Origin of the sequence: Actinopolymorpha alba DSM 45243 (assembly GCF_000373925.1) — a bacterium.
Classification (GTDB): Bacteria; Actinomycetota; Actinomycetes; order Propionibacteriales; family Actinopolymorphaceae; genus Actinopolymorpha; species Actinopolymorpha alba.
Genome location: NZ_KB892812.1, coordinates 1 through 56,765 on the forward strand (window position 1 = coordinate 1; position 56,765 = coordinate 56,765).

Consider the following 56,765-nt stretch of genomic DNA (forward strand, 5'->3'; position numbering starts at 1 on the left):
TTCGGCGGTGACGGCCTGGACCAGCAGCTGAATCAGGACGTCGGCGTTGCGCTGGGACTGGGTGCGGGTGTCATCAGAACCACTCTTGCGGGCGTACTTGTCGAGTAGCGCCTGCAACCGGGCCGCCGCCTCGGGAGGAAGCCGGTAGGAGCCTGTGATGCTGCCGTCGTCTTCCAGNTGTGCTGTCAAGTACCGGTTGCGGTGGGCTTTCTCCTCATCGCGCTGATGCCCATCAGGATCCAGAACCTGTCGCAGGTATTTACCGGCGCGCGCGACCTTCTCCACCGTCGAAAACTCATCGCGAGCCAGATTCAGCAGTGTCTCTTCGGCCACCCGGGCGGCATCATCGTTTTTCAGGACGTCGACGGCCGCGGTGATCGCGGTGGCCATGCCGTAGGAGATCGCTCCCGCAGCCAACGCCGCCGTCGTCGCCTGAAGCCGCCGGAATTGCTTGCCGTTGCGTTGATGCACCGAGGCGGCGTACGAATTCATCCGCCCACCCGCGCGAAGCCACGCCGACGTCGACGAAAATCCCGCCGCCTTCGCTTCCCTAACGCGTGCACCACACCAACGCGAGTGTCGAACGCGAGCCGCACCAGATCAACAACCCGCATCAGCCGATCCGCCTGCTCCAACGCCGCCGCACCAGAATCCGGCACCGGCAACTCCAGCACCGCACGGGCGGCCGACTCCAAAGAAGTAAGCGTCGACTCGGCAACACTCCCCGTCGAACTCATATTCGAATGATAGAGCCCAGTGATCCATTTCGCCAACGAAGAAAGCACCGAAATTCATCAGACTTTTAATCCACAGGCAATATCCACAGGCTGCGATCCCACAGTGCGAAATCCACAAGCTATGTCCACAGGGTGACCCGATTCACCCACCACGCCTCATTCCACAAACAAGCCAGTGCTCCAGGAATGTCGCCCGCCGCCGCTAAGCTCCTTTGTCATGACGAACGCATCCACAGCCCACCCGGTGCAGGTCACCGTCAGTGGCGCGGCCGGGAATGTCGCCTACCCTCTGCTCTTTCGCATTGCCGCCGGCGAGGTATTCGGGCCAGAGACTCCGGTAGTGCTCCGGCTTCTCGAGATCGAGCCCGCCCTCCAGGCCCTCGACGGTGTCGCGATGGAGCTCGACGACTGCGCTTTCCCGCTCCTCTCCGACATCGTCTGCACCGCGGATCGGGAGAAGGCGTTCGACGATACGTCGTGGGCCTTGCTCGTGGGTGCCATGCCGCGTAAGCAGGGCATGGAGCGTGGCGACCTGCTCACCGCGAACGCCGGCATCTTCGGCCCGATCGGTTCCGCCCTCGCGGCCGGCGCGGCTGACGACGTCCGCATCCTTGTCGTCGGTAATCCCTGCAACACCAACTGCCTGATCGCGCGGGCGCACGCGCCTGAGATTCCCGATGATCGGTGGTTCGCGATGACCCGATTGGACGAGAATCGCGCCAGGGCGCAATTGGCCCTGCGGGCCGGCGTACCTGTGGCGCGGGTGAGTAACGTCGCGATCTGGGGCAACCATTCGGCCACCCAGTACCCCGACGGGTTCAACGCCCGGATCGGCGATCGGCCGGCGCCTGAGGTCATTGACGATCAGGTATGGCTACAAGGTGAGTTCATCGAGACCGTGCAGAAGCGCGGCGCGGCGATCATCGCGGCCCGTGGGCAATCCTCGGCCGCCTCGGCGGCCAGCGCGATCGTCGATTCCGTGCGCGCGTTGCATCTGGGCACGCCGGCCGACGACTGGACCTCGATGGCGGTGCTCAGCCGTGGGGAGTACGGCGTACCGGAAGGACTTTCGTTCAGCTATCCGATCACCAGCGAAGGCGCCCATTGGCAGGTCGTCGAGGGTCTGCCGCACGATGCCGAGGCCCGCGAGCGGATCCGCCTAACGACAGAGGAGCTCCTCCAGGAACGCTCACTGGTCGAGGAGTTGCTTCCCTAACGGCGTTGACGTTCCTTCACGAAGCCCTGCCGCCGTCGCTCGCCCGCCTCTGCCATGTCACGACCGAGCAGGCCGAAGAACGTCGCCATCTCATCCAGCCGATCGCCCGCGGGTGTCCCGGCGCCGAGAACGCCGGCGCCCTGACGGGCGGTGTCCGCCCACATCGCGATCGACCGCACACTCGCTGACCAGGCGCGGTACCAAACGTCGTCGTCGATGACGTACCGCTCGCGACGTCCGCGGGGGTCGCGTTCCCGCCTGACCAGTTGGAGGTTTTCGAGGTAGCCGACGGCCTTGGAGATCGAGGCCGGGCTGACCTGTAGTCGCTCGACGAGTTCGGCAGCGGTGACGCTGGTGCTGTCGCTGGTGAGGAAGCACGCGAGAGTTCTGGCGACCATCCGGGGAAGGCCCGTCTCGACCATCATCGCCACGAACCGCTCCGTGAAGCCACGCATGGCCGCGCGGTCACGTTCGTACGGATCGGTGGCCTCTGGTGCGGACGACAGACCCACCCGGCTCCGGCGCGCCCGGCGCCCGGCCGCGCGATGCGCGTGGTCGGCGCGGTAGCCGTCGTATCCGCCGTTGCGGGTCACCTCGCGACTGACCGTCGACGTCGGTCGCTCGAGGGCCCGGGCGATTTCGGCGTACGAATGCCCGTCGGCGAGCCTAGCCGCGATCCGCTGGCGGTCGTCGTACGTCAGGCGACCTCCCGGCATGTCCCCGCCTCCCTGCTCGACTGCCGTGGGGACAGTGTGCGGTCACATCGAGAGTGGTGCAACGCGAATCAGGCAGCGTTGCGTTTGACGGCAGAGTCATTGCAACGTACGGCGTCAAAACCTCGCTAAAACACAGGAAACAACGGCGCTCAGACTTCAGGAGTACGAAAACGCAACGTAGCCTTCGTCGTGAGCTGAAGATTCGAGAGGCGACGACCGAGGCGGCTGGCCCGGCAGCTGGTCCCATCGGCCGGAAGGAGCCGACCATGCCCGACCGCGATCCCGACCTCGCGCCCGCGACGTCCTCCGTCGAGGCCTCCGCGAGTTCCCATGCCACGGCGGAGCCTTTGCCTATGACGCGGGCCCCGGGATGCCCCTTCGATCCGCCACCGGAGCTGGCGCGGTTGCGCGCGGAGCGCCCGGTGAGCCGGATGCTTTACCCCGACGGTCACGTGGGCTGGCTGGTGGCCAGCCGGGTGTTGGTGCGGGAGGTCCTGGCAGACCCGCGGTTCAGCGCCCGCGCGGAACTCATGCACAACCCACTTCCCGGCGCGGCGCAGTCCAACGGACAGCCCGCACCGCCGGGCATCTTCACGCGGACCGACCCGCCGGCACATACCCGCTATCGGCACCTGCTCACCGGGCAGTTCACCGTCCGGCGGATGCGCCAGCTCACCGCACGAGTCCAGGAGATCACCGCGGAGCACCTGGACGCGATGGAGCGGCACGGTCCACCGGTTGACCTGGTGGAGGCCTTCGCCCAGCCCATTCCAGCCCTGATGATCTGTGAACTCCTCGGAGTGCCCTACGACGATCGTGCGCATTTCCAGCGCCAGGCGGGAACGTTGATGCGTCTCGACGTCCCTCTCGAGGAACGCGCCGCCGCCTACACCGCGATGCAGGACTACCTTCGCGAACTTGTGCTCGCCAAGCGGGCGAAGCCCACTGACGACCTGCTCAGCGGCCTGGTCTCCAGCGACCTCGACGACGTCGAGCTGACCAACATCGCGTTCACCCTGCTGGGCGCCGGGCTCGACACCACAACCAACATGCTGGCGCTCGGAGTCTTCGCCCTGCTGTGCAATCCCGACCAGCTGGCCCTCCTGCGAGCCGAACCCGAACTCACCAACCCGGCAGTGGAGGAACTCCTTCGCTATCTGAGCATCATCCCCGGCACCGTTCGGGTCGCGCTGGAGGACGTCGAGCTGGGCGGCCAGCAGATAAGGGCAGGTGAGGCGGTCACCGTCTCCATCCCGGCGGCCAACCGCGACCCGGAGCGGTTCAGCGATGCCGACACCCTCGACCTGCACCGCTCGGCTACCGGGCACGTCGCCTTCGGACACGGCATCCACCAGTGCCTCGGGCAGCAACTCGCCCGCATCGAGATGCAGGTCGGATATCCCGCGCTGTTCACGAGGTTTCCGACGCTCCGGCTGGCCGTGCCAGCTGGGGATGTGCCGATGCGTACGAACATGCTCATCTACGGTGTCCACCGACTGCCGGTCACCTGGGATGGCGCGTAATCGCTCGACTGACAAGGAGAACGGGGAGAAACGCACGTATGGAACGCGAGAAGATCACGCTGACCGGTGCCCAGGAAACCTTGCTGGCCACGTTGTACGCCCGGGCGCTGGACAGCCGCGCGCCCCGCTCCGTCCTGCACGACCACGAGGCCGACGAGGCGATCCGGCGGATCGACTACGACTTCGGCAAGACGGCCATGAACGCCACGACCGCGGCCGGGGTGGCGCTGCGAGCCCGGCAGCTCGACCAGTGGACCACGGCGTTCTTGACCGATCACCCCGAGGCCACCGTGCTGCATCTTGCCTGCGGCCTCGACACCCGGGTCCACCGGATCAGCCGCGACCACGTGGTGGGGGTGGGCCCGGCGGGCGAAGCCCGGAGGGGCCGGAACCACACCGTGGGGGTGGGCCCGGCGGGTGAAGCCCGGAGGGGCCGGAACCACACCGTCCGTTGGTTCGACGTCGACTATCCCGAGGTCATCGAGCTGCGCGAACGCCTCCTCCCGAAGCCCACCGGCGACTATCAGATGCTCGGCGCCTCGGTGACCAGCGACGACTGGCTCGACGCCGTACCCAACGACCGTCCCACGGTGGCCGTCTTCGAGGGCCTGACGATGTATCTCACCAAGGAGGAGGGCCGGCGGCTCATCCAGCGGATCACCGGGCGATTCCCGAGCGGCCAGCTCCTCTTCGACTGCTACGGCTCGCTGGGCATCCGGCTGCAGAAGCTGGTGCCCGCGGTACGCAAGGCCGGCGCCACGCTGCACTGGGGCATTGACGACCCGCACGAGATCGAGGGCTGGCACGCGGGGCTGGAATGCCTCGACGACCTGCGGAGCGTCGACATGCCGGGCCTGGACCTGCTGCCCCGGTCAGGACAGGTGAGTATGTGGGTGATGGCCCATCTGCCTGGATTCCGTGACATCGGCCGGATCCTGCGCTATCGGTTCTGACGCCTTGCCGGCCTGAGGTGGGGCCGAGGCAGGGAACTCCCTCGGCGAGAGGTCGCAAGCTGTAGACAGGGAAGGGCGGGTGGGGGTGGGCCCAAGCGGGCGTAGCCCGCGAGGGGCTGGAACCAGCACTGTGGGGGTGGGCCCAAGCGGGCGTAGCCCGCGAGGTGCTGGAACCACCACAGTGACCTCTCAAAAAAACGGAAGCCGGCGTTGCTTCCGTCGCGAACCGGGGGTGCTCGACATGAACGCACACATCACTGCCGATCCGCGGTACTCCAAGGCCCACCTCATCGATCCGAGCCCTTACGGCTACATCCACATCGGCGCGGAGATCAGCCCGCCATCTCGTCCGGGCCCGATCCTGCGCCGAAGCCCCGAGAAAAGAAGGCTCGAGAACCACCTGAAAGGCCTGGGCCGCCAACTGGAACAAGTCGACAATGTCGTGAAAGTCACGGTGTACGACGCGGTCGGCATCCCCCCGCTGCAGCGGCTGCCCTATGTCAGGGAACGCATCAACACGATCGAGCTCCCGCGGTTTGACGTCGCCATCCTCGTCGAAACCACCTCGCCGACCGTGATCCCCGAGGCGCAGGCATCACAGGCGTACGACGCGCTCCTCGGCGCGCTGGGAGAGCAGGCCAAACGAACCCGCGTCACCACCGCCCGCAACGCCAAGCGGATCGGCGACGTCGACAAGACTCGGCCAGGCACCTTTATTTTCAACCATTTCGTTGCCGATGACGCCGCTGTCATGGTCGACCTTTTCGACTACCTTGCCGGATGGTTCGAGGTCGAGGCGGGGCTGGACAATTCGACTCTCCTCACGCCACTTGAGGAATCTCCGTACGTCGCAATCAACCACGCTCGCTCGGGCGGCAGTCCGGTGCGGCTCGCGGCGCGCGTGTTCCCGAAGAAGAGCTTCCGCGACTATGTGCTGGGCAACCTTCAGGCGAACAACGTCGGCGCGATGCCGGTCTTGTACCGCCTCGCCTAGGCGGTGCGGGCAAAGGTCGCTCCGCGGATCGTCATAGGGTCGGTGCCACTCGTACCAGTCGACCTTCCGCCGGGACGGTGTGGTGGCTTTGGATGGCTCCGTAGAGGGAATCGTGCCAGCTTCGGCATACCGCGTGATCGGCCTGATGTCGGGTACGTCGTACGACGGCATCGACGTGGCCGTCGCGGATCTGGCGTTCGACGGTGACACGATCGTGCTGAGCCCACTGGGCGCGTTGGAGCACGCTCACCAGCCGGAGGTTCGCGACCTCATCGCCAGTGTGCTGCCCCCGGCGCGCGTCACTCTCGAGGATGTCTGCCGGCTCGACACCCTGCTCGGTCAGGCGTTCGCGGACGCGGCGGCGCGGGGGATCGCCGAGCTGGCCGGCGGTCGAGCCGACCTGATCGTCTCCCACGGACAGACGGTCTTTCACTGGATTGAGGCCGGCCGGGCGCTCGGCACCCTCCAACTCGGCCAGCCCGCCTGGATCGCCGATCGCACCGGCACGCCCGTCATCTCCGACCTGCGCGCCCGCGACATCACCCGCGGCGGGCAGGGTGCCCCGCTGGTGAGCGTCCTCGACGTCCTTCTCCTCCCGCCCGGTGACGCGCCCAGGGCCGCCCTCAACCTCGGCGGGATCGCCAACCTCACACTCATCCGGCCGCTGGGTGGTTCCAGCCCGACCCGGGCTTCGCCCGTCTGCGCCCACCCCTACGGCCACGGGAGCGTGCTCGCCTACGACCTTGGCCCGGCCAACGCGCTCATCGACCTGGCCTGCCGTCGCTACTTCAACGAGCCGTACGACGCCGACGGTCGGCATGCCGCCGCGGGTCGCCTCCACGGGGAGTTGCTGGCCGCGCTCCTCGACGAGCCGTACTTCGACCGCCCGGCGCCCAAGTCGACCGGCAAGGAGCTGTTCCATACGGGCTACCTCGACGCCCGGCTGGCCCTCCTCCCAGACGAGCCGCCGGCGGCCGACGTCGTGGCCACCGTCACCGAACTCACGGCCAGAATCGTCGCCCGGGAGTGCGCGCGGCACGGGATCCGTGAGCTGGTCGCGTCCGGTGGCGGCGTACGCAATCCGTGGCTGATGCGGCGCATCGCCGACCTGGCCGGGCCGGCCGTCCACGTCGGACTGATCGACGACGCTGGTCTTCCAGCTGACAGCAAGGAGGCGTACGCCTTTGCCCTGTTGGGTTTTCTCACCCTCCACGGTGTTCCCGCGACGATCCCGGCGTGCACCGGAGCGGACCGGCCGGTGTTTTTGGGCAGCCTCACGCCGGGTAACGAACCGCTGCACGTTCCCCCACGATCATGCGCGGTTCCGACCCGACTGCGGATCGAGGCCGGGTAAGGCGAGAGGATCAGACCATGACGGAAACGACGACCGAGACCACCGAGACGACGGGTCAGCCCGTCCAGGCTGACATCGCGGTCACCGGCCTGGCCACGATGGGCCGCAACCTGGCCCGCAACCTCGCGCGCCACGGGCACATCGTTGCTGTTCACAACCGCACGAAGGCGCGTACCGACGCGCTCATCGCGGACCATGGCAACGAAGGCACCTTCGTGCCGGCCGCCTCGCTCGAAGAGCTCGTCGCCGCACTGAAGCGGCCGCGCAAGGTGATCATCATGGTGCAGGCGGGTGCGCCCACCGACGAGGTGATCGAGCACCTGGCCACCATCCTCGAGCCGGGCGACATCGTGGTCGACGGCGGCAACGCGCACTTCATCGACTCCCGGCGGCGCGAGTCCGCGCTGCGCGAGCGTGGCCTCCACTTCGTGGGCACCGGTATCTCCGGTGGCGAAGAGGGCGCACTGAACGGCCCGAGCATCATGCCCGGCGGCACCGCCGAGGCCTACCAGACCCTGGGGCCCATCCTCGAATCCATCGCCGCCCGGGTCGACGACACCCCCTGCTGCACCCATGTCGGTCCCGACGGCGCCGGACACTTCGTCAAGATGGTCCACAACGGCATCGAATACTCCGACATGCAGCTCATCGCCGAGGCGTACGACCTTCTCCGTACGGTCGTCGGAAAGTCGCCGGAGGAGTTGGCGGGAGTCTTCCGGAGCTGGAACGAAGGCGACCTCGAGTCATTCCTCATCGAGATCACCGCGGAAGTGCTCGCGACCAAGGACCCGCGCACCAACGGCCCCCTCGTCGACGTGATCCTCGACCAGGCCGAGCAGAAGGGCACCGGCCGCTGGACGGTGCAGATCGCACTCGACCTCGGGACACCTGTGTCGGGGATCGCCGAGGCGGTCTTCGCGCGGTCACTGTCGGGCCACGCGGAGCAGCGGGCGGCGGCGCGTGGTGTGCTCGCCGGGCCGTCCGAGAAGGTGACGATCGAGAAGCCGGACGAGTTCATCGAGGACGTCCGTCGCGCTCTCTACGCGTCGAAGGTTGTCGCGTACGCGCAGGGCTTCGACATGATCCGCGCCGGTTCGGAGATGTACGACTGGACCATCGACCTCGGCGCCATGGCCGCGATCTGGCGGGGCGGCTGCATCATCCGGGCGCGGTTCCTCGACCGGATCCGTGAGGCGTACGCCAAGACCCCGGACCTCCCGTCGCTGCTGGTCGACCCGTACTTCGCGAAGACGGTCAGCGAGGGGCAGGAGTCGTGGCGGCGGGTCGTCGGCGTGGCCGCGTCGGCAGGCGTCCCGGTGCCGGGGTTCGGTGCCGCGCTGGCCTACTACGACGGGCTGCGGCGCGACCGGCTGCCGGCCGCGCTGGTGCAGGGACTGCGGGATCTCTTCGGTGCCCACACCTACCGCCGGGTGGACGCCGACGGGGCGTTCCACCTCAACTGGTCCGAGGACAAGTCCGAACACCAGGCCTGACGCCCGAGTTTGTCAGAGGTTTCTCGGTCTCTTAGTCGAGGAACCTCTGACAAGCCGCTGCAAAGATCGTGCTAACGGTAGCGTGATCAAGCTGCTAACGGTAGGGCAGAAGCCGTGCTAACGGTAGTGTGATCAAGCTGCTAACGGTAGTCTAGGCGGCCATGGAGGGCTATCGGAGCAGGGTCGTCGACGTCGAACTCGATGAGTTGTTGCCAAGTTTGGCCGCGATCAGCCTGGAAGGTCCGAAAGGCGTCGGCAAGACCGCGACCGCAAGCAGGCGCGCGGCGACCATAGTCGCTCTAGACGACCCGACTCAGCGTGAGCTCCTGCGAGCGGATCCCGCTCGGCTCGATCGTTCTCCGGCACCCGTGCTCATTGACGAGTGGCAGCGAGAACCCGCCGTGTGGGATCTGGTGCGGCGCAGCGTTGACCGCGACCCCATGGCGGGCCGGTTCCTACTCACGGGCAGCGCCACCCCGATCGCAGAGCCAACACACTCCGGCGCCGGACGGATCGTCACGCTGCGCATGCGGCCCATGAGTCTGGCCGAGCGCGGGCTTGTCACCCCCACAGTTGGGCTGTCCGAGCTGCTCGCGGGACGTCGTCCGGCACTGGACGGTTCATGCGAGCTTGGCCTATCCGAGTACGCGGAAGAGATCGTGCGCTCTGGTTTTCCGGGCATCCGCGACCTGCCGGCAAGGGCGAGGCGAGCACAGCTCGATGGATACCTCGCACGCATAGCGGAGAGAGACTTCCCGGAGCAGGGCCATCTTGTTCGCCGTCCGGCGACACTGAGGGCATGGCTCGCCGCCTATGCGGGTGCAACAGCCACGACGGCGTCCTACAACGTCGTTCTCAATGCGGCGACGCCAGGCGATGACGACAAGCCCGCGAGAACCACCACCATCGGGTATCGGGATGTCCTGTCACAGTTGTGGTTGCTTGATCCGCTCCCCGGCTGGACACCAAGCCGGAACTCGTTCGCCAGGTTGGGCACGGCACCCAAACATCATTTGGCGGATCCTGCTCTGGCGGCGCGCCTGCTCGGCGCCGAGGTGCCCGCACTGCTCGATGATTCGATTCCCGGAGTGCCAGTTCCTCGGCAGGGGACGCTGCTCGGTGCCTTGTTCGAGTCACTCGTGACATTGTGCGTGCGGGTGTATGCCCAAGCCGCCGAGGCCACCGTGCACCACCTGAGAACCCGGAACGGCGATCATGAAGTCGACCTGATTGTCCAGCGAGCCGACCATCGGGTGGTAGCTGTCGAGGTCAAGCTCGGACCAACAGTTGATGACCGCGATACCGTCCACCTCAGGTGGCTACGAGACCGGCTCGGCGATGACCTCCTGGATGCGGTCGTCGTCACTACGGGCCAGCATGCCTACCGAAGAGAAGACGGCATAGCGGTAGTGCCCGCCGCCTTGCTGGGGCCATGATGCAAGCGCGGCACTATCTGGCCATCGCCAGGCAGCGTGCCTCAGGATCGCAGCGCAGGCGCCGAGCCCAGAAGCGGTAGCGTCGCGGATATGCGTATCTCAGTGTCGTCTGACATGTCCGCCGGGGTCGCCCCTCACCTCGTGGAGGAGCTGCGCCGGCGCGGCCACACGGTCCTCACGCACGGCGCCCTCAACCCCGCCGAACGCGACGACTGGGCGTGGAGTGCGGAGGCTTCCGCCCGCGACGTCGCCGACGGTCGGGCTGACCAGGCAGTGGTCTGCTGCTGGACGGGGACGGGTGCGTCCATCGCGGCCAACAAGGTGTCCGGTGTGCGGGCGGCGCTGTGCGCTGACGGCTACACCGCCGGCGGTGCCCGGCGATGGAACGCCGCGAACGTCCTGGCGCTCAGCCTCCGGGTGGTGTCGGAGCCCTTGCTGGGTGAGATTCTGGACGCGTGGTTCGCGGGCGAGCCGAGTGGGGAGCCCGACGATCGCGCCAATGTTGACCATCTTGACGAGATCGCTCAGGCCCCCGTGGGAGGCCGCCCAGCGGACTGAACGACCTCCCACGGGCGGACGGACCCCCGCGTACCGACCCCCGCGTACCGACCCCCGCGTACCAATCCCCCGCCGGATTGCTTTCTTGTGGTGGTTCAGCCGTTGTGCAGGAGCGCGTGGATCTCGGCCAGCTGGGCCGGCTTGAGCGGCCCGAACTCCAGTGCACCGGCGTTCTCCTCCACCTGGGCCACGCTCTTGAAGCCGGGGATCGGGATCGTCCGTTCGCTGCGTCCCCAGATCCAGGCGAGTGCGCCCTGGGTGAGTGTCCGGCCGTCGCTGCGCAGGATCTCCCGTACCGCTTCGAGCTTGGCGAGCAGCTCGGGGTTCGGCTTGCCGTCCTTGAACCACTGGATCGAGGGTGCGTTCGCGCGTACGTCGTCCGCTGGCAGCTGGAAGTCGGCGCGGAACTTCCCGGTCAGCAGGCCCATCGCGAGCGGCGCGCGGTTGATGCTGGCCACGTCGAATTCCTGACAGGCGGCGAGCATCTCGGGTGCGTCGCTGAAGATGTTGAGGTCGTGCTGGATGGAGGCGCAGTGCTCTCCGGTGGCGAAGAGCTTGGCGTTGCCCACGTTGTCGGTGCTCCAGCCGTACGCCCGGATCAGCCCATCAGCGACCATGTCCTCGAGGACGGCCCGGATGGTGAGCGCGGCGTCTTCGGGGAGTTCGCCGATGTGTAGCTGGTAGAGGTCGATGTAGTCGGTGCCGAGGCGGGTGAGTGAGGCCTGGCAGGCGCGGCGTACGTATTCCGGCGAGGGGTCCTCCCCGATGAGCTCGCGGAGGTTCTCGTCGTAGGTGTAGCCGAACTTTGTCGCGATGACGGCGCGGCCCCGGTCGCTGCCGAGCGCCTTGCCGAGGACGCGTTCGCTGTGACCGGTGCCGTAGGCGTCGGCCGTGTCGAAGAACGTGATTCCGAGGTCGAGGGCCCGGCGGATGGCCCGCGCGGATTCAGTGTCGTCGACTTCGCCCCACCCGTCGGGTTGGCCGAACATCGTGAATGGGCCCCCGATCGCCCAGCAGCCGAGGCCGAGGGCGCTGACTTCGATCTGCGTACGCCCCAGCCGGCGGGGCGCGGTGAGTGCATGTGCGTTCATGACAGTCAGCGTAGGGTCGGGTTGGCATGGTTACCCGTGCCGTTCTGGTGGGCAGAATTCCAGACCAATGTTGGGCGCCCGCGGCAGGCCCCACAGGTTGGCCCACAGGTTGGCCCACAGGTTGGCCCACAGTGGGGGTACGCCGGGGAGATCGGTAGCGGCCCGGTCTACTCTCGGAGCGTGACCGAAACCGCACCTGTCCGCTATGCCTATCTCGGTCCCGAGGGCACCTTCACCGAGGCGGCGCTGCGTACCCTGCCGGGCGTCGCGCAGGCGGAGTTGCGACCGTCTGCCACCGTTCCCGCCGCCTTGGATGCCGTACGCATGGCCGAAGCCGACGGCGCCCTCGTGCCCATCGAGAACTCCGTCGAGGGCGCGGTCCCGGTGACCCTCGACGAGTTGGCGGGCGGACACCTCCAGATCATCCGGGAGGTCCTCCTGCGGGTGTCGTTCGTCCTGATGGCGCGGCCAGGCACCCAACTCGAGGACTGCAAGCGGATCACCACGCACCCGCACGCGGCCGCCCAGTGCCGGCGATGGTTGGCCGAACACCTTCCGCAGGCCACCGTGCTGCCCGCCTCGTCCACCGCCGCCGCGGCCGCCGCGGTCGCGGAGGGCGCGTCGGAGTTCGATGCGGCGATCGCGCCGTCGCTCGCGGCCGAGAAGTACGGCCTCGCGATGCTCGCGACCGAGATCGAGGACACTCAGGACGCCGTGACGAGGTTCGTGCTCGCGGCGCGGCCGGCGCCTCCGCCGCCGCCCACTGGCTCCGACAAGACGTCGATCGTCGCGTTCATCCGGGACGATCATCCGGGCGCCCTGCTGGAGATCCTGGACGAGTTCGCGGTCCGCGGTGTCAACCTGACCAGGATCGAGTCCCGGCCGACCGGCGACGGCATCGGCCGCTACTGCTTCTCCATCGACTGCGAAGGGCACGTCAACGAGGCCAGGGTTGGTGAGGCGCTGATGGGGCTGCGCCGGGTCTGTGCGGACGTCCTGTTCCTCGGTTCCTACCCGCGGGCCGACGGCGCGCGGATCGCCCTGCGGACGGGTACGACGGACGCGGCCTTCGAGGCCGCTGCCGCCTGGCTCGCCGCCCTCAAACAGGGCCACTGACCTGCTGACCGCGGGCGCGCCAGCCTGACTCCATGCCGATGGACCGCGTACTCGCGCAGGTGGCCCGGGAGTTCGAACTCGGTACGCCGATCAGCGTCGAACCACTGGCTGGCGGGTCGGTACACGTCGTCAAGCTGACCACGTCCCGTGGCAGCTATGTCGTGAAGCCGGTCTACCAGGCGGTCGAACTCGAGCTCTACAGCACCGTCGAACGGACACTCAACGCCCGCGGTATCCGGCAGGCCCGGCTCTTCCGCACTTGAACCCGAGCGGGCACTCATCGGCCCCATGCTGCTGCGCGAGGCTCTTCGCCGGCTGGCTACGCCGCTGGCGGGGGCGCATGACACCGGTGCGCGGGTAGCCGAGGAGTCCACCCGGATGCGGTACGCCGCGCTGCTCCGCGTACTGGCCGTCGTCAAAGGTCCGGACTCGGCTCTGGCGTGAGGTCCGCGGACCCTGAGGGATGCGGAAGACCGGCTGTGCTAGACATGCCCGGCACCGGTTTCGGTGTGGGGGTGGGGATGGGTCCATCTGTGTGTGGGGCTGCTCGTCGGGTCTGATCCCGGTAGCTCCCGGGCCACAGGAATCGACTGCAGGGAGGGGTCGTGCGGATGCGCGCGCGTACGTGGGTTGTAGGTGCTGTTGTTGCGATGGTTGCGGTTGGTACGAGCACGCTGGCAAACGCAGCGACCTCGGCGGAGACCGCTCCCGCGCCGGTGAAGAGCCTTGGCGTTCCGCTCCCGGTGAGCTACTTCTCGGCGATCGAACTCGACGAGGCGCGCGGCCGGCTGTATGTCGCGCAGAGCATCGGCTACGACCTCCCGTTGGCGGTCATTGACCTGGATGGACGCCTGCTCTCGCACGTCGACGCGGTGAAGGATGTCACCGACGTCACCTTGAGCGACGATGGCCGGACGTTGTACGTCGCGCAGGGCTATGACCGGGTGACCGCGCTGGACGCGGAAAGCCTGCGGGTGACCGGCGTCTACCCGGCGCCGGACGGCGTTTGCCCCACCTCTGTCGAGGCGACCGGCGGGAAGGTGGTGGCGGGCTACCTCAACTGCGGCGCCGGCTCGGGTGGCCTGGCCATCTGGTCCGCACCGAACACCTCGCCACGCCTGTTCACTGAGGCGGTCGACTACAACCCGGTTCTCGACACCAGCCCGGGCGCGCCCGGTCTGGTCGTCGCCGGTGACGCGGGGGTCAGCCCCGTCGAAACGTTCGTGATTGACCTCTCCGACGACACGCCCTGGATCCGCGCCCGCCGCTCCGTCGACGGATTGCTGCGGGACTACGCCATGAGTCCCGATGGGACCACGGTGGTGCAGTCCAGCGGATGGCCGTACGAACACCGGACCTACAAGGTGTCGGATCTGACCGACGGTGAGATCTATCCGAGTGGCGCCTACCCGGTCGACGCGGCCTGGTCGGGTGACGGGTCGACGGTCGCCGTCGCGCGGCACCCATCGAGCAGCGATCCGGACGTGTATCTCTACGCCAAGGGCGCGACTGTGCCGAGGTACGTGGTCGACTTCCACCCCGGCGAGGACACGTCGTACCGCACCCTTCTGGTCAACCGAGCCGGCACCCGGGCGTGGGTGGTGACCAGCGATCTCTACGGCCAGAGCCTCACCCTGCATTCGTTCGGTCCAGCGCACGCGCCGATCCCGCCGTACACCGACCTGACCCTCACGGCCAGGGTGGGGAAGGGCAAGACCAGCCAAACGGCGACGGTCACCGCGACCCTGCGCTTCCCGGTTGTGGGCCTGCGGCAGGTACGCGTGACGGCCTCCACCAACGGCGGCGCCGAAAAGCAGATCCTGAGCGCCATGCTGGACGAGAACGGCCAGACCACCGGCACGTACGCCCTCCCGCGAGGGACCACCACGTTCACGGCGCGCTACACCGACTTCGACGGGTGGTACCCATCGAAGACCGTCACCACCACGCTCACCCGGTAGCGGGAGCGTAGGCAAGGAAACGTTGACGCACAGCGCGTAACGCGTAATGCCGGCGGAGGTCAACGTGCCTGCGAATGACGTGCCGCCCGCGGATGCCGCGGGCGGATTAGTCCGGCCCCGAAGCACCGGCAATCGTGGCCCTGCTCGTCGCACTCGTGCTCGGGTGGGTCGTCCCGTTCGGGGTGTACGCCTGGCTGGGTCCCAGGGTTTCGTACCGCTGGTTCGACTGCCTGATCCTGCTGATCCCGATCAGCGGCGTGATCTGGTCGTAGTGCGGAGGTGGCTCGGCATATCCGTGAGGACTGCGAAATCTGGTAGGCGGTGGGGGCGACCCTGCATCCCGAACGGCGCCCGCAGACTCCTCGTCTCGCCGCCGCCCATAGGCGTACGACGTCACTCGCCGGACAGGTGCTCGATCATCCGGGCGAGTTGGTCGGCGTAGTGCTGGGCGAACTCCTCAGAGTCGGGGTCGGCGTCGAAGATGCTCCGCGCGAGTTGAGGCAGCGTGGCAGGCGCGGTGGCCGCGGCCATGAACGCCAGTAGGAAGCAACGCGGGTCGAGGTCGCCGGCCAGCTCACCCGCGCGTTGCCGGCGCCCCAGATCCTCCAGAGCCTGTCGCATCCGGGCGGTACGGTGCTCGCCGCCCGCGTCACCGCTGTCGGGTGAGAGCCCTTCCCAGGCGAGGAGTCTCGCAAGGTCCCGGTCGCGAGGGATCCGCGCGACGTAGCTGGTGGTCAGGTCGGCGAGCGACTGGTCCTGCTGCCCGGCGACGACGGCGTCCTCGCCTTCCTGCCATCTGGCGAGGATCGCCTGGTAGAGCCCGGCCTTGCCGCCGAAGTAGTAGGAGATCAGCTGTTTGTTCAGGCCGGCTCGCTCGGCGATCTCGCTGACCCGCGCTCCGGCGAATCCCTTGGCTGAAAACTCCGCGAGCGCCGCTTCGACGATCCGCTCCCGGGTGCGCTGGGGGTCGCGGCGGCGTTCGGCCTGGTCGGGGGTACGCCGGGGGCGTGCGTTGGACGTCGTACGAGAACGCGACGGGGAGTCGGTACGCCTGGCCATGCCTGCGATCGTACTCCAGTCATCCATCGAGATGATTTTTCATCCGTACGGTTGACTAATTTCAACCATGCGGATGAACTTGTCCGGGTCGGGGTTGTGATGAGCCAGCCACAGCGCAGCCCAACGACGTCGCACACCCCTGATCGGCCCGACAGAAGGAGTACGTCATGGCGACCGAACACACCCCGGTCCTGGTGGTCGGCGGTTCACTGACCGGACTGTCCAGTGCGGTGTTCCTGGCCTGGCACGGAGTGCCGTGCGTGGTTGTCGAACGCCACCCGGATCTGCTCATGCATCCACGGCTCCGAGGCATCGGCCCGCGCACCATCGAAGCGTTCCGCCAGGTCGGACTGGAGTCCGCGATCCAAGCGGCGAGCTATGGGGGAACCGACTTCCGGTGGGAACCGATCCGGGCGGAGACGCTCGCCGATGCGGAGTACGCCGGCCTCCCGGAGGAGGGTGACGGCGAAGACCTGACCGCGGCGAGTCCCTGCGGCTTCGGGCCGATCGACCAGGACCGGCTGGAGGTCGTGCTTCGGGCCAGGGCGACCGAACTCGGAGCGGACCTGCGGTTCGCCACCGAGCTCACGGCGTTCGAACAGGGCGCGGACGGCGTGACGGCGCGGCTGCGGGACGGGCGTACCGGCCAGGCGTACGACGTGCGCGCCGACTATCTCATCGCGGCTGACGGCTGGACGAGCCCGCTTCGCCAGCAGCTCGGCATCGAGGTGGATGGGCCGGGCGCCTTGTTCCACACGATCACCGCCATCGTGGAAGCTGACCTCAGTCCGGCTACCCGCGGCCGCCGGGTGAGCCTGGCGTACCTGCAGCAGCCGCAGCCGTTCACGATCGTGATGGCCCACGACGAGATCGGACACCGCTGGGTCTTCGGCACCGGATATTCCCCCGAGCACGAATCGCTCAATGACTACACCGACGAGCGGGTCGCCGACTTGGTGCGTTCCGCGGCGGGGTTGCCCGATGTCAAGGTCACCTTGCACGCGCAGATTCCTGGTACGGACAAGAAGGTGCTCGGCTTCAGCATCGGGGCACAGGTCGCGCGTAACTACCGCGCCGGTCGGGCCTTCCTCGTCGGCGATGCTGCCCACCTGGTTCCGCCAACCGGAGGTCTGGGTGGCAACGCCGGCATCCAGGACGCCCACAACCTGGCCTGGAAGCTCGCTGCGGTGGTTCGGGGCGAGGCGGGGCCCGGGCTGCTGGACACGTACCACGACGAACGCCAGCCGATCGGCCAGCTCACGATGGCGCAGGCGTTCGCGCGGTTCGGCTCCCGGATGGGTCCCGGTGCGGAGGTTCCGCTGATCGACTACGCGTCGGTGGCGATGGGCTATCAGTACCGCTCGGCGGCGATCACCGGTGCGGCCGAAGACACGGCACCGCTGCGGCCGCAGGACCTGGCCGGGCAGCCGGGTACCCGCGCGCCGCACCTCACAATCACCAAGCAGGGCAGGGAAATCTCGACGATCGACCTGTATGGCCGGACCTTTGTCCTGCTCGCCGGGGCGGACGCCGGGCCGTGGGTCGAGGCGGCCCGCGGCGTGGCCATGAAGCTGGACCTGCCGGTCGAGGCGTACCGGTTCGGCGTGGAACTCACTTCCGCCGACGGGCCAGCTAGGCACGGGATCGGGACGGACGGTGCGTTGCTCGTACGCCCGGACGGAGTGGTCGCCTGGCGCAGCCAGCACGGCACGAGCGACGCCACGGCCGAGCTGACCGAGGTGGTCCGCGCCGTGTTGCATCGGGCGTGAAGTGCTGCCGACGCTGTTGGCGCGGACCACGACGATCGGACTCAGCCGGCCGGGACCGACTCCCGGGCGGCCTCACTTGTCACCGCGACCGCGCCCATGTCGCCGTTCAGCGGCTTGAAACTCCGCAGCCGCAGGCTGTTGCTCACCACGAACACCGACGAGAACGCCATTGCCGCGCCCGCGATCATCGGGTTGAGCAACCCGGCCGCCGCCAGTGGCAATGCCGCCACGTTGTACGCGAACGCCCAGAACAGGTTGCCCTTGATCGTCCGCAAGGTACGCCGGGACAGCCGGATCGCGTCGGCCGCCGCCCGCAGGTCGCCCCGGACCAGCGTCAGGTCGGATGCCTCGATCGCCACGTCGGTGCCGGTACCCATGGCCAGGCCAAGGTCAGCCTGGGCGAGCGCGGCGGCGTCGTTGACCCCGTCGCCGACCATCGCGACCGTACGCCCGTCAGCCTGGAGCCGCTGGACGACCTCGACCTTGTCCTTCGGTAGGACCTCAGCGATCACCTCGTCGATGCCGACGGTCGCGGCGACCGTACTGGCCACGGTCTCGTTGTCACCGGTGAGCAGCACCGGCCGCAGGCCGAGCTGCTTGAGCTGGGCGACCGCCTGCGCGGAGGTGGGCTTGATCTGGTCGGCGACGGTCAGCACCGCGCGCGCCTCGCCGTCCCAGCCGACCGCGACGGCGGTCTCGCCGCGAGCCTGCGCGTCGGCCATCGCCCGCTCGAGCTCCGGCGTCAGGTGCTGGGCCCACTCGGCGAGGAGCTGCGGCCGCCCGACCAGCACGGCGTGCCCGTCCACGATGCCCTGCACGCCGAGACCCTCGACGTTGGCGAAGTCCTCGACCGTGCCCAGCGTGCCAACCCGCTCCGTCGCGCCCTTGGCGATGGCGGCCGCGATCGGGTGTTCGGAGGCGTCCTCCAGCGCGCCGGCCAGGCGGAGCACCTCGTCGGCGGCCACGCCCTCGGCCGTGATGACGTCGACCAGCGCCATCTTGCCGGTGGTCACGGTGCCGGTCTTGTCGAGCACCACGGTGTCGATCTTCCGCGTGGACTCGAGCACCTCCGGCCCCTTGATCAGGATGCCGAGCTGGGCGCCGCGGCCGGTGCCGACCATCAGAGCGGTCGGTGTCGCCAGGCCGAGCGCGCACGGGCAGGCGATGATCAGCACCGCCACCGCCGCGGTGAACGCCGCGGTGAGGCCCGCACCTGTCCCGATCCAGAAGCCCAGCGTCGCGATCGACAAGGCGATCACGATCGGAACGAAGATCCCGGAGATCCGGTCGGCCAGCCGCTGCACCTGGGCCTTGCCGGTCTGCGCGTCCTCGACCAGCCGGGCCATCTGTGCCAGCTGTGTGTCGGCGCCCACCCGGGTCGCGCGGATGAGTAGCCGCCCGCCCGCGTTGACGGTCGCGCCCACCACGGTCTCGCCCGGGCCCACCTCGACGGGTACGGACTCGCCGGTCAGCAGTGACGCGTCGATCGCGGAGGAGCCCTCCTCGACGATCCCGTCGGTGGCGATCTTCTCGCCAGGACGTACGACGAAGACGTCGCCGACCGCCAACTGGTCGGTGGGGATGCGTTCCTCGCGCCCGTTGCGCAGCACCGCGACGTCCTTGGCGCCAAGCTCGAGCAGGGCCCGCAGAGCCGCACCGGCCCGGCGCTTCGAGCGGGCCTCGAAGTAGCGCCCGGCCACGATGAAGGTGATCACCCCGGCGGCCGCCTCGAGGTAGATGTTCATCGAGCCGTCGGAGCGGACGATCGTGAACTCGAACCCGTGCCGCATGCCCGGCATCCCCGCCGTACCGAGGAACAGCGCCCACAGCGACCAGCCGAGCGCCGCGAGCGTTCCGAGCGAGATAAGCGTGTCCATCGTGGCGGCGCCGTGCCGGAGGTTGGTCCAGGCCGCCTTGTGGAACGGCCAACCGGCGTACGTCACGACCGGTGCGGCCAGCGTCAGCGACAGCCACTGCCAGTACGTGAACTGCCAGGCCGGCACCATCGCCATCGCGATCACCGGCACCGAGAGCACGATGCTGGTGATCAGGCGGGTACGCAGGGGACGGAGTTCATCGACCTCGACCGGCTCGGCTGCCTCGCCGGATCCGGAGGCGGCCTTGGGCGGCGGGGGAACCTCCGCGGTGTAGCCGGTCTTCTCGACCGTGGCGATCAGGTCCTGCGGGTTGACGCTCGCCGGGAAGGTGACCTTCGCCTTCTCGGTGGCGTAGTTGACCGTGGCCGTGACGCCCTCGATCTTGTTGAGCTTCTTCTCGATCCGGGCCGCGCAGGAGGCGCAGGTCATCCCGCCGATCGCGAGTTCGATCTGTCCGGACTGGTCGCCCGTGACGGATGCCATCACTCCTCCTTCAGTGGCCGTGCTCGTCGTCGCCGTCCGCGTGGGACGTTGACGGTGTGCGGGATTCCTGCGAGTTGGGTTGCCCCGCCTCGGCTGCCGGCGGGGTGCCGGTTGTCTTGGCGTGCGCGGTGAACTCGGCGGTGCGGACCACTCCTTCGTGCTGGAAGTCGAGGTACAGCCGGTAGCTTCCAGCGCTCGGCACCTCGGCATAGAAGGTAATGTCCGGGCCGGCCTTCGTCTTCCCGTCGCCGGGTTCGCCGTCTGGATGTACGTGGAGGTACGCCAGGTCGCCGCCGCGCAGCGCGACCAGGTGCCCGTAGGCGCCGAGGTAGGGCTGCAGATCGGTGACCGGTTTGCCGTCCTTGCGCACGCTGAGGGTGAGCTTGCTGGTCTGGCCGGGCGTGAGGTCGCCCTTGACCGTGACCGTGTAGCCGTCGACCGTCGCCGTACGCTCGGCGGCCGGCAGGGGAGCGGCCGCGAAGTCGCCCGGCGCGAAGAGATCGGTGCCAAGAGTCAGCCCACCATCCGCGCCCTCGACCTGGAAGTCGGCGAACGCCCGGTAGGTCCCCGCTCCCGGAAGTGTGAGCGGAACGGACCAGACTCCCTTGCCGGCCTCGACCGGGTGGAGGTGCTGGAATCCGCCCAGATCCCGGCGTACGACGATGAAGTGCAGCTTCTTGTCATGCGCGGTGGCGAACTTCGTGACCGGCCGCCCGTCGGGCCCGGTCACCGTGAAACGGAAGTCGGTGCGCTTGCCTGGCGTCACGGTCGGCGTCTGGGGGACCAGGGTGTAGCCGTCCTGGGAGACCTGCAGCCCGCCCGGCACCCCGGCGGCCTCGGCCTTCGTTGACGTCCCGCCGGTGGTGTTCTTGCCGTTCTCGGTGTGGCCCCCGTTGTGCGCGCCTTCTCCCGAAGCCGTGGATTCAGCGCTGGCGCCGACGGGGCCGACCAGCCGGCCGACCCCGATGGCACCACCAAAGGCGACCGCCAGGCCCAGGGCGTACGCCCCCAGCTTGGTCGCAGTATTCATGCCACTCAGTCCTTAATTTCGTAGCCGGCTTCTTCGACGGCGTCGCGGATCTTCGCGTCGTCGATCGAGCCGTCGCTGGTGACTGTCAGTTGACCGGTCGCCAGGTCGACCTTGGTGTCCGTGATCCCGGCAAGCTGGCCGACCTTCGACGTGACCTTCCCTGCGCAGCCGTTGCAGGTCATGCCGGCGACGGTGTAAGTGGTGGCGCTCATCGGCGAACCTCTCTCCCTCTCACTACCCCCAGGGGGTATCTGTCCACGCCCAACTTTGCACAGGCCTCCTCGGAAAGTCAACCCCTACCCCCTACAGGTATTAGATCGGCGTCGCATCGCAGGCGCATACGGGGTAGGGGTATAGTGCCGGCGATCTGTTATCTGGTCTTGGGAGGCTGAGACATGGGAACCATCAACAGGGCCGTGGTTGTGGGCGGTTCGCTGGCGGGCCTGCGCGCGGCGCAGACCCTGCGGCAGGAGGGATTCGCCGGGGACCTCACGGTAGTGAGTGCCGAGTCGCACCTTCCTTACAACCGGCCGCCACTGTCCAAGAGCGTGCTGAACGGCGACGACGATGTGGCTCTTCCCGGTGCCGGGGAGGTCGACTGCCGCTGGATTCGCGGACGCCGGGCGGTGCGGCTGGCTACCGGCGCGGGCCCGAGCGCGGGGACCGGCACGGTCGTCCTGGACGACGGAACGCCGCTCAGCTTCGACGGGCTGGTGATCGCGACCGGGGCCCGGCCGCGCCGGTTTCCCGCGGAGCAGGCGCCGCTCGAAGGCGTCCATGTCCTGCGGACCATCGAGGACGCCCTGGCGCTGCGTGCGTCTCTGGACGCCGGCCCTGACCACGTGGTCGTCATCGGTGGCGGATTTGTCGGCGGAGAGGTCGCCTCGACGGCGCGCGAGAAAGGGCTGGCCGTCACCCTGATCGACGCGGCGCCCCTGCCCATGGTCAGGGCGCTCAGTGCGCATGCCGCCGGCTGGCTCGCCCGGCATCACAAGGAAAATGGCGTGGAGTTGATCTCCGGCGTACGCGTGACCGCCCTTGAGGGCGAGCGCCGCGTCAGCGGCGTCCGGTTGGACGATGGACGGCTCATCCCCGCCAGCCTGGTGGTCGCCGGGCTGGGGGTGGTTCCCAATACCGAGTGGCTCGACGGCAGTGGCATCCGCGTCGAGGGCGGCGTCGTGACCACCGCAACGCTGTTCGCCTCCGGCCTGCCGAACGTCGTCGCCGCCGGAGACGTCGTCCGGTGGCCGCATGAATTGTTCGGGGGCGAGTTGGTACGCGGCGAGCACTGGGCGATCGCCAACGACCAGGCCGCGCTCGCCGCCCGCAACCTGCTGCGAGGACCGGCTGAGGCGGAGCCGTTCACCGACGTACCGTCGTTCTCCACCTATGTCCACCGCGCGCGCGTGCAGTCGGCGGGGCTGCCGCACCTGGCCGACGAAACCCGGATCGTGGCCCGATCCGAGAGCGACGGCAGCCTCGCGGTGGCGTTGGCACGTGCGGGTGTGCTCGTCGGCGCGGCAACCATCAACGGCCACAAGTACCTGATGCGACTCCGGCGCGCCATCGCCGCTCGGACGCCGGTAAGTGAGGTGGTGCTCTGAGCTGCCGGGCCACCTGGCAGTCAGCACAACCGTCAGTGCTGGAAGAGGCGTACTCCCGTGCGGACCAGGCTGATGCCGTGCTCCTCGCAGGCCCGGGCCACCTCGTCGGATCGGATGGAGCCGCCGGGTTCGGCGAGCCAGCGCACGCCATGCGGGGCCGCCTCGTCCACGTTGTCGCGGAAAGGCAGCAGGCCGTCGGAGACGAAGGAAACGTCGGTGAGCGAGGTCGTCGCGGCCGCACTCGCGACAGATGTGTCGGTACGCCGGGCAAACCAGGCATCCACCTTGGCACCCGCGAGCCGCGTGCAGTCGACGCGGGACTGCTGCCCCGCCCCGATGCCGAGCGCCATCCCGTCGCGGACGTAGGCGACGGCGTTCGACTGGGTGTACTTCACCGTGATCAGGCCGAGCAGGAGGTCGTTGACAGCGCCGTCCGGTAGCGGCGTACCGTCCACACTCGTCGCCACCAACTCCGGGGAGAGCGATCGCGCGTCGTTCGGCTGGACCAGCCGCAGGCCGAAGACCTCCCGCACCTCACGTTCTGGTGGTTCGAACGCCGGGTCGGCTTCGAGCACGAGGAAACGTCCGCGCTTCTTGGCGGCCAGGGTGTCAACGCAACCTTGCTCGTAGCCGGGCGCGATGATCCCGTCGCACGCCAGGCGGCGGAGCACCCCCGCCAAAGTCGCGTCGACCGGCTCCGAGACAGCGACGAAATCGCCGTACGACGACGTGGGATCGGCGTCCCGGGCCCGCAGATAGGCCCGCGCGACGGGGCTCAGCGGCGCCGACCCGATCCTGAACTCCTGCCTCGTCGCCTCGTCGATCGGCCCGTCCACCGCGGCGCCGGCCGGCGAGACGTGCTTGAACGACGCGGCCGCGGGTTTCCCGAGCGCCGCCGCGGCCTCCCGGACCAGGCGCCAGGAAGCCAGCGCGTCCAACACATTGATGTACGACGGCGCGCCGTGAACGACGCGCAGCGGCCAACTGCCGGGGCGTACCGGCTCGGCGAAGGCGGGGCGCAGGTGCGGGTTGACGCCGTACCGCAGATCGACGGAGTGAGGCGGGGACGAGTGAGCGGGCGGGGTGGTCGGCTCCATGAGGGTCCTCCTCGGCAGCGGGTTGTGCTGACCGAGGCCCCCAGGCGGTCGAGGCCGATCCGATCGAGTGGTCGCTCCCTGATGGTGTGCACTCCATCGACGCCAGTCGCGACGCGACGAGTGTACGTGGACGGGGTGCGCCGGCATCCGAGTCCATGCGGGGTTCAATAATCGCCACGTGACCGATCCCTTCGCGACGGCGATGATCCGCGACCGTGTGCTTGCTGCCTGGGCTGCGTCACCGGCCCGGTTCCGCGAGGATGCGAATGCCGAGGAGGACCTCGCCCTCGGCGGCTACCGCGACCGGCTCGTCGTCGAACTCGCCCAGAACGCTGCCGACGCGGCCGCCCGGGCCGGCGTACCCGGCCGGCTGCGGTTCACGCTCCGGGACGATCCGCAGGCCCGGGCGGAGTCGGGCGGCCCAGTGCTAGTCGCCGCCAACACCGGCGCCCCGCTCACCGCCGAAGGTGTCGAGGCGCTCGCGACGCTCCGCGCCTCGGCGAAGCGGGAGGACAGCCTCGACGCCGACGCGCGCACCCAGTCGGTGGGGAGGTTCGGGGTCGGCTTCGCGGCCGTGCTGGCGGTGACGGACGAGCCCACCGTGCTGTCCCGGCCCGGCGGCGCGCGGTTCTCCCGCGATGACACGGCCACGCTCGTCGACGAGGTGGGGCGGACCGCTCCTGGGCTGACCGAGGAGGTACGCCGGCGCGGCGGTCACGTGCCGGTACTCCGGCTCCCGTTCCCGGCCGAGGGCGAGCCACCCGAGGGGTTCGAGACGGCCGTCGTGCTGCCGTTGCGCGACGAGGCCGCCGCCGATCTGGTCCGCCGGTTGCTGGCCGAGGCCGACGACGCGCTGCTGCTCGCCCTGCCGCACCTGGCCCGGATCGAGATCGACGTCGACCCGGCGGCTCCGCCCCGGGTGCTCGCCGACGTCCACACCCGCTGGCACGCCTACCGCGCGGCTGGCGTGTGGAGCCCCGCCGAACGCGCGGAGCTGCTGGCCGACCGGCCGACGGAGGAGCGCGAACGCCCGTACTGGTCGGTGCTGTGGGCCCTCCCGCAGGTGCCGAAGGGAAGCCACACCGCGCTGACGCCGGCGTACGACCTGCCGACCGTCGTGCACGCGCCCACGCCGACGGACGAGCCGCTGTCCCTACCCGCCATGCTGCTGACGTCGTTCCCGCTCGATCCCACCCGTCGCCACGTGGCGCCCGGTCCGCTCACCGACCGGTTGGTGGCGGAGGCGGCCACGGCGTACGCCGAACTCGCCCGGACCCGCGCCGAGGCCGGCGATGACGTGATGGGTCTGGTGCCGGTCGGCCTGCCGCTGGGCCGGCTCGACGGCGCGTTGAGGCAGGAGATCCTCCGCCGGCTCCCGGGCACGCCGCTGATCGCGGCGGCGGAAGACCCGAGCATGCTGCTGCGTCCACGCGAGGCCGTGGTGGTCGAGGGCGCCGACGATCCGCTCATCCGGATGCTGGCGCCGGCGGTCGGTGGGCTGGTGGCGTCCAGGCGGCGTGACCGGGCTGCGTTCGAGGCGCTCGGCGTCCGCCGGCTCCCGCTCGCGGACCTGGTGGACGAGCTGGCGGCCGTCGCGGCGGCCCATCCTCCGGGCTGGTGGCACGACCTGTACGTCGCGCTCGCCTCGACCGTCGCCGACCCCGAACGGCGGGAGGCGCTCGGCGCGTTGCCGGTGCCGCTGGTCGACGGTCGGGTGGTCCATGGTGCGCGGGGGTTGCTGTTGCCCGGCGGTGGCGAGGTGCCGGCGGAGGCGTTGAGTGTGCTCGCGTCGTACGGCCTGCGGCTCGTCCACCCCGAGGCCTGCGCCGAACCCGCGCTCGCCACGCTGGAACGCCTCGGCGCGGTGCCGGCGAGTCCGCGCACCCTGCTCGACGACGGTGCTGTGCGAGCCGCGGTCGAGGATTCGGTCGACGCCGACGACCCGGCCGGCGTCGCCGACGGCGTCCTGGCGCTCGTGGCGGCGGCGGTCGCGGCGGGGGAACTCGGGCCGGGTGACCTGCCCTGGTTGGGTGACCTTGCCGTACCGGACGAGGCCGGGGAGCTGGCCCCGGCGAGCGCGCTCGTCCTGCCCGGCTCGGATGCGGAGGCGGTCCTCGACGCCGAGGAGTTCACGCCGGCCGACGCCGGTCTGGTGGACCGGTGGGGTACGCCGGTGCTGGAGGCCGTCGGTGTCGTACGGACGCTGGGGCTGGTGACGGCGTTCGACGTGGACCTCGCGGGCCTGCCCGACGAGCTCGCCGACCTGGACGAGCTCACCGACTGGGCCGACGAGGCGCTGAGCGGCCGGCTGGGTGGGCCGGCTGGCGGCCTGCTCGGCGGTACGGTGGGTGAGCTGTCGGCGGTCCGCGACCTCGACTACGTACGCGACGACGCCTGGCCGGCCGCCCTCCGGCTCCTCACGAGTGAACCCTCGCTGCGCCGGGCACTGGTCCAGCCGGTCCGCATGGTTGACGTCGACCGCCCGGATGGACCGGCCGTGGTGGTCCCGTCGTACACCTCCTGGTGGGTACGCCAGCACGTCCGCATCGACGGGCAGCCGCTCACCAGCTTCGCCGACCCCGAGGCGGACCCGGTGCTGGCCGCGTTGCTGGGTTCGGCGCCGCCGGCCATCGCCAACCTCGACCCGGACGCTCGGCGGGCGCTCGGCCTGGCGCGGAGCGTCGCGGACCTGGACGGCACCGGCGTTCACCATCTCCTTCGCCGGCTCGCCGATCCGGCGGTCGACGTGCCGGCCGTGACGATGCTCCGCCTGTGGGCGCAGTTGGGTGAGCTTGACCCGGCAGTGGCGGCTTCGGCCCCGGCACCGGACCAGGTGCGGGTACTCGCCGGGTCGGGGACCCAGGTGGTGGAGGCTCGCGAGGCGATCGTGGTCGACGCACCCATGTGGGCGCAACGGACCGACCTCGGCGGGCAGGTCCTCGCGCCTGCCCGCGCCGCGGAGACGCTCGCGGAGCTGCTCGACCTGCCGCTCGCCTCGGAGTCCGCCGCCGGGATCGTGAGCCTGGGCGGGGAGCCCTTCCCGGTCCCGGAGGCCGCACGCCTGCTGGCGCCGCAGGTGCCTGACACCTGGTGGGAGCACGACGACCTGCTGGTCGACGACCGCCCCGTCGACTGGTGGGTGGACGGCGAAGGGCGCCCGCACGCCGCGACCGGCGAGGGTCTCGCGCGGGCGCTGGCCTGGGCGGCCGGGCGCTGGGAGGACCGGCATCCGCTCGCGGCCGTCCTCGCCGAACCCGAGCGGGTGGCCGAACTCCTCCTCGAGACGGCGTACGACAGCTGAGACGGCCTACGACAAGCTGATCAGTTGTCGCGCACGTCGCCGGCCCTCATGTCGAGGGGCGGCTCTCCGCATGGCGATGATGCGTCTGCGCATCCGTGGCCTGACGTTGGCTGTGCTCGACCAGCCGGGGGAAGTCGGTGGCGATGCCCCGTAGCAGGGTGACGACCGCGCTCTCGATCTCCGCTTCGCTGATGGGTGCGTGACCGAACAGCGCGCGGTGGTGGACGAGCGATCCGAGTAGGTCGACCGTGAGCCCGAGATCGAGGTCCTCCCGTAAGTCACCGCGGGCGATGGCCCGGCTCAGCGTCTCTGCGACCGCCGCGCGCGGGGGTTCGAACAACGCGGCCATGAAGTCCGCGTGGAGGTCGGGTTCTGTGGCGCAGTCGGCCAGGAGCGGAGCGAGGACGCCGGGTGGCATGCGCTGGAACGCCGCGACGAAGACGCTGATGCATTCGCCGAGATCGCAGAGCGTGCAGTCGGTGTTGGGTGCCTGTGCCGCACCCAGTCGCCGGGCCAACGCGGCGAGTACCAGCCGCTGCCGGGTGGGCCAGCGCCGGTAGATGGCCGGCTTGGTGGTCCCAGCGCGCCGGGCCACCTCTTCGAGGGCGAAACGGCGGTAGCCCACTCCGTCGAGGACGTCGAGCGTCGCGTCGAGTACGGCGGCGTCGATATGGGCGTTCCGTGGCCGTCCCGCACGCGGGGCCCTACCAGCGTGAGCGTCCGGGGCACGGGTGGTTGGCACGAGGACAGCTTAGTCGTTATATTCCGTTCCGGAACGGAACGTAATTAATCTGGCATCGATATGGCGTCACCTGTGAGTGCCGCTGGGATGGGGGAGTCTGTGTCGAACGTCCAACTGTCAGCAGACCAGCGGGCCGGTTGGCGCGAATGGTCCGGGCTGGCGGTGCTGGCGCTCGCGACGCTGCTACTCGCGATCGACAACACCGTGTTGTTCCTCGCGCTGCCACATCTGAGCGCGGATCTGCGGCCGACCCAAACCGAGCAGTTGTGGATCATGGACGCCTATGGCTTCATGATCGCCGGGTTCCTCGTCACGATGGGTGCCCTTGGAGACCGGATTGGCCATCGCCGGTTGTTGCTGATCGGTGCGGTGGCATTCGCTTCCGCGTCGGTGTTGGCGGCTTACTCCCCCAGTGCGGAGATGCTGATCTTCGCTCGGGCGGTGTTGGGTATTGCCGGAGCGACTCTCATGCCCTCGGCTCTGGCGTTGATCGCCAACCTGTTCAAGGATCCCCGCCAGCGCGCCTTCGCCGTCGGGGTTTTCGTCAGCTGCTTCATGGGTGGTGCCGCGCTCGGGCCGGTGGCCGGCGGGATCCTGCTCGAGTCGTTCTGGTGGGGCTCGGTATTTCTGCTGGGTGTGCCAGTAATGGTGCTTCTCCTGGCGACCGGCCCTCGCCTGTTGCCTGAGTCTCGCGCTACGACTGTGGGACGCCCCGATCTCGCCAGCGTGGTTCTCTCCCTCGCCGCGATCCTGCCGATCATCTATGGGCTCAAGGAGGTCGCGGCCGAGGGTATGCGGTGGCCTGCGGTCCTGATCGCTGCGACTGGCATAGCCGTCGGGTGGGCTTTCGTCCGCCGGCAGCGGCGGCTGACCGACCCGTTGCTGGATCTGCGGTTGTTTGGCAACCGATCCTTCACCGCGGCGCTCGTTATCCTGCTGCTCGTCATGGTCCTTCAGGGCGGGATCTACCTCCTCGCCAGCCAGTACCTCCAACTGGTGGAAGGGCTCTCGCCGTCCCGGGCAGGCTTGTGGCTCGTGCCGCCCGCGATCGCGCTGGTCGCCGGTTCCTTGCTGGCCCCGGTGATTGCGCGGACGGTCCGGCCGGGCACTGTCATTGGTAGTGGGCTGGCGATCTCAGCGATCGGTTTCGCTTTGCTTACCCAGGTCGACCACGAGGGAGGGACAGCTCTCCTCATCGGTGGCATCGTCATCGGATTCCTCGGCACGGCTCCGGTCGGCGCGCTCGGCATCGATCTGATCGTCGGATCCGCTCCGGCCGAAAAGGCAGGCTCGGCGTCCTCGATGGCAGAGACGAGTGGTGAGCTCGGTAGCGCATTGGGCATCGCGGCCCTGGGCAGCGTGAGCGCCGTTGTTTACCGCGACCAGATCGCCGGCGAGGTTCCCGCTGGCGTACCAGACGAGGCCGCCGAGGCTGGACGCGACACGCTCGCTGGAGCCGTCACCGAGGCAAACGAACTGCCCCCTGGTTTGGCGGCCCAGCTTCTCGAACCTGCCCGCGAGGCGTTCACCGCGGGGCTGGCCGCCGTAGGTGGCGTCAGCGCGGTCGCCGTCGCCGGCCTCGCCATCGTCGCGTTGATCGCTCTCCGGTCGCATCAAGCGCCGAACCCTGTAGACCGTGACCCGCGTACCAATGCGTACGAGGTGAGGGAATAGCAGAAGCTCAGCTGTCCCGCGGCACCCGGATCAGGAGGACGCCCGGCTCGATCTCGCACCGGAGTTCGTGCCCGATCCGCACCACGTCGCCGTCCAGTTGTCGCGGGCACGCTTCGACGGCACGGACGACGACCCGCCGGCCGCGCCAGGTGCGCAACCGGTCGTCCTGGGCGGACGAGCGGCGTACCACCCGCCAGGCAAGGCCGGGCCAGTCGGTGAGCCGCCGCGGCGCCACCGCCACGACGTCCAGCATCCCGTCGTCGGGTTGCGCGTCGGGGAGCAGGGAGAGCCCGGCGTGCAGGGTGCCGACGTTCCCGACAAGGACGGTGCGGACCCACCGGCGGACGGTGGGGGTGTCGTCGACCGTGATGTCCACGCGTACCGCCGGGAACGACAGGTTGCGGGCCATCGAGATGAGGTACGCCGGCCACCCCATCCGCGCCTTCAGCTTCGGCGGAGCCTCGCCCACCACGGCCGCGTCCAAGCCGAGCCCAGCCATCACAGCGAACCGATCCGGGCCCAGGTCGTCCCCGTCGACGCGGACGAGATCCATGAGGCGGTCCCGGCCACCGAGCGCCACCCGGATCGCCGCACCGTGGTCGAGCGGGAGGCCGAGGTTTCGGACCAGGAGGTTGCCGGTGCCGGTGGGCACGATGCCGAGGGGTACGCCGGTCCCGGCGACTTCGGCACAGACGACGCGTACCGTCCCGTCGCCGCCCGCGGCGATCACGAGGTCGACGCCGGCGGCCAGAGCGGACTTCGCCATCGCGTGCCCGGCATCCTGCGGCGACGTCTCGAACCACAGCGGGGGTTCCCACCAGTCGCGCTCTGCCTGGCGTTCCAACTGGCGGCGGAAGTCCGCCAGGTCCTCGATCTTGGCGGGGTTGAAGACGACCGCGACCCGCCGCCGCGGGGTGGTGTCCGGCGCCTCGGCACGCGCGCGGTTCCTTGGCCGACCGAGTCCGAACGCGAGGAGACTCGCGCCCAACACCGCGAGCGCCAGGAACCACGCGGCCAGCACGTCCGAGAGGTGGTGTACGCCGAGCGCCACCCGGTCGAACCCGACCAGGAGGACGAACGCCACCGCCAGGCAGCTGGCCGTGATCTGGATCCAGCGCCGCTTCGTGAGCTGCAGGACGAGGAGGACGAACGCGCCGAGGATCAGCGCGGACGCGAAAGCATGACCGGAGGGGAAGGCGTACCCATCGATGTCGACGACCGGATGAGGGAGCACTGGCCGGGGTCGCGCGACCAGTGCCTTGAGGAAGACCTCCAGGAGGGCGCCGACGGCGATCGTGCCGACCAGCCACAGACCCAACCGGCGATATCCCCGCTGGATGATGAACGCCGCCACGATCACACCCACGGCCCGGAGTACCCAGGGTTGGGAGATCGCCTGCAGTGTTTCCAGAAAGTTCGTCCAGGCCCGATGCCGGATGACCGGCTCAGCCAGGTCTGCGATGACCACCTGGTCGAGGGTGACGAGTGGGGACCACCTGGTCGTGACGAGGACGAGGAGGAGCGCGAAGCCAGCGCTGCCCGCGAGGGTGGCGACCGCCGCCCAACTGTCGGTCAGGCGTCCCCGACCCACTGGTTGGCGTCCCCGCCGGCGTCGCACCCCGCCGCCACGGCGCGCTCCAGCCGCGGCCCGACCGGCGTCCCCGTTGGTCCGGCCCTGGTCGGCGCGGACATCCTCGCTCACGGAACGCATGTCTACCCCTGTCGCGCCGGTCGGCACGACCTCGGGGTACCCGCCAGCCGTCTGGCGGGACCTCCATACGACCTCGGCCAGCTCCGGGCACTATGCCTCTGACCAGGAAACCGGTGGCGATCTTGTACGGGTCTCCGGTTACCCTCGGTGTCGTGATCGACCCCAAGTTGCTCCGTGAAGATCCCGACCGCGTCCGTGAGAGCCAGCGGCGTCGCGGCGCATCGGTCGAGCTTGTCGACCAGGTGCTCGCCGCCGACGAGCGGCGCCGGTCGTCGATCGCGACGTTCGAGCAACTCCGGTCGGAGCAGAAGGCGCTCAGCAAGCAGATCCCGCGCGCCCAGGGCGAGGAGAAGCAGGCGCTGCTGGCCCGCACCAAGGAGCTGGCGGCTCAGGTCAAGGTGGCCGAGGCGAGCCAGGCCGAGGCGGGGCGGGAGTACGACCGTCTCATCCTCGAGCTGGACAACCTGGTCGAACCCGACGTACCACTCGGTGGCGAGGATGACTACGTCGTCCTCGAAGAGGTCGGGCATCTACGCGACTTCGCGGCCGAGGGCTTCGAGCCGCGTGATCACGTCGAGCTGGGCAAGGTGCTCGGCGCAATCGACGTCGAGCGGGGCGCGAAGGTGTCGGGGGCGAGGTTCTACTACCTCACCGGCGTCGGCGCGCTGCTGGAGATGGCGCTGGCCAACATGGCGATCGACCAGGCAACGGCGTACGGCTTCACGCCGATGATCCCGCCGGCCCTGGTGAAGCCGCAGGCGATGGAGGGCACCGGCTACCTGGGCCAGGCCGCCGAGGACGTCTACCGGCTGGAGCGCGACGACCTCTACCTCGTGGGTACGTCCGAAGTGCCGCTCGCGGCCTACCACATGGAGGAAATCCTCGACGGTGAGCTGCCGAGGCGTTACGCCGCGTTCAGCCCGTGCTTCCGTCGTGAGGCAGGGTCCTACGGCAAGGACACCCGTGGGATTATCCGGGTGCACTGGTTCGACAAGGTCGAAATGTTCTCCTTCTGCCACCCCGATGACGCGGCGGCAGAGCACCGGCGGTTGCTGGCCTGGGAGAGGGAGTTCTGGGACAAGCTCGAGGTGCCGTACCGCGTGATCGACACCGCTGCGGGTGATCTGGGTGCGAGCGCGGCGCGGAAGTTCGACATCGAGGCCTGGATCCCGACTCAGGGCCGCTACCGCGAGGTGACGTCGACCTCCAACTGCACCGACTTCCAGGCGCGCCGGCTCTCGATCCGGTTCCGCGAGGAGGAAGGGATCCGGCACGTGGCAACTCTCAACGGCACCCTGGTCGCGATGGCGCGGGCCATCGTCGCCATCCTCGAAAACCACCAGGAGCCAGACGGCGGCGTCAGCGTCCCCAAGGCTCTGCAGCCGTTCCTCGGCGGTCGGGGCCGCCTGGAGCCGCTCGCGTGAGGGTCGGACCCGCGACCGAGACGGCGCCGAGCGCCGACGCCTGGCGTCCGAAGCTGGTGGCGCTCGACATCGACGGGACCCTCGTCAACATCCGTAACGAGATCTCGCCCGTCGTCGACGCCGCCGTACGTGCGGTGGCCGCGGCCGGTGCGCAGGTGGTGCTCTCGACCGGGCGAGGGCTCACCGCGACCCGGCCGCTCGCTGTCCACTTCGACCTGCAACGGCCGTACCTCGTATGCAGCAACGGCGCGGTGACTGTTCGCCTGCACTCCGAGTCTGATCCGCCGGCGGCGGACGTCGACGGCGTGGATGGTCGTCGGGGCCCCGAGATGATCGACATCGTGACGTTCGACCCCGAGCCGGTGCTGCGGATGCTCCTCAAGCGCCTCCCGGACGTCCTGGTCGCGGTGGAGGAGTTGGGCGTCGGCTATCGCGTCAACGCGCCCTTTCCACCTGGTGAACTCACCGGCGAGATCAGCGTCGAACCCCTCGAACGCCTTGTCGCCGACCCCGCCACCCGTGTCATCCTCCGCCAGCCTTCCATCGAAGCCGAGCACTTCCTCGACGTGGTCGACCGTGTGGGCCTGCACGGCGTCTCCTACTACATCGGCTACACGGCTTGGCTGGACCTCGCACCCGAAGGCGTCAGCAAGGCGACCGGGCTGGCGAAGGTGGCCGAGCGGCTCGGCATCCGCCGCGAGGACGTGCTGGCCATCGGCGACGGCGACAACGACGCCGAGATGCTCTCGTGGGCCGGTCGCGGCGTGGCGATGGGGAACGCCGCGATCGAGGTCCAGGAGGTGGCCGACGACGTGACGGCGCTCCTCGAGGACGATGGGGTCGCGGTCGAGCTCGCCCGCTGGTTCCCCGGAATCACCGCGCCCCGCCCGTGATCATGATGGTTGTCATGAACGTCAAGCGGACGGATAGCCCGCTTTGGCTTCATGATCACCGTGGCCGCTCATGACGTCCCGCCGCCAACGCGTCGGTGCGTACGCCGTCTGCCTCGACGCCACCGGCCAACTCCTGCTCTGCTGTATGTCAGGGCCGGTCGGGCCTGGAGATTCTTGCGTGCCGGACTGCTCGCAGGCTCCCTTGACGTCTCGTCACGCAAGAATCTCCAGGCCCTCCCTTTATGTTCGGAGGAGGCCGCGGTGCGGGAACTCGCGGAGGAGACCGGGCTGACCGGGCGGGTGGACCGGCTGCTCGGCGTACACGCTGGCCTCTACACGATCAACGGCGTCTCGATCCACGGCGTACGCCTCCTCTATCTGGTTGACGTCATCGCTGGATCGCTCCGGCGTGAGCAGGACGGCGGAACCGACGATGCGGGATGGTTCGGCCCCGAAGCGCTCGAAGCGCTATCACTGTCGGCCCACGCCCACCACGCACTCGCACTGCTGGATCACTGATCTTCAGACTCGCGCCGGTACATGGACACCGCACACACTCATCGTGCACTCCTCGCCCGCCGGCGTTGGCCTCACCAAAGTGCCGTTCACCATCGGACCCGGCGACGTCGCCGAAGCCGTAGCACTGGCCATCGGCCGGACCGATTTGCATGATCGCGCGTTGTCCTGACACGCCTTGATCTAAACCAAACTTGAGGTTGCCCGGCCCAGGCTCGGATCGACCGTTGATCTTCGCTGAGGAAGTACGATCGTGAGTGCGCAGGCTGGCGACAGGAGGCACGCATGACCGCCGCACAACCGTTGGAGGTGCACCTGCCTGGGCGGGCACTCACCCTTGACGACGTGGCCGAGCTCGCGGCTGCCGACGAGCTGCACCGTTACGAACTCGACGAGGGAAACCTCCTGGTCATGCCTCCAGCGGATGCCGAACACGCCGCGATCATCACTGGGCTACTTGTCTGGCTGGTGACGAATGGACATGACCGGAACCGGGTGCTGAGCACCCCTGGCGTGAAGATTTCCGAACGGTCGTCGGGTCGCAGCCCAGATCTGGTCCTGCTGCGCAGGTCTGTGGGAAGGACGGTGTGGATCGACCCGATCGACGTGGCGCTCGTCGTCGAGATCGTTTCGGAAGGGTCGAAGAAGCTCGACCGCATGGTCAAACCGAGTGAGTACGCCCAGGTGGGGATCGCGCACTACTGGCGCGTCGAGGGCGGCGAAGGGCTCAGCCCGACCGTGCACATGTACACGTTGGGTGCCGGAGAGGACGGCGAGCCGGCCTACATCGGGCACCGCGCCGTCCTGCTGGACGAACTACTCGCCGGCAGGCCAGAAGGCGTGATCTAGGCACGAGTTGGTGCCGTATACCAAGGGGAGCCACCCGGCCATGGCTCCAGCCCTTACCGTCGTGCTCCGGGCATTCGTGTTGCCGTTTCTTGGACAGCCGGCCTACGCTGACCGCATGACGTTCCGGCAGCAGCTCCGCATTCGCCCAGAGGGTAGGCCCTCTGTCGCGTGTGCCCAGGAGATGATGCGGCCCCGCTAGGGGCCGCCTGCGTGCCGTATCCACTGCTCGAAGGCCCCTCGCGGAGGGGCCTTCTGCGTATCCGTCTCAGCCGGGCCCACTTCGCAAGGTTTCGCGAAAGGAAGCCCGATGCCCAGACCGCCGAAGCGGTTCTACGTCACCACCTCGATCCCGTACGTCAACGCCGACCCGCACCTCGGATTCGCGCTCGAGTTGATCGAGGCCGACGTCCTCGCCCGACATCGCCGGCTGCGCGGGGACCAGGTGCGGTTCCAGTCCGGGACCGACGACAACGCTCTCAAGAACGTCCAGGCCGCCGAGCGCGCCGGCGTACCCGTGCAAGCTTTCGTTGACACGCACGCGGATGCGTTCGAGGCGCTCAGCGGGGTTCTGAACCTGTCGTACGACGACTTCCTGCGTACCAGCAAGGATCCCCGCCATCGTCCGGGGGCCGAACGCCTGTGGCGCGCGTGTGCCGCCGCCGGTGATCTCTACCGCCGCCACTACGAGGGGATGTACTGCGTCGGGTGCGAGCGGTTCTATGCCCCGGACGAACTCGTCGACGGCTTGTGCCCGGACCACGACACGCCGCCGCAGCCCGTCAGCGAGGAGAACTGGTTCTTCCGGTTGTCCCGCTACGAGGAGCCACTCCGTCAGTTGCTCGACAGCGGCCGGCTCCGGATCGAGCCGAAGGTCCGCGAGAACGAGGTTCGGGCGTTCATCGAAAACGGCCTGAACGACTTCTCCATCTCCCGGACCGTCGACCGCGCCCGCGGCTGGGGCGTGCCGGTCCCCGATGATCCGAGCCAGGTGATGTACGTCTGGTGGGACGCGCTCGGCAACTACATCACCAGCCTCGACTACGGAGAGGGCGCGGACGCCGAGGGGTTCGACACCTGGTGGCGGAAGAGCGACCGGCGGGTCCACGTGATCGGCAAGGACATCCTGCGGTTCCACGCGATCTACTGGCCGGCGATGCTGCTGTCGGCGGGGCTTCCGCTGCCGACGGAGATCTTCGTCCACGACTTCCTTACGGCGAACGGCCGGAAGTTCAGCAAGTCACTGGGGAACGTCGTCGATCCGGGGTGGCTGACCGAGGAGTTCGGTGTGGACGCGGTGCGCTGGTGGCTCGCCGCGAAGGTGCCGAAGGTCGGCGACACGGACTTCACCGTCCAGCGTCTTGTCGACGCGGCCAACCGCGACCTCGCGGGTGGTGTCGGCAACCTCGCCCAGCGGGTGGTGAGCATGGTCCATCGCTACCGCGACGGTGTCGTACCCGAGGCGGTGAACGACGACGAGCCGGCCACCCGGCTACGGGCCCACGCAACGGCGCTACCGGCACGGATCGATCGGGCGCTGGCAGCGTTCGACCTGCGAGCCGCCGCGCTCGCGCTGCTGTCATTGGTTGCCGAGGCGAACCGCTATGTCGAGGACACCGCACCATGGGTGCTGGCCAAGGCGGATCGGTCCGGCGATGTCGATGCGCGCCGCCAGCTCGATGTCGCTCTCAGTGCCCTCGTCGACACGATCCGGATTCTCGCCGCCGAGCTGGAGCCGTTCGTGCCAGAACTCGCGGCGCGGTTGGCGTACCAGCTCCAACCCCTTGCCCCACAAGGGGTTCTGCCACCACCGGAACCGGTGTTCCCGAGACTCGAGGTGGAGCCTGGGGAGAAGATTGCACCTTCGTCTGGCTTATTCGTTAAAGTGCGGACTCGTGCCTAGAATCCGACTTGCGCTTGCCTTTGTCGCGGCCGGTGCGATCGTCCTTGCCGGATGTAGCTCCGACGAGCCCGAGACCACCGGTGCCCAGCAGCAGACCAAGGACGACGTTCCCGCCCAGGTTGCCAACGAGAAGCCTTCCGAGGACAAGAAGAAGCCCACTCCCGCCCAGCTGAAGTCAGCGGTCGGCAAGGTGGTCCTCGGTGAAGGTGACATCGGCCATGATGTCGAGGTCCAGGACCAGGACGACACCCTGGAGGCCGCGACCAACGACATCTGCGCCAAGGACTGGTCCGGCGACAACTCCCGCATTGCCCGCAACCAGGACTTCTTCTGGAAGTCCGCGCGCCAGGCCAAGCTGGTCGTCAGCAACGAGGCAGTGGCGTACCAACCCGGTAAGGGCTCTGCCGCGATCGCCGAGCTCAAGCAGGCTGCCGCGGAGTGCAACACCTGGAAGCACGACCAGGGCACGATGGGCAAGGTCCACATCGTCGACCCGCCGAAGGGTGCGCTCGACGGTTCGTTCGCGTGGCAGGGCAGTGACGACCGCAAGGGCGTCGAGTACTCCTACGTTGCCGTCTACCAGACCAAGGACGATCTCCTGAGCGCCCTCTACGTCTGGGCACCCAGCGAGAACGAAGCCCGCGATGTCGCCGCGGAGCTTGCTCCCAAGGCCGCGCAGCGACTGGAGAAGGCGCTCGGCTGAGGGTTCGGGGCGCTCTGACAGGATGGCGCGGTGACTCCCGCTGCCGCGCCTCGCCCCAAGCTTGTCGTGAGTGATCTCGACGGCACGCTCCTTCGATCCGACGGCACAGTTTCAGACCGCACCAGAAGCGCTCTCGAGCAGGTGGAAGAGGCAGGCGGCACGGTCGTCTTCGCGACCGGCCGCCCGCCCCGCTGGATGCGCCCGGTCGCCGACGCGACCGGGCATCGTGGTGTCGCCGTCTGCTCCAATGGCGCGCTCGTCTATGACCTGCGGGAGGAACGCGTCGTCGAGCGGTATCTCCTCGCTCCCGAGATCGGGCTGGCCGTTGTCGACGCCATCCGCGGCTCGATTCCCGGGGTGGCCTTCGGAGTGGAGTTCGGCCACTCGTTCGGGCACGAGTCGACCTACCGCGTGATCGATGACGTGGCCGGCGAGGTGTACGTCGGTGAGTTGGCGGATCTCCTCGCCCAGCCGGCCGTGAAGCTCCTGGTCAAGCACGAGGGCCACAATCCTGACGTGCTGCTCGCCAAGGCCCGCGAGGTCGCGGGTCACCTGGCGGAGTTCACCCATTCGAGCCCGCGGACGGCTCTGCTGGAAGTCTCCGCGCAGGGTGTCTCCAAGGCGACGACCCTCGCCGCGTTGTGCGCCGAACGCGGGATCGCCCCGTCAGAGGTGGTGGCGTTCGGCGACATGCCCAACGACCTCGCCATGCTCGCCTGGGCCGGGACGGCGTACGCCGTGTCAAGCGGGCACCCGGAGGTGCTCGCCGCGGTGGACCGTCGATGCCCGTCGAACGACGAGGACGGGGTCGCCCACATCCTCGAGGGGCTGTTCGGCTGACGCCCAGCGTCAGAGGTACATGCCGCCCGGGCGCTCGGCGTCCTGCTGGGCCTGCATATGTGGCGGCAGCGGAGTGCCGGGTGGCAGGGAACGCCGCATCTGCTCCAGCTGTGCGCGGGCGGCCATCTGCTGGGCGAACAACGCGGTCTGGATGCCGTGGAACAACCCTTCCAGCCAGCCGACCAACTGAGCCTGCGCGACTCGGAGCTCAGCGTCGCTGGGGATCGCTCCGTCCTCGAACGGCAGCGAGAGCCGCTCCAACTCCTCGACGAGCTCGGGCGCGAGGCCCTTCTCGAGTTCGGCGATGGACGACTTGTGGATCTCCCGCAGGCGCTGGCGGCTCGCCTCGTCGAGCGGCGCGGACTTCACCTCGTCCAGCAGTTGCTTGATCATGCTGCCGATCCGCATCACCTTGGCCGGCTGCTCGACGAGGTCGGTGACCGAGCGTTCTTCCTCCTCGCCGCCCTCGGCGCCCTTCGACGGCGGACCTTCAACGGCCATGCCGTCAGGACCCACGATCACCACGCGCGGGAGTTCGGAAGTGCCACGCTGCTTGTCTTCGCTGGCGTGAACGTCAGGGGTGTGCTCCGGATCGGTCATAGGCCCATCCTTACCCCAATGGTCACCAGACGCGAGACCGGGCCCGGCGTCGTACCTGGTCTCGCTCAGGTTGTGTCGGAGCGACCCGCCCGCTGGCGAGCGGTGGTCCGCTGGCCGGCGCCCTCCTGGTCGTCGCGCATGCGCTCGGAGCGGCGGCGGGCGACCTCGGCGCGGATGCGGATTCTGGCGAGTCGACGTTCCCTCTGCGTGTAGTCGATGATCATTCCGTCACCCGCCTTCCTTGTCGACAGACGCCGCAGTGCCACGGTGCCGTGATACTCGCGGATGGACGGGATGTCCGAACTGCCGCGAATATCTGGCTTGGACGGACGTGACGGCGTTCTGGTTGCGGGTGACTTCGAGAAATTTGACCGAATTTGCCAGGACCTGCCCTGGACCTGCGACGGCTGTGCGAGCCCGGCCGAGCCCGACTCAGGGAATCCAGTCCGGGCCTAGGACGTGGTGAGCAGGACCTTGCCGACGTGCTCGCCGGCCTCGACCACGCGATGTGCCTCGGCCACCTCTGACAGTGGAAGCACCCGGTCGACCACCGGCCGCAGGTGGCCGTCGGCGACCAGGGGCCAGATGGTGTCGACGACGCTGCCGACGATCGCGGCCTTCTCCTCGAGCGGTCGCGAACGCAGGGTGGTGGCGAGGACCGCTCCTCGCTTGGTCATGAGGGCGCCCAGGTCGAGTTCGCCGCGCCGGCCGCCCTGGAGGCCGATCACCACGAGGCGCCCCTCGACGGCGAGGGCCGCGATGTTACGCGAGAGGTACGCCGCGCCGATGATGTCGAGGATCACGTCGGCGCCGTGGCCGTCGGTCGTACGGCGTACCACGTCGACGAAGTCCTCGTCGTGGTAGTTGATCGCGGTCTCGGCGCCGAGGGCGAGGCACCGCTCAGCCTTCGCGGCACTGCCCACGGTGACGACCACCCGCGCGCCGGCGGCGACGCCGAGCTGGATCGCGGTGGTGCCGATGCCGCTCGCCCCACCGTGGACCAGCAGGATCTCGCCCGGACGCAGGCCGGCCAGCATGAAGACGTTCGACCAGACGGTGCAGACCACCTCCGGGAGCGCCGCCGCCTCGACCAACGTCACGCCGTCCGGCTTGGGGAGCACCTGGCCAGTGGGTACGACGACCTTCTCGGCGTACGCACCACCGGTGAGCAGAGCGCACACCTCGTCCCCGGGCGTGAAGCCCTCGACGCCAGGGCCGAGGGAGCTGATCCGTCCCGAGCACTCAAGCCCGAGGATCGGCGAGGCTCCGGGCGGGGGAGGGTAGTTGCCCTGGCGCTGGAGGATGTCCGCGCGGTTGACGCCGATGGCGGCGACGTCGAGGAGCACCTCCCCGGGCCCGGGCGCCGGGTCGGGTAGCTCCTCGATCGCGAGCACCTCCGGTCCGCCCGCGTCCCGCGTCACCACCGCGCGCATGAGGATCAGGCCTCGCTCTCGGACGGCTGGCCGTCGGACGGCTCCACGCCCGGGCGCGGTGCCCACGGAAGCTCCTCCGCCGGGCGTACGACGATCACCCGGTCGCCGCGCAGCAGTTGGGCGACGGTCGGGTCGAAGTAGCGGTGGATCTCACCGTCGCGGACGACGGCGACGGCCACGTCGTCGAGTTCGCGCGGCGAGCGGCCCTCCTCCCGGGGGAGCACCGCGCGTTCGGCGACCTCCAGACCCTCGCCGTAGCTGAGCAGGTCTTCGAGAACCGTGCCCAGCATGGGGCTCACCGTCGACAGTCCCATGATCCGGCCCACCGCCTCAGAGGACGTCACCGTCACGTCGGCGCCGCTCTGCCGGAGCAGAGGGATGTTCTCGGCCTCGCGGACGGCGACGACGACGTTCGCGTCGTGATTGAGCTGCCGCGCGGTCAGAGTGACGAGGACGGCGGCGTCGTCGCGGTGGGTCGTCACGATGATCCGGCTGGCCGTCGACACCTCCGCGCGCCGCAGGACGTCCGCGCGGGTCGCGTCACCGACCACGCCGCCGAGCCCGGCCGCGTTGGCCTCGGCGACCGCCGCCTGATCAGAGTCGACGACGACGATCTGGCTGGCGGGAATGCCGCCATTGAGAAGAGTGTCGATGGCGCTTCGGCCCTTGGTGCCGTACCCCACGACGACTATGTGATCGCGCAACCGACTCCTCCATCGCGAGATGCGCCACTGCTCCCGGCTCCTGGTCGCCAACACCTCCAGTGTGGTCCCGACCAGCACGATGAGGAACGCCACCCGCAGCGGCGTGACCAGAACGACGTTGATCAGGCGGGCCGTCGGCGTCTCCGGGGTGATGTCGCCGTACCCCGTCGTGGTGAGGCTCACCGTCGCGTAGTAGAGCGCGTCGAGCACGCTGAGCGGTCCACCCGCGTTGTCGTGGTAGCCGTCGCGCCCGATGTAGACGACGGCGACGACCAGCGCCAGGAGGGCGAACGCCACGAGGACGCGGAGGCCGATCTGGCGCAGCGGCGGCACGTAGGTGGCCGGGAGCCGGACGTCGGCGGGCGCCGCTACGAACGTCCGCAGTCGGCGCCGGGACGGCACGAGAGCGGCCGGCGTCGACGGCGTGGTCGGCGCTGTCGCGTGCGGCGAGCGAAGTGTTGACATGGCGGCACGACAGTAGCCCAGATCAGGGACACTGGCTCCGGTCCCCACCGGCCGGGGCTACTGGTCCGCTCAGCTGCTGGCGTCCTGCTCCCAGCGCCGGGTCAACTCGCGGGCGATCGCGACGCACTCGGTGAGCGCGTCGGCACCCCCACCGCGCTGCGCGGCCGCGAACCCGACGAGGAACGTCGTCAGTGGCGCGGCGGGTCGCTCGACCGCGTGCGCGGCGTCGCGGGCCAGGTCGAGTACCTCGCGGATCACCTCGGTGTCGAACGGCCCGCCGGCTGCCGCGGCGGCTCCGGCGTCCTCGGTCGGCGGAGCGGATTCCGTGCCCAGCTGGGTGACGTCCACCCCCAAGGCGTCGGACAGTTGCCGTGCCCACTCGGTGAGCATGCGAACTCCCTTCCTGCGAATTCCTGAGAAGAACGACGAGCTGGCTTCACGTGAAACGGCTTCACGTGTCGGCGGCGACCTCGTTGGCGTGGACGAGCTCCTCTGGGGTGTCGCAGTCGAGGGCGGCCCGGGGTTCGGGGACGCGGGCGACATTCAACCGCGCCAGGAGCAGGCGCATCGGTTGGTTCCGTGGGTCGCCGATCGCGGCCAGCGCCCGGCGTACGGCGGACTGCTGGTAGGCGGCGGCCAGCGGCTGAGTACGACCCCCAGCGTCGACCAGGACCGCTCCGTCAACGTCTCCTTGACAGCCGACCTCGAGGAGTCGGGCCACCACGTGCGCGTCGAGCAGCGGCATGTCGCCGGCCAGGACGACCACGACCGGCGCCGTACACAGGTCGAGCCCGGCGGCCAGCGCCGCCAGCGGTCCGGCTCCGGCTGGGCGTTCCCGCGTCCAGCGCAGAGACGACGGCAGCGAGCCCGACACCTCCCGCTCCGGGCCGACCACCACGACCGTCCGAGCACCCGCGGCTGCTGCCAGCACGCGTTCGAGCATCGGCGTGCCCGCCACCGGCAAGAGGACCTTGTCTGTCCCGCCGAACCGCCGTGCGGAGCCACCCGCGAGCACCACGACGTCATACTCCGGCGCGCCGTCCCGGCCCGTATCGGGCGCAGACGCGACGTCGACATCCGTGCGTTCCGTGTGCGAATGCCCACCCACGGGTCGAGTCTCGCACCCGGGCCCGGCAGACTGTCAGCGTGCGTGTTGCCTTGCTGCAGTTTGCCGCGAGCCTCGACAAGTCCGAGAACCTTCAGGCGATCCGTCACCTGGCCCGCAAGGCTGCCTCCGACCAGCTCGACGTGGTGGTGTGTCCCGAAGCGAGCATGCACGACTTCGGGTCACCCGACATGCCACTGGCCGGGGCTGCCGAGCCGCTCGACGGACCGTTCGTCCAGGCGCTGGCCGACCTTGCCCGCGAGCTTGGCGCCATGGTGATCGGCGGGATGTTCGAGGCGTCCGGAGATCCCTCTCGGGTCTACAACACGCTGGTCGCGGTGGGCGCCGATGGTTCGCTGGCTGGTTCGTACCGCAAGATCCATCTGTACGACGCGTTCGGCTACCGCGAGTCCGACCGCTTGGTGCCGGGTGCCACAGAGCCGGTCGTGGTCGACGTCGCGGGACACCGCCTGGGCCTCCTGACCTGCTATGACCTGCGCTTCCCCGAACTCTCCCGAGCCCTTGCCGATGCTGGTGCCGACGTCCTCGTCGTGCCGGCGGCGTGGCTGCGCGGCCCGCTCAAGGAGGACCACTGGGCGACGTTGGTCCGCGCCCGTGCGATCGAGAACACCTGCTACGTGGCGGCGGCCGACCAGTGCGGCTCCGCGTACGCCGGGCGCAGCATGCTCGTCGATCCCATGGGTGTGGTGCTGAGCGCGCTGGGCGAGCAGGTGGGAGCGTGCGTGGGCGAGGTCGAGGCTGATCGGGTGGCGGAGGTGCGCGAGCGCAACCCGACGTTGGCGCACCGCAGGTTCACCGTCGTAAATAGGGACGCTCCGTGACATACTCCTCACATTCAGGTGGTATCGGGCGTTTCTAGTTCAGATCGCCCGCCCGGCGCAGCGCTGAGGGCCGTGCGCCCTTAGGGTTGCTCAGGCGGAGCCGGAACGCCGTAAGGGGTGCAGCAGATGGCGCTGGTCAGCGAGAGCCGCAGGCTGCGCGTCCTCGGCGTGCCCGTGGACGCGGTCGACATGCGGGGCACACTCGAGTGGGTGGAGCAGCGGGTGGACAGCCGGGAGGCCGGCACCCACCTGTGCGTGAACGCCGCCAACGTCGTGCGGGCCCACGACGATCCCGACTACCTCGCCCTGCTCGAACGCGGTGACCTCATCGGCTCTGACGGTCAGCCCCTGGTCTGGGCCGCCCGCATGCTCGGCCAACCACTCCCCGAACGCATTGCCGGCATCGACCTCATGGAGCAGGTGCTGGCCCGGGCGAGCAAGGTGGGCTGGCGGATCTACCTCCTCGGCGGCCGCGAGCACGTCGTCAAGCGGCTCGCCACCCGGCTGATCGCCGAAGGCGTACAGATCGTCGGCTACCGCGACGGCTACTTCAACTCTGGCGAGAAGGCCGACGTGGTGACCCAGATCCGGCAGAGCGAGGCGGACGTGTTGTTCGTGGGGATGCCCTCGCCCGCCAAGGAGCGGTTCATCGTCGACGGCGCGGGCGTGGCGGGTGTGCCGGTGTGCATCGGGGTGGGCGGGAGCTTCGACGTCCTGGCCGGTGAGCTGCGCCGCGCGCCACAGTATTTCCAGCGGCTCGGCCTGGAGTGGTTGTACCGCATGATCCAGGAGCCACAGCGGTTGTTCGCGAGGTACGCCATCACCAACACCAGGTTCCTCGCCCTGCTGGCCCGGGCAATGCTCCAGCGTTCCCGCCGGCCGTAGGGCAGCAAGTACGCCAGCCTCCCGTGAGATATCGGGTGGGCCGATTCGTCGGATGACCATACGCTTGGGCGACGTGTCATCAGACTCGGCTCCGCCACCTTCCTCTTCCTCCACTCACTCGAACTCCCTCACCCTGCCGTCTCTCACGCGGTCGGCCAGCGGACAAGCAGACGAATCCGCCGGTCACGGTCGCGGGTCCGTAGACCGTGGGCAGAGGTCGGCGGGTCTCCGGACCGGCTGGCCGGCGTGGTTCCTGCTCGGCGCCGTCGTACTCCTCGCGTTCAACCTCCGAACGGCGGTCGCCAGCATGGGCGCCGTCCTCGGCGAGGTCAGGGTCGATCTCCATCTCTCCCCAGTCGTGGCGGGGCTGCTCACCACGTTGCCGGTGTTGTGCTTCGCGGCGTTCGGAGCGGTCGCGGCGGGGCTGGCGCGGAGGTTCGGGTCGTCGCGGGTGGTTGTCGCCGCGCTCCTGACCATCGTGGTCGGGCAGGCGGTGCGGGTGATGGTGTCGTCGATCCCGGTGTTCCTGCTGGCCACCGGGCTCGCGTTGGCCGGGATGGCGATCGGGAACGTCCTCATTCCCGCGTTCGTCAAGGAGACCTTTCCTGGCCGGGTGGGCCTGGCGACCGCCGCGTACACCACGTCGATGGCGGTGGGTACGACGCTGCCGGCGGCGCTGACCGTGCCGATCGCGGAGGTCCTGGGCGGGTGGCGTCCCGGCCTCGGGGTGTGGGCGGTGCCCGCGGTGGTGGCTGTGCTGCCGTGGTTGCTGCTGCTCCGTGGCTCGAGGTCAGAGCGGACGATTACGCGCGGCGGCGCTCGGCCCCTGGCGCTCTGGGACCTGTCCAGGTCGCCGCTTGCCTGGTCGCTCGCGGTGTACTTCGGGCTGCAGTCTCTCCAGGCGTACGCCGCGTTCGGCTGGCTGGCGCAGATCTTCCGTGATGCGGGGGTGGATGCGGCACATGCGGGTCTCCTGCTCTCGATCCTTCCGGTGGTAGGTATCCCGCTGTCGTTGGCGTTCCCGGCGATCGCGGCCCGGCTGCCAGACCAGCGGCCGCTGGTGGTGGCGTGTGGAGTGCCGTACGTCGTGGGGTACGTCGGGTTGTTGCTCGCGCCGCGGGCGGGTGCGCTGATCTGGGTGGTCATGCTCGGCCTTGGCGGCGGCGCGTTTCCGCTGGCGCTGACGATGATCGGGCTGCGGTCCCGCGCGCACGACGTGACGGCCCGGCTGTCTGGGTTCACACAGAGCGTGGGCTACCTCCTGGCCGCGACCGGTCCGCTGGCGATGGGCGCGTTGTTCGGAGTGACGGGTGGGTGGACGGTGCCGATCGGCTTCCTGCTGGCGCTGGTCGCGCCGTTGATGGCGACCGGGTTGTTCGCGGCGCGGCGGCGGTACGTCGACGATGAACTGCACCCTTCCGCCTGACCCTTCCCGACGCCATACTCGTCCATACCAGTTTGGGTCGCCCGTTTGGGTCGGGGGTCCCCTTGGCCAATAGAGCCGTACAGGGGGACCCCCACCCAAACGGGCGGCGGCGGAAGCTGTGGGCGGCGGACAAAGGGGACGGCACGATGGCGTTGTCGTACGTCGGTGTGGCGGTGGCCGACATCACGCCGGTCGAACCCGTGCCGCTGGCGGGATTCGCGGTCCGGCTCGATCCGTGGGAGAAGGTGCTGGCACCGCTCGCCGCCCAGGTCTTCGCGTTCGGCGGTCCGCCCCTGGCGGCGGAGGCGGCCGGCCGACCGGTCCCGGTCACCGCCGTTCTCGTGTGCGCCGACCTGCTGTGGTGGGGTCCCGATGTGGTCGCGTCGCTGACCGGCGAGATCGCCCGGGAGTACGGCGTACCCGCGGAGTCGGTCGTCCTCCACGCGTCCCACACGCACAGCGCGCCGCAGCCCGGCCTGACGTTCTCGCCCCTGATCGGACCCGGCGACGACGCGTATGTCGCGCGGCTCCAGGCCGCGGTGCTGGACGCGGTCGGTCGGGCGCTCGAGGACCTGGAGCCGGTCACGTTCACACGGGGCACTGGTGAGTGCCGGACCGGGATCAGCCGGCGCCGCGTCAACGCCGACGGTACGGTCGGCGGACCCGATCCTGGCGGGCCGGCTGACCACGAGGTGGGGGTCATCAGGATGGCCCGGGCGGACGGCCGCCCCAAGGCGGTGCTCGTCCACCACGCCTGCCATCCGGTGATCTCGGCCGACCCGCAGGTGACGCCGGACTACCCCGGCGCCATGCGCGCAGACCTCGAGGCGTCGCTGGGTGACGGCGTGGTGGTCGGTTTCCTGCAGGGATGCTGCGGCGACATCAACCCCGCGCTGGTACGCGACGGCGGGTTCGGGAATGGTGGGGACGCTGAGATCGCGGCGTTCGGTGGCGCTCTCGCCGCGGCTGTCCGGCAGGTGCTCGACCGGCCGATGACCGAGCTCGGTGGTGGCGAGGGTGCTGCCGCCGCGAGCGTCCGGACCGAGGCTGTCAACCTTCCCTTGCGGCGGCCCGAGGCTGCCGAACTCGAAGCCCTGCGGGAAGAATCCGGGATCTGGGGCGAGTGGGCTCGCTGGCTGCTCGCCGAGCCGGCGCGCCTGGTGGACCAGGTGCCGTTGCGGCTCACCCGACTCGATCTCGCCGATGGCCTTGCGTTGTTGGGTTTTGACGCCGAGGTCACCGTGGCGTACGGCCACTATGTCAAGGAGCGTTCGGCATCGCGGGTGCTGCCGCTCGGCTACACCAACGGCATGATCGGGTACGTCGTCACCGCGGAGCAGCTCCGGGCCGGCGGGTATGAGCCGGATCAGTCGTACCCCTATGTCTACCGCGCGGGACGGTTCGCTCCCGAGGTGGAGGAACGCGTGAAGGCCGCGATCGATCAGGCGCTGGACCTCTCGTGATCATGAAGCCGGAGAGGGCTGTGAAGCCCGTACGCCTTCATGATCAGGATCATGATCACCGTCATGATCACGGGAGCGTGCGGGTGCGGGCCGAGGAGACAGGACGAAGGAGCCGAGAATGCCTGTGGTGCCAACCCCGGTAGGGGATTCCGCCGTCCGCAGCGCGTTGGTGGGCGGCACTCCCGTTCGTACGACGCCGTTTCCCTCCTGGCCACCGGTCAGCGACGCGATGACGCGGGCGGTCGCGGAGGTAGCCGAAGCAGGCGTGTGGTCGGCTGCGGACGGGCCGGTCAAGACCCGGTTCGAGCGCGAGTTCGCGGAGTATCACGGTGCCCGGCATGGGCTCGCTGTGTGCAACGGCACCATCTCGCTGGAGATCGCCCTTAAATCGTTGGGCATCGGGAGCCGTGACGAGGTGATCGTCCCCGGCTACACCTTCCTCGCGACGGCGACGGCGGTGCTCGGCGTCAACGCACTGCCTATTTTCGTGGACATCGATCCGGAGTTCGGGTGCCTTGATCCGGCTGCACTCGAAGCGGCCATCACGCCGCGCACCAGGGCGGTGATTCCTGTGCACCTGGCCGGGCATCCGGCCGACCTGGACCGCATCACGAGCATCGCTGTCAAGCACGGCTTGGCAGTGATCGAGGACGCGGCGCACGCCCATGGGGCCAGCTGGCGCGGACAGCGGGTCGGATCGTTCGGTGACTTCGGCAGTTGGTCATTCCAGGCGTCGAAGAACATGACGTCCGGCGAAGGCGGCATCCTGGTCACCAGCGACGACGCGCTGGCCGACAAGGCGTGGAGCTTCCACCACTGCGGGCGGGCCCGGCAGGGCGAGTGGTACGACCACGGCATCCTTGGTGGCAACTACCGCTTGACGGAGTTCCAGAGCGCGCTTCTCCTTGCACAGTTGGCGAATCTCGACCACGACCTCGCCCGACGGGAACGCAGCGCCGCGATCCTCGACGAGGGTCTGGGGCGGATCGATGGTCTCGCGCCGCTCGCCCGTGATCCGCGGTGCACGACGCATGGCTATCACCTGTATCAGTTCCGCTATGACCCCGACGCGTTCGGCGGCCTGTCGCGGGCGCGGTTCACCGAAGCGCTCCAGGCCGAAGGGATCCCTGCGACCCCGGGATACGCCGTACCCCTTGATCGGCAGGGAGTTTTCGCGGAACGTCGGTTCGACCTGCGGGCCACCGGCTACGACCCCGACTACCCGCCGACGAGGTACGGCACGCTCGACCTGCCAGTCACCGAGCGGTTCTGCGCCGAGCTGGTCTGGATTCCACAACATGTGTTGCTCGGCTCCGACGACGACATTGCCGATATCGTCACCGCGGCGGAGAAGGTGAAGGCGGTGGCGCACACCCTGGTGGACGCCGCATGAGCGAACGACGACAACGACGGGAACGACGCGAGCGAAGCGAGGATGCGCATGAGTGAGACGAGGGCGCGGGCGGGTGTCGTCGCGGGTGTCATCGGGACCGGCGACATGGCCCGGACCCACACCGCGGCCTGGCAACGGCTCGGCGTCGACGTGGTGGTGTTCTCCCGGTCGGCCGAGCGGGGCCAGGCATTCGCCGCCGAGCATGGCGTCACAGCAATCACCGACCAGGCCGAGCTGCTGGCCCGGGTCGGCGTGGTCGACATCTGTACGCCGACCGACACCCACGCGGAGCTGGCCCAGCAGGCGGCGGCGGCCGGCCGGCACGTCATCTGCGAGAAGCCGCTGGCCCGCACGTACACCGAGGGCCGGGCGATGATCGACGCCTGCGCCTCGGCTGGTGTCGGGTTGTTCGCGGCGCAGGTGCTGAGGTATTTCCCGGCGTACGTCGCGGCTCGTGACGCGATGCGGTCGGGGCGGATCGGTGAGCCGAAGCAGCTCCGCTTCTGGCGTACCGTCGAGAGTCCGGCGGCGGCCACGTGGTTCCGCGACCTCGCACGCTCGGGCGGCGTCCTCGTCGACCTCGCCATCCACGACCTCGACTTCGCCCGCTGGCTGGCCGGTGACGTGACGCAGGTGCTCGGGCAGACCACGCCGGGGAACGACGGCCCGCCGGTCCACTCCTCGGCGACGCTGACCCATGCGGGCGGGGTGACCTCGGAGGTCACCGCGATCTGGGACGTGCCCGGGACCGCGTTGCGCTCGACGTTCGAGATCAGCGGGGACGAGGGTGTGCTGCGGTTCGACTCGGCGCCGGCGCCGGTGTTGCGGGACGGGTCGGGCACGGTGCTGCTCGAGGACGACTTCTCGGTCGACCCGTACGCCGAGCAGCTGGGGGAGTTCCTCGACGCGATCGCCGGGCGTACGCAGTCGAGGGTGAGCGCCGAGGATGGCCTGGTGGCGTTGACGATCGCGTTGGCGGGCGAGGAGTCCGCCCGCACCGGCGTTCCCGTGGATCCCGCGACGCTCGCGTCCTGAGCTCGTTCTGACCAATCGCGGCAACGGCCATCCGCCCGCATTTTGTGCACGGCGGACGGCCGTTGCCGATAAAGGCCAGGCGAAGTGGCCTTCGGCGTACTTTCCGCCTCCGTTGCACGTGTGTCTCCACTACCTTGTGCTCGATCTTTCGAGCCGACCTCTTTGCCCGCCGTGCACCTGAACGACACCCACGGCCGGTGGGATAGGCGCTCGGAACCCGTTGCCGGCAAGGGCTTCGGGGAATCCGGTCGGAGGACCGGGAAGGGAGTCGTTCGTGCTACGACGTTCTGTGCGCCATGTGCGCATCCTGGCCCTGATGGGCATCCTCGCCGCCGTGGCGGCGGCCACGCTCGGTCCGGTCGCGGCGCCGGCGCGTGCCGCTGGAGATGACCCGGTGCGGGTCCGGGTCGCGACGTACAACATCCACCACGGCGCCGGGCCCGATGACGTCCTCGACCTCGAGCACGTCGCTCGCGTCCTCGCCTCGACGCGCGCGGAGGTGATCGGTCTGCAGGAGGTCGACAACCACTGGGGCGCGCGTAGCAACTTCGTCGACCAGGCGAACTGGCTTGCGAAGAAGCTCGACATGCATGTCGCGTACGGCGCCAATCTCGACCTCGACCCGCTCGAGCCAGGTCAGGAACGCCGGCAGTACGGCACGGCGATCCTGTCCCGCTTCCCGATCAAGTCGTGGAGCAACACCTACCTGCCGAAGTTCGGCAACCACGAGCAGCGCGGCCTGCTGGTCACGAACCTCAACGTGCGTGGGATTCCGGTGCGCTTCGCGAACACGCACCTGCAGCACAACGACAACCTCGAACGCCAGGCGCAGGCGGCGAAGATCGTCGAACTCCTCGGCTCCACGCCGTCCCGCACCATCGTCGTCGGCGACCTCAACGCGACGCCGGACGCGCCGGAGATCAAGACGCTCACCGACGTGTTCACCGACACCTGGACGGCTGGCGGGGTGGGGGACGGCTTCACGTACTCCGTCGAACACCCCGACCGGCGGATCGACTTCGTGCTGGCGTCCCGGGACCTCGGGATCCGGAAGGCTGAGGTGGTCAGTGCTGACGCCTCCGACCACCTGCCGGTCGTGGTTGACCTGACGGTACGCCGCTGAGAACGAGTACGCCCCGGGACCGGCGCTTTTCTAGCCGGGCCCGGGGCGGCCGGCGCGATCCTCCCGTTAGCGGGTGAAGCGCTCCATCGCTTCTTTGAACATGCGGTCAAAGCTGTCGCTCATCGACGAGTCTGCTCGCCGCTGCAAGGACGTCGTAAAGGTCGCTTCCCGCGTCTGCCGGTCCGCTTCACGAACGGCCTCGACGACCGATGCTGCCAACTCCTCACGCTCGAGCCTCCGCTTGGCGAGGACATGGATGTCGATCTCCAACTGACCGTTTGTGACGGTCGCCTTCACCAGGTCGTCCGCGGCGGTGCCTTCGAAAGATCTGATTCGGTGTTCCTCGACCTGTTCGGACATCTCCGCGATCGATCGACCGATCTCGTTCATGATCGCGTCGAGATTCATTGGTTCCATCCTGACTCCTTCAGCGCCTGCCGCCACGCGATCCGGGGATCAGGAGCGGCTGGCGCCTCGTCGAGGTCGAAGCCGGCGACGTTCTTCATGGTTTCGGTCATGTGTTGGGCCATGGTGACGCGTGCGTTGAGGATCGCTTCTTTACATGCGTTCGCCAGCTCGGTGGGCGGGACGGGCGGCCGGAGGCATGGCGTCGCGGCGCTGCGGGTCGCGACGTACAACATCCATCACGGCGCCGATGAGGCGGACGTCCTCGACCTCGGGCGCACCTCCAAGGTGATCGGGTCGCTGGGCGCCGACCTGGTGGGGCTGCAGGAGGTCGACCGGCACCTGTCGGAACGCAGCGGCTTCGTGGACCAGGCCGGCTGGCTCGCCGAGCGGCTCGGGATGGAAGTCGTGTACGGCGCGAACGTGGACCTCGATCCGCTCGCGTCGGGCAGCCGCGGCGGCAGTACGGCCTGGCGATCCTGTCGAGGTACCCGATCCTGTCGTGGACGCATGTGGCGCTGCCGGTGCCGGGATCGCTGGAGCCGCGGGGCTACCTCGCCGTGGAGGTGGAGGTGGAGGTGGAGTTGGAGTTGGAGGCGGACGCTCGCGGCGTACCCCTGACGTTCGCGACCACGCACTTCACGGAGTCCGACTCGGGTGCGCGAGCACGTCAGGCGGAGCACCTCGTTGGCCTGCTGCGTGGCGTACGTACGCCGACCATCCTCACCGGCGACCTCAACGCGCGGCCGGACTCGCCGGAGGTCAAGACCCTCACCGAGTCGCTCGTGGATGCGTGGCTCGATGGGGGTACGTCGGACGGGTTCAGCTACTCCGCCAGCCGGCCTGCTCGGCGGATCGATTACGTCCTGGCATCCCGCGAGTTCGACGTCGTACGCGCTCAGGTCGTGAAGTCCGGCGCCTCCGACCATCTACCCGTCGTCGCCGACCTCGTCCTGTCTGCGGCGGAGCGAGCAGACTGAACTGTCGGGCGTACGACGCGTCTAGCCCACAATGCTTTCGGGAAGCCGGTGCAGGATCTCGTTGACAGTCTGCTCGGGCGACTCATCGGAGGTGTCGAGCCAGAGGCCGAGCCGTGGTGTTTCTTCGCGCAACGACAGGTCGAGCGCCTCGACCGTCCAGTCGCCGTACCCCGTCTTCGGGCGTTCGCGTTCCCGGCGCTCGATCACGTCAGGCCGGGGCGCGAGGACCACGACCGCCAGCGGGCGGGTGGCCACCAAGGTGACGAACTCCGCCAGGTCCGGGCCGAGGATGACATCCTGCACGACAGCGGTGTAGCCCGCGCTGGCGTACTCGTCGGCCAACTTCGCGGAGATGCGGTAGCGCAGGCGAAGTTCGGCGTTCATCGCGTCGCCGCCGTCGGGCGTGATCGGCGCCGCACCCGACACGATCATCCGCCGGAAGATGTCGCCGCGGACGTGTACGGAGCGGTCGAGGCGTTCGGCGAGCAACTGCGCGACCGTCGACTTGCCGGCGGCCATGATGCCCGTGATCACGATCACCCGGGGGTCTGCGGTGGCGGTCACCGCCGCATCCTGCCGTGACCACACGCCACGCCGCAGCTGTGTTTCTGGCGGGCGTGGGGCGTTTGCCCAGCCGCTGGTCGGTGTAAAACCGCAGGGTAGGAGGCCGTGTACGGGCGGGTATGAGGGGCCGGGGTAGCTGCCAGGGATGTCGCTGTTGGCAGGGGAGGAGACCCATGTCCGACGTACAGCTCCGCACGGCCTCCGGCCAGCCGACCCGGGTCCCTGAGGACGACGTACGGACCCTCGAGTCCCGGCTGCACGGCCGGCTGGTCAGCCCGGCCGACACCGACTACGACGAGGCCCGCGCGGTATGGAACGGCATGATCGACCGGCGTCCCGCCCTCATCGCTCGCTGCACCGGGGTCGCGGATGTCATCGCGGCGGTGACCTTCGCCAGGGAACACGACCTGCTGGTGGGGGTACGCGGCGGCGGGCACAACGTCTCGGGTGTCGCGGTCTGTGACGACGGGCTGGTCGTCGACCTGTCGTTGATGAAAGGTGTACGCGTCGACCCGATAGGGCGCACCGTTCAGGCGCAGGGCGGGGTCACCATCGGGGAACTCGACCACGAGACACAGGCGTTCGCGCTCGCGGTGCCGATGGGCCTGGTGTCGGCGACCGGCATCGCCGGGCTGACGCTGGGCGGTGGGTTCGGCTGGCTCCGGCGGGCGTACGGGCTGAGCTGCGACAGCCTCGTGTCCGTCGATGTCGTGACGGCGGACGGCCAGCTCGTCACGGCAAGCGCGCGGGATCATGCGGAGCTGTTCTGGGCGATCAAGGGTGGAGGCGGCAACTTCGGGGTCGTCACGTCCTTCGAGTTCCGGGCCTATCCGGTCGGGCCCGAGGTCTTCTTCGCGGTCGTCGTACACAGGGGTTCGGATGCCGGCGCGGCTCTGCGGTCGTACCGCGACTGGGCGGCCACCGCCCCTGACGACGTGACCGCGTTCGCGGTCCTCTGGCATGGCCCGGAGATCGAGGAGATCCCGGCCGAACACCACGGCCAGCCGATCCTGATCCTCGCCGCGGTCCACCACGGGGACCCGGCGGACGGCGAGCGGGCGCTGCGGCAACTGCGGGCTTTCGGATCACCGATCGCGGACCTCAGCGGGAGTACGCCGTACCTCCAGGTCCAGCAGTTCTTCGACGCCGACTATCCCGCCCACGAGCTGCGCTACTACTGGAAGTCGAGGTACGTCCGCGATCTCCCTGACCAGCTGATCGACCTGCTGGTGGAGCTGAACGCCGCCAGCGCGTCGCCGCGCTCCACCCTCGATGTCTGGCAGCTGGGCGGCGCCTTGAGTCGGGTGGGCGTCGATGAGACGGCGTTCGGGGGCCGCTCGGCGCCGTTCATGATCGCCATCGAGGCGAACTGGCAGCGCCCCGAGGACGACCGGGCCAACATCGCCTGGGGCCGGCAGGTGTACGGCGTCCTCGAGCCGTACGCCGCCGGCGGGGAGTACGTGAACTTCCCGGGCTTCTACGAAGACGGCGCGAAGGTTGTCCGGGACACGTTCGGGGCCAACCTTGATCGGCTGGTCGCGGTGAAGAATCGCTATGACCCGACGAACCTCTTCCGGCTGAACCACAACATCCAGCCAAGCTGACCGGGCGTGCCGCTGTTGCGGCCGCTGCTCCTGCCGCGGCTGCTCGGCGATCAGAACCGCTGCGTGTCGACGCTTCGCGGATCATCGACCTTTCGAGCGGCGTAGATATCGCCGGCTCGGGCCGAGGCGCGCCAGGTACGCGCGAACGTGAGGTGGCCCTCGAACTCGGGATCCGCGCGGTCGAGCCGGCCGAGCACGAGGCTTGGTCGACCGCTTTCCGGCGCCCGGGTGAGGTAGCCGCCGGCCGGGCTGATCAGGCTGGCCGGCACCGCGTGGCTGCACTGGGCGGGGACGGAGAAGCTGAGCCAGTACTTGTTGGTGGAGGCGTGGGCCTGGGCGAGGACGCCGAACATCGGGTCCTCCGAATAAGAGGAGAAGAGTACGCAGTCGACGGCGAGGCGTTCATACTCCGCGAAGTGCTCGGGGAAGTTGATCTCGATGCAGAGCGCCGTGCCGAACCTGAACCCGTCGACCTCGAACGCGACCGGCCGGAAGCCCGGGGTGTACCAGTGGGTGATCTCGGTGTGGGAGCAGTACCTCTTGTCGTAGCGGTCGACGAGGATGCCGCGGTCGGAGATGACGTAGAGGCTGTTGTGGGGGCGGTGCGGGGCCGTGAGTCGGTGGGCTGAGCCGAGCACGGTCCAGAGGCGCAGCTCCTTCGCGAGGGCGGCGATCTGCTCGAGCTCCTCGTTGATCGCGGGCCAGTCGACGGTCTGCCAGTCCTTGACCTGGGCCTTCGCGTAGCCGGACAGGGCGCCCTCGGGGAAGTGGATGAGGCGGGCGCCTTCCTGGTCTGCGGCGCGCATGAGTTCACGGATGCCGCGGCCGTTCTGGCGTACGTCGGGGGAGATCGCGTTCTGGGCCGTGGCGACGAGGAACGGCGTGGAGGGGCCGGAGGTCGCGGAGGGGGCGGAGGGGCCGGACGGGGCGGAGGTCATCGCGGCACTATGCCAGCGGGCGGGGCTTGGCCGCGCCTGTCTTGGGCGGGCGCTTGCCGCGGTTCGGGCAGGCGCTTGCGGTGGGCCGGGGCGCTTGGCGGCGGGGCCTCGTACCAGGCGGCTGGGGTGCGGAGGGTGGGTGGGAGAATAGTCGGCGTTGCCTCCGACCTCACGCCGGGGGCAGCGCTGCGGGCGGATCCACGACGGGGCGGCTCAGGGTAGCGGTCCGTCGGGGAGCACTCCGCAGGCGGGGAGGGCTCGCATAGTGGCCTAGTGCGGCGGTCTTGAAAACCGCTACCGAGGGACCCCTCTCGGTCATGGGTTCGAATCCCATGCCCTCCGCCCTGACCTGGGTGTTAGCCCTCCTGACCTGCGGAAATGCGGCCCTGTCGGCGCTCCGGGAGCATGCTCGGTCGGTCTCGGTGTGGCTCGCTGCGTCCGGCCAGATCTCGGCGTTTGCGTGCCATACGCGGGCCAGCCGGGGGCACGTTTCTGCGGTGCTTCGGCTCGCCGAGCTTCCGCTTTTCAGGTCTGGGCGGGTGACGTCAGCGGGGCGTCGGGCGCTTGTGACGGTCTCGGGCACAGTCGTGATGGCTGCCGCGAGATGGGTCGGTTGGCGTCACGGCCGGCGTCGGCGGCGGCTGCCATCGAGATCACTGGGTTGCCGCCCAGGGGCGGGTGCGCCAGTCGGTAAGCCCTGCATCGAGCCAGTCCTCCACGACGCGCCTCCACCGGTCGCTTGGGCTGGTGTCCTCGACGTCTTCCCAGGTCAGTTGTGCGATCCCCTCCTCGATGAAGAGGGCATCGAGGTAGCTATCGATGCTGGGGGCTACGACAGTGAAGACATCGTGTTGAGTCAAACCCGTCCACTCCGGCAATCCGTGAACGAAGGCTACGAGTTGTCCGGGCGCCTGGGTACCGAGATCGAGATACAGAATGTCGCCGCCCCCGTCACGGGCGATCGGCAACAGATTGTCTGTAGAGACCGTCTCGGCCCACCAACACTCCCGGCGTCGCCTGTACTCGCCAAGAAGAGTGCTGTAGCCGTACTCGCCGTGCTGGTCTCTGCCGACGTGATAGATGTCGTCAAAGCCGATCGGCTCACCGCCGGCGCTGTGGGGCAGGCGTATCGAGTACTGCAGCGTTCCACCGTTGGCCACCTCGAGGAGGGCACGGTAGT

Annotated in this window: 55 protein-coding genes, 1 tRNA gene and 1 riboswitch (1 of these 57 running past the window's edge); of the genes, 34 read left to right on the top strand and 22 right to left on the bottom strand. The window is 69.1% G+C overall.

What is annotated here, in order from left to right:
• The coding region (locus B141_RS44460; RefSeq protein ID WP_020577356.1) for a DUF222 domain-containing protein at positions 1-492 on the bottom strand (492 nt) is incomplete at its 3' end.
• Positions 489-737 (bottom strand): hypothetical protein, encoded by a 249-nt coding sequence (locus tag B141_RS50015; protein ID WP_157181196.1) that lies wholly within the window; start codon positions 735-737, stop codon positions 489-491. The genes B141_RS44460 and B141_RS50015, both read right to left, overlap by 4 nt.
• 217 nt (positions 738-954) lie before the next feature.
• Between B141_RS50015 and B141_RS0134880 the strand changes: the two genes are divergently transcribed.
• Positions 955-1,953 (top strand): malate dehydrogenase, encoded by a 999-nt coding sequence (locus B141_RS0134880; RefSeq protein WP_020579813.1) that lies wholly within the window; start codon positions 955-957, stop codon positions 1,951-1,953.
• Here the strand turns inward: B141_RS0134880 and B141_RS0134885 are convergent.
• Positions 1,950-2,669 (bottom strand): GbsR/MarR family transcriptional regulator, encoded by a 720-nt coding sequence (locus B141_RS0134885; protein ID WP_020579814.1) that lies wholly within the window; start codon positions 2,667-2,669, stop codon positions 1,950-1,952. The two genes, B141_RS0134880 and B141_RS0134885, sit on opposite strands and share 4 nt — an antisense overlap.
• A 266-nt stretch (positions 2,670-2,935) precedes the next feature.
• Here B141_RS0134885 and B141_RS0134890 point away from each other — a divergent pair, with 266 nt between their 5' ends.
• The 7 genes from B141_RS0134890 (at position 2,936) to B141_RS0134920 (ending at position 10,980) form a co-directional block, all read left to right on the top strand.
• The gene (locus tag B141_RS0134890; protein ID WP_020579815.1) at positions 2,936-4,192 is read left to right on the top strand and encodes a cytochrome P450; all 1,257 of its coding nucleotides are present in this window, start codon (positions 2,936-2,938) and stop codon (positions 4,190-4,192) included.
• 38 nt (positions 4,193-4,230) lie between these two features.
• The gene (locus B141_RS0134895; protein WP_020579816.1) at positions 4,231-5,145 is read left to right on the top strand and encodes a class I SAM-dependent methyltransferase; all 915 of its coding nucleotides are present in this window, start codon (positions 4,231-4,233) and stop codon (positions 5,143-5,145) included.
• Positions 5,146-5,386: 241 nt separating this feature from the next.
• Complete coding sequence (locus tag B141_RS44465) at positions 5,387-6,139, top strand: hypothetical protein (protein WP_063828706.1); 753 nt, start codon at positions 5,387-5,389, stop codon at positions 6,137-6,139.
• A 112-nt stretch (positions 6,140-6,251) separates the two neighbouring features.
• Entirely contained in the window at positions 6,252-7,493 is a 1,242-nt protein-coding gene (locus tag B141_RS0134905; protein ID WP_237742888.1) for an anhydro-N-acetylmuramic acid kinase, read from the top strand.
• 17 nt (positions 7,494-7,510) lie between these two features.
• Positions 7,511-8,986, top strand: coding sequence for an NADP-dependent phosphogluconate dehydrogenase (gndA, locus tag B141_RS0134910; protein WP_020579819.1), 1,476 nt, complete (start codon positions 7,511-7,513; stop codon positions 8,984-8,986).
• A gap of 161 nt (positions 8,987-9,147) precedes the next feature.
• On the top strand, positions 9,148-10,422 hold the full coding sequence (locus B141_RS0134915; RefSeq protein ID WP_020579820.1) for an ATP-binding protein: 1,275 nt from the start codon (positions 9,148-9,150) through the stop codon (positions 10,420-10,422).
• 90 nt (positions 10,423-10,512) lie between these two features.
• Positions 10,513-10,980 (top strand): RpiB/LacA/LacB family sugar-phosphate isomerase, encoded by a 468-nt coding sequence (locus tag B141_RS0134920; protein ID WP_026257859.1) that lies wholly within the window; start codon positions 10,513-10,515, stop codon positions 10,978-10,980.
• A gap of 95 nt (positions 10,981-11,075) precedes the next feature.
• Here the strand turns inward: B141_RS0134920 and B141_RS0134925 are convergent, their stop codons facing one another.
• Positions 11,076-12,071 carry an aldo/keto reductase gene (locus B141_RS0134925; RefSeq protein ID WP_020579822.1) on the bottom strand — a complete coding sequence of 332 codons (996 nt, stop codon included), beginning with the start codon at positions 12,069-12,071 and terminating at the stop codon, positions 11,076-11,078.
• Positions 12,072-12,251: 180 nt separating this feature from the next.
• Here B141_RS0134925 and pheA point away from each other — a divergent pair, with 180 nt between their 5' ends.
• The 5 genes from pheA to B141_RS50025 all read left to right on the top strand — a co-directional run bounded on the left by pheA (position 12,252) and on the right by B141_RS50025 (position 15,420).
• A complete protein-coding gene (pheA, locus tag B141_RS0134930; protein WP_020579823.1) occupies positions 12,252-13,187 on the top strand; it encodes a prephenate dehydratase in 936 nt (311 codons plus the stop codon).
• Between the two features lie 32 nt (positions 13,188-13,219).
• Positions 13,220-13,450, top strand: coding sequence for a hypothetical protein (locus tag B141_RS0134935; protein WP_020579824.1), 231 nt, complete (start codon positions 13,220-13,222; stop codon positions 13,448-13,450).
• 25 nt (positions 13,451-13,475) lie between these two features.
• Positions 13,476-13,631 (top strand): hypothetical protein, encoded by a 156-nt coding sequence (locus B141_RS50020; protein ID WP_020579825.1) that lies wholly within the window; start codon positions 13,476-13,478, stop codon positions 13,629-13,631.
• A gap of 161 nt (positions 13,632-13,792) precedes the next feature.
• Positions 13,793-15,148: a YncE family protein gene (locus tag B141_RS0134945; protein WP_157181524.1), complete on the top strand. Its 1,356-nt coding sequence runs from the start codon at positions 13,793-13,795 to the stop codon at positions 15,146-15,148.
• 134 nt (positions 15,149-15,282) lie between these two features.
• Positions 15,283-15,420 carry a hypothetical protein gene (locus B141_RS50025; RefSeq protein WP_020579827.1) on the top strand — a complete coding sequence of 46 codons (138 nt, stop codon included), beginning with the start codon at positions 15,283-15,285 and terminating at the stop codon, positions 15,418-15,420.
• Between the two features lie 121 nt (positions 15,421-15,541).
• Here the strand turns inward: B141_RS50025 and B141_RS44470 are convergent, their stop codons facing one another.
• Positions 15,542-16,207 (bottom strand): TetR/AcrR family transcriptional regulator, encoded by a 666-nt coding sequence (locus tag B141_RS44470; RefSeq protein ID WP_051114280.1) that lies wholly within the window; start codon positions 16,205-16,207, stop codon positions 15,542-15,544.
• Between the two features lie 167 nt (positions 16,208-16,374).
• Here B141_RS44470 and B141_RS0134960 point away from each other — a divergent pair, with 167 nt between their 5' ends.
• Positions 16,375-17,976: an FAD-dependent monooxygenase gene (locus tag B141_RS0134960; RefSeq protein WP_020579829.1), complete on the top strand. Its 1,602-nt coding sequence runs from the start codon at positions 16,375-16,377 to the stop codon at positions 17,974-17,976.
• A gap of 41 nt (positions 17,977-18,017) precedes the next feature.
• Here the strand turns inward: B141_RS0134960 and B141_RS0134965 are convergent, their stop codons facing one another.
• The 3 genes from B141_RS0134965 to B141_RS0134975 are packed head-to-tail and all read right to left on the bottom strand — an operon-like array spanning position 18,018 to position 21,578.
• Positions 18,018-20,336 carry a heavy metal translocating P-type ATPase gene (locus tag B141_RS0134965; RefSeq protein WP_020579830.1) on the bottom strand — a complete coding sequence of 773 codons (2,319 nt, stop codon included), beginning with the start codon at positions 20,334-20,336 and terminating at the stop codon, positions 18,018-18,020.
• A gap of 10 nt (positions 20,337-20,346) precedes the next feature.
• On the bottom strand, positions 20,347-21,366 hold the full coding sequence (locus B141_RS0134970; RefSeq protein WP_020579831.1) for a hypothetical protein: 1,020 nt from the start codon (positions 21,364-21,366) through the stop codon (positions 20,347-20,349).
• A 5-nt stretch (positions 21,367-21,371) separates the two neighbouring features.
• A complete protein-coding gene (locus tag B141_RS0134975) occupies positions 21,372-21,578 on the bottom strand; it encodes a heavy-metal-associated domain-containing protein (RefSeq protein ID WP_020579832.1) in 207 nt (68 codons plus the stop codon).
• A 183-nt stretch (positions 21,579-21,761) separates the two neighbouring features.
• Here B141_RS0134975 and B141_RS0134980 point away from each other — a divergent pair, with 183 nt between their 5' ends.
• On the top strand, positions 21,762-22,970 hold the full coding sequence (locus tag B141_RS0134980) for an NAD(P)/FAD-dependent oxidoreductase (protein WP_020579833.1): 1,209 nt from the start codon (positions 21,762-21,764) through the stop codon (positions 22,968-22,970).
• Positions 22,971-23,002: 32 nt separating this feature from the next.
• Here B141_RS0134980 and B141_RS0134985 read toward each other — a convergent pair whose 3' ends face one another.
• Positions 23,003-24,067 (bottom strand): hypothetical protein, encoded by a 1,065-nt coding sequence (locus tag B141_RS0134985; protein ID WP_020579834.1) that lies wholly within the window; start codon positions 24,065-24,067, stop codon positions 23,003-23,005.
• Between the two features lie 31 nt (positions 24,068-24,098).
• Positions 24,099-24,187: riboswitch (ZMP/ZTP riboswitch) on the bottom strand.
• Between the two features lie 58 nt (positions 24,188-24,245).
• Here B141_RS0134985 and B141_RS0134990 point away from each other — a divergent pair.
• Positions 24,246-27,368 carry a sacsin N-terminal ATP-binding-like domain-containing protein gene (locus B141_RS0134990; RefSeq protein ID WP_020579835.1) on the top strand — a complete coding sequence of 1,041 codons (3,123 nt, stop codon included), beginning with the start codon at positions 24,246-24,248 and terminating at the stop codon, positions 27,366-27,368.
• A gap of 46 nt (positions 27,369-27,414) precedes the next feature.
• Here B141_RS0134990 and B141_RS0134995 read toward each other — a convergent pair whose 3' ends face one another.
• Entirely contained in the window at positions 27,415-28,110 is a 696-nt protein-coding gene (locus B141_RS0134995) for a TetR/AcrR family transcriptional regulator (RefSeq protein WP_020579836.1), read from the bottom strand.
• A 72-nt stretch (positions 28,111-28,182) separates the two neighbouring features.
• On the opposite strand from B141_RS0134995, the gene B141_RS0135000 reads away from it, so the two are divergent.
• Complete coding sequence (locus B141_RS0135000; protein WP_237742889.1) at positions 28,183-29,784, top strand: MFS transporter; 1,602 nt, start codon at positions 28,183-28,185, stop codon at positions 29,782-29,784.
• Between the two features lie 7 nt (positions 29,785-29,791).
• Here the strand turns inward: B141_RS0135000 and B141_RS50475 are convergent, their stop codons facing one another.
• Complete coding sequence (locus tag B141_RS50475; RefSeq protein ID WP_020579838.1) at positions 29,792-31,495, bottom strand: bifunctional phosphatase PAP2/diacylglycerol kinase family protein; 1,704 nt, start codon at positions 31,493-31,495, stop codon at positions 29,792-29,794.
• A 152-nt stretch (positions 31,496-31,647) separates the two neighbouring features.
• Here B141_RS50475 and serS point away from each other — a divergent pair, with 152 nt between their 5' ends.
• The 7 genes from serS to B141_RS0135050 all read left to right on the top strand — a co-directional run bounded on the left by serS (position 31,648) and on the right by B141_RS0135050 (position 38,620).
• Positions 31,648-32,919, top strand: coding sequence for a serine--tRNA ligase (gene serS / locus B141_RS0135010; protein WP_026257863.1), 1,272 nt, complete (start codon positions 31,648-31,650; stop codon positions 32,917-32,919).
• Positions 32,920-32,972: 53 nt separating this feature from the next.
• Entirely contained in the window at positions 32,973-33,812 is an 840-nt protein-coding gene (locus B141_RS44475; protein ID WP_040423230.1) for an HAD family hydrolase, read from the top strand.
• Between the two features lie 261 nt (positions 33,813-34,073).
• Positions 34,074-34,331 (top strand): NUDIX domain-containing protein, encoded by a 258-nt coding sequence (locus tag B141_RS50030; protein ID WP_020579841.1) that lies wholly within the window; start codon positions 34,074-34,076, stop codon positions 34,329-34,331.
• A gap of 282 nt (positions 34,332-34,613) precedes the next feature.
• On the top strand, positions 34,614-35,177 hold the full coding sequence (locus B141_RS44485; protein ID WP_020579843.1) for a Uma2 family endonuclease: 564 nt from the start codon (positions 34,614-34,616) through the stop codon (positions 35,175-35,177).
• Positions 35,178-35,484: 307 nt separating this feature from the next.
• Entirely contained in the window at positions 35,485-37,077 is a 1,593-nt protein-coding gene (metG, locus tag B141_RS0135040; RefSeq protein ID WP_020579845.1) for a methionine--tRNA ligase, read from the top strand.
• Entirely contained in the window at positions 37,070-37,780 is a 711-nt protein-coding gene (locus B141_RS0135045) for a hypothetical protein (RefSeq protein ID WP_020579846.1), read from the top strand. Before metG ends, B141_RS0135045 begins: the two co-directional genes overlap by 8 nt.
• A gap of 30 nt (positions 37,781-37,810) precedes the next feature.
• The gene (locus B141_RS0135050; RefSeq protein WP_020579847.1) at positions 37,811-38,620 is read left to right on the top strand and encodes a Cof-type HAD-IIB family hydrolase; all 810 of its coding nucleotides are present in this window, start codon (positions 37,811-37,813) and stop codon (positions 38,618-38,620) included.
• Positions 38,621-38,629: 9 nt separating this feature from the next.
• Here the strand turns inward: B141_RS0135050 and B141_RS0135055 are convergent, their stop codons facing one another.
• The 6 genes from B141_RS0135055 to mobA form a co-directional block, all read right to left on the bottom strand.
• Positions 38,630-39,220, bottom strand: coding sequence for a bacterial proteasome activator family protein (locus tag B141_RS0135055; RefSeq protein ID WP_020579848.1), 591 nt, complete (start codon positions 39,218-39,220; stop codon positions 38,630-38,632).
• Positions 39,221-39,285: 65 nt separating this feature from the next.
• Positions 39,286-39,486 carry a hypothetical protein gene (locus B141_RS50035; RefSeq protein WP_157181525.1) on the bottom strand — a complete coding sequence of 67 codons (201 nt, stop codon included), beginning with the start codon at positions 39,484-39,486 and terminating at the stop codon, positions 39,286-39,288.
• Positions 39,487-39,672: 186 nt separating this feature from the next.
• A complete protein-coding gene (locus B141_RS0135065) occupies positions 39,673-40,653 on the bottom strand; it encodes an NAD(P)H-quinone oxidoreductase (protein ID WP_026257864.1) in 981 nt (326 codons plus the stop codon).
• A gap of 5 nt (positions 40,654-40,658) precedes the next feature.
• Positions 40,659-41,822 (bottom strand): potassium channel family protein, encoded by a 1,164-nt coding sequence (locus B141_RS0135070; protein ID WP_020579851.1) that lies wholly within the window; start codon positions 41,820-41,822, stop codon positions 40,659-40,661.
• A gap of 69 nt (positions 41,823-41,891) precedes the next feature.
• Positions 41,892-42,212 carry a DUF6457 domain-containing protein gene (locus B141_RS51060; RefSeq protein ID WP_020579852.1) on the bottom strand — a complete coding sequence of 107 codons (321 nt, stop codon included), beginning with the start codon at positions 42,210-42,212 and terminating at the stop codon, positions 41,892-41,894.
• A 61-nt stretch (positions 42,213-42,273) separates the two neighbouring features.
• A complete protein-coding gene (gene mobA, locus B141_RS46925; RefSeq protein WP_020579853.1) occupies positions 42,274-42,930 on the bottom strand; it encodes a molybdenum cofactor guanylyltransferase in 657 nt (218 codons plus the stop codon).
• Between the two features lie 38 nt (positions 42,931-42,968).
• Here mobA and B141_RS0135080 point away from each other — a divergent pair, with 38 nt between their 5' ends.
• The 7 genes from B141_RS0135080 (at position 42,969) to B141_RS0135110 (ending at position 51,094) form a co-directional block, all read left to right on the top strand.
• Positions 42,969-43,769 carry a carbon-nitrogen hydrolase family protein gene (locus B141_RS0135080; protein ID WP_020579854.1) on the top strand — a complete coding sequence of 267 codons (801 nt, stop codon included), beginning with the start codon at positions 42,969-42,971 and terminating at the stop codon, positions 43,767-43,769.
• Between the two features lie 126 nt (positions 43,770-43,895).
• The gene (locus tag B141_RS0135085) at positions 43,896-44,654 is read left to right on the top strand and encodes a WecB/TagA/CpsF family glycosyltransferase (RefSeq protein WP_026257865.1); all 759 of its coding nucleotides are present in this window, start codon (positions 43,896-43,898) and stop codon (positions 44,652-44,654) included.
• A gap of 73 nt (positions 44,655-44,727) precedes the next feature.
• The gene (locus B141_RS0135090) at positions 44,728-46,080 is read left to right on the top strand and encodes a CynX/NimT family MFS transporter (RefSeq protein WP_202806030.1); all 1,353 of its coding nucleotides are present in this window, start codon (positions 44,728-44,730) and stop codon (positions 46,078-46,080) included.
• A 146-nt stretch (positions 46,081-46,226) separates the two neighbouring features.
• Positions 46,227-47,543, top strand: coding sequence for a hypothetical protein (locus tag B141_RS0135095; RefSeq protein WP_020579857.1), 1,317 nt, complete (start codon positions 46,227-46,229; stop codon positions 47,541-47,543).
• 118 nt (positions 47,544-47,661) lie between these two features.
• On the top strand, positions 47,662-48,936 hold the full coding sequence (locus tag B141_RS0135100) for a DegT/DnrJ/EryC1/StrS family aminotransferase (RefSeq protein WP_020579858.1): 1,275 nt from the start codon (positions 47,662-47,664) through the stop codon (positions 48,934-48,936).
• A gap of 48 nt (positions 48,937-48,984) precedes the next feature.
• On the top strand, positions 48,985-49,971 hold the full coding sequence (locus B141_RS44495) for a Gfo/Idh/MocA family protein (RefSeq protein WP_020579859.1): 987 nt from the start codon (positions 48,985-48,987) through the stop codon (positions 49,969-49,971).
• A 274-nt stretch (positions 49,972-50,245) separates the two neighbouring features.
• A complete protein-coding gene (locus B141_RS0135110; RefSeq protein WP_026257867.1) occupies positions 50,246-51,094 on the top strand; it encodes an endonuclease/exonuclease/phosphatase family protein in 849 nt (282 codons plus the stop codon).
• Positions 51,095-51,160: 66 nt separating this feature from the next.
• On the opposite strand, the gene B141_RS0135115 is transcribed toward B141_RS0135110, so the two are convergent.
• Both B141_RS0135115 and B141_RS50045 read right to left on the bottom strand, forming a co-directional pair.
• Positions 51,161-51,502 carry a YbaB/EbfC family nucleoid-associated protein gene (locus tag B141_RS0135115; RefSeq protein ID WP_020579861.1) on the bottom strand — a complete coding sequence of 114 codons (342 nt, stop codon included), beginning with the start codon at positions 51,500-51,502 and terminating at the stop codon, positions 51,161-51,163.
• Positions 51,503-51,652: 150 nt separating this feature from the next.
• A complete protein-coding gene (locus B141_RS50045; protein WP_157181526.1) occupies positions 51,653-51,841 on the bottom strand; it encodes a hypothetical protein in 189 nt (62 codons plus the stop codon).
• A 35-nt stretch (positions 51,842-51,876) separates the two neighbouring features.
• Between B141_RS50045 and B141_RS46575 the strand changes: the two genes are divergently transcribed.
• Entirely contained in the window at positions 51,877-52,479 is a 603-nt protein-coding gene (locus B141_RS46575) for an endonuclease/exonuclease/phosphatase family protein (RefSeq protein ID WP_084678721.1), read from the top strand.
• A gap of 21 nt (positions 52,480-52,500) precedes the next feature.
• On the opposite strand, the gene B141_RS0135130 is transcribed toward B141_RS46575, so the two are convergent.
• Positions 52,501-53,043, bottom strand: coding sequence for an AAA family ATPase (locus B141_RS0135130; RefSeq protein WP_020579864.1), 543 nt, complete (start codon positions 53,041-53,043; stop codon positions 52,501-52,503).
• Positions 53,044-53,216: 173 nt separating this feature from the next.
• Here B141_RS0135130 and B141_RS0135135 point away from each other — a divergent pair, with 173 nt between their 5' ends.
• Entirely contained in the window at positions 53,217-54,647 is a 1,431-nt protein-coding gene (locus B141_RS0135135) for an FAD-binding oxidoreductase (RefSeq protein WP_020579865.1), read from the top strand.
• Positions 54,648-54,697: 50 nt separating this feature from the next.
• On the opposite strand, the gene B141_RS0135140 is transcribed toward B141_RS0135135, so the two are convergent.
• On the bottom strand, positions 54,698-55,585 hold the full coding sequence (locus B141_RS0135140) for a carbon-nitrogen hydrolase family protein (protein ID WP_020579866.1): 888 nt from the start codon (positions 55,583-55,585) through the stop codon (positions 54,698-54,700).
• A gap of 251 nt (positions 55,586-55,836) precedes the next feature.
• Between B141_RS0135140 and B141_RS0135145 the strand changes: the two genes are divergently transcribed.
• Positions 55,837-55,927: transfer RNA gene (locus B141_RS0135145), tRNA-Ser, on the top strand.
• A 311-nt stretch (positions 55,928-56,238) separates the two neighbouring features.
• Here B141_RS0135145 and B141_RS0135150 read toward each other — a convergent pair.
• Positions 56,239-56,765, bottom strand: partial view of an SMI1/KNR4 family protein gene (locus B141_RS0135150; RefSeq protein ID WP_020579867.1) — the 3' portion only. Its footprint extends 118 nt past the window's final position; 527 of the gene's 645 nt are visible here — the last part of the coding sequence; its start codon lies beyond the right edge, outside the window — the gene reads right to left on this strand; the stop codon is at positions 56,239-56,241.

What these genes read in the sequence shown, in the direction of transcription:
- B141_RS50015 (WP_157181196.1), bottom strand. Translation starts at nt 737, where the DNA reads ATGAGTTCGACGGGGAGTGTTGCCGAGTCGACGCTTACTTCTTTGGAG.
- B141_RS0134880 (WP_020579813.1), top strand. Translation starts at nt 955, where the DNA reads ATGACGAACGCATCCACAGCCCACCCGGTGCAGGTCACCGTCAGTGGC.
- B141_RS0134885 (WP_020579814.1), bottom strand. Translation starts at nt 2,669, where the DNA reads ATGCCGGGAGGTCGCCTGACGTACGACGACCGCCAGCGGATCGCGGCT.
- B141_RS0134890 (WP_020579815.1), top strand. Translation starts at nt 2,936, where the DNA reads ATGCCCGACCGCGATCCCGACCTCGCGCCCGCGACGTCCTCCGTCGAG.
- B141_RS0134895 (WP_020579816.1), top strand. Translation starts at nt 4,231, where the DNA reads ATGGAACGCGAGAAGATCACGCTGACCGGTGCCCAGGAAACCTTGCTG.
- B141_RS44465 (WP_063828706.1), top strand. Translation starts at nt 5,387, where the DNA reads ATGAACGCACACATCACTGCCGATCCGCGGTACTCCAAGGCCCACCTC.
- gndA (WP_020579819.1), top strand. Translation starts at nt 7,511, where the DNA reads ATGACGGAAACGACGACCGAGACCACCGAGACGACGGGTCAGCCCGTC.
- B141_RS0134915 (WP_020579820.1), top strand. Translation starts at nt 9,148, where the DNA reads ATGGAGGGCTATCGGAGCAGGGTCGTCGACGTCGAACTCGATGAGTTG.
- B141_RS0134920 (WP_026257859.1), top strand. Translation starts at nt 10,513, where the DNA reads ATGCGTATCTCAGTGTCGTCTGACATGTCCGCCGGGGTCGCCCCTCAC.
- B141_RS0134925 (WP_020579822.1), bottom strand. Translation starts at nt 12,071, where the DNA reads ATGAACGCACATGCACTCACCGCGCCCCGCCGGCTGGGGCGTACGCAG.
- B141_RS0134935 (WP_020579824.1), top strand. Translation starts at nt 13,220, where the DNA reads ATGCCGATGGACCGCGTACTCGCGCAGGTGGCCCGGGAGTTCGAACTC.
- B141_RS50020 (WP_020579825.1), top strand. Translation starts at nt 13,476, where the DNA reads ATGCTGCTGCGCGAGGCTCTTCGCCGGCTGGCTACGCCGCTGGCGGGG.
- B141_RS44470 (WP_051114280.1), bottom strand. Translation starts at nt 16,207, where the DNA reads ATGGCCAGGCGTACCGACTCCCCGTCGCGTTCTCGTACGACGTCCAAC.
- B141_RS0134960 (WP_020579829.1), top strand. Translation starts at nt 16,375, where the DNA reads ATGGCGACCGAACACACCCCGGTCCTGGTGGTCGGCGGTTCACTGACC.
- B141_RS0134965 (WP_020579830.1), bottom strand. Translation starts at nt 20,336, where the DNA reads ATGGCATCCGTCACGGGCGACCAGTCCGGACAGATCGAACTCGCGATC.
- B141_RS0134970 (WP_020579831.1), bottom strand. Translation starts at nt 21,366, where the DNA reads ATGAATACTGCGACCAAGCTGGGGGCGTACGCCCTGGGCCTGGCGGTC.
- B141_RS0134975 (WP_020579832.1), bottom strand. Translation starts at nt 21,578, where the DNA reads ATGAGCGCCACCACTTACACCGTCGCCGGCATGACCTGCAACGGCTGC.
- B141_RS0134980 (WP_020579833.1), top strand. Translation starts at nt 21,762, where the DNA reads ATGGGAACCATCAACAGGGCCGTGGTTGTGGGCGGTTCGCTGGCGGGC.
- B141_RS0134985 (WP_020579834.1), bottom strand. Translation starts at nt 24,067, where the DNA reads ATGGAGCCGACCACCCCGCCCGCTCACTCGTCCCCGCCTCACTCCGTC.
- B141_RS50475 (WP_020579838.1), bottom strand. Translation starts at nt 31,495, where the DNA reads ATGCGTTCCGTGAGCGAGGATGTCCGCGCCGACCAGGGCCGGACCAAC.
- B141_RS44485 (WP_020579843.1), top strand. Translation starts at nt 34,614, where the DNA reads ATGACCGCCGCACAACCGTTGGAGGTGCACCTGCCTGGGCGGGCACTC.
- metG (WP_020579845.1), top strand. Translation starts at nt 35,485, where the DNA reads ATGCCCAGACCGCCGAAGCGGTTCTACGTCACCACCTCGATCCCGTAC.
- B141_RS0135055 (WP_020579848.1), bottom strand. Translation starts at nt 39,220, where the DNA reads ATGACCGATCCGGAGCACACCCCTGACGTTCACGCCAGCGAAGACAAG.
- B141_RS0135065 (WP_026257864.1), bottom strand. Translation starts at nt 40,653, where the DNA reads ATGCGCGCGGTGGTGACGCGGGACGCGGGCGGACCGGAGGTGCTCGCG.
- B141_RS0135070 (WP_020579851.1), bottom strand. Translation starts at nt 41,822, where the DNA reads ATGTCAACACTTCGCTCGCCGCACGCGACAGCGCCGACCACGCCGTCG.
- B141_RS51060 (WP_020579852.1), bottom strand. Translation starts at nt 42,212, where the DNA reads ATGCTCACCGAGTGGGCACGGCAACTGTCCGACGCCTTGGGGGTGGAC.
- B141_RS0135085 (WP_026257865.1), top strand. Translation starts at nt 43,896, where the DNA reads ATGGCGCTGGTCAGCGAGAGCCGCAGGCTGCGCGTCCTCGGCGTGCCC.
- B141_RS0135095 (WP_020579857.1), top strand. Translation starts at nt 46,227, where the DNA reads ATGGCGTTGTCGTACGTCGGTGTGGCGGTGGCCGACATCACGCCGGTC.
- B141_RS0135100 (WP_020579858.1), top strand. Translation starts at nt 47,662, where the DNA reads ATGCCTGTGGTGCCAACCCCGGTAGGGGATTCCGCCGTCCGCAGCGCG.
- B141_RS44495 (WP_020579859.1), top strand. Translation starts at nt 48,985, where the DNA reads ATGAGTGAGACGAGGGCGCGGGCGGGTGTCGTCGCGGGTGTCATCGGG.
- B141_RS0135115 (WP_020579861.1), bottom strand. Translation starts at nt 51,502, where the DNA reads ATGAATCTCGACGCGATCATGAACGAGATCGGTCGATCGATCGCGGAG.
- B141_RS0135135 (WP_020579865.1), top strand. Translation starts at nt 53,217, where the DNA reads ATGTCCGACGTACAGCTCCGCACGGCCTCCGGCCAGCCGACCCGGGTC.
- B141_RS0135140 (WP_020579866.1), bottom strand. Translation starts at nt 55,585, where the DNA reads ATGACCTCCGCCCCGTCCGGCCCCTCCGCCCCCTCCGCGACCTCCGGC.